General features: G+C 69.1%; 54 protein-coding genes (2 of these 54 only partly in view). 35 read left to right on the top strand and 19 right to left on the bottom strand.

Annotation, left to right across the window (positions count from 1 at the left end; genetic code table 11):
* The 7 genes from GGR04_RS14130 to GGR04_RS14100 all read left to right on the top strand — a co-directional run.
* On the top strand, positions 1-654 hold the 3' portion of the coding sequence (locus tag GGR04_RS14130) for a chromosome partitioning protein ParA (RefSeq protein WP_183200563.1). Its footprint begins 48 nt before the window's first position; only the last 654 of its 702 coding nucleotides appear in the window; its start codon lies beyond the left edge, outside the window; its stop codon occupies positions 652-654.
* 105 nt (positions 655-759) lie between these two features.
* Positions 760-1311 (top strand): RecX family transcriptional regulator, encoded by a 552-nt coding sequence (locus GGR04_RS14125; protein ID WP_183200562.1) that lies wholly within the window; start codon positions 760-762, stop codon positions 1309-1311.
* A gap of 125 nt (positions 1312-1436) precedes the next feature.
* Positions 1437-2000: a type 1 glutamine amidotransferase domain-containing protein gene (locus GGR04_RS14120; RefSeq protein WP_183200561.1), complete on the top strand. Its 564-nt coding sequence runs from the start codon at positions 1437-1439 to the stop codon at positions 1998-2000.
* Positions 2001-2153: 153 nt separating this feature from the next.
* Positions 2154-2378 (top strand): aa3-type cytochrome c oxidase subunit IV, encoded by a 225-nt coding sequence (locus GGR04_RS14115; protein WP_183200560.1) that lies wholly within the window; start codon positions 2154-2156, stop codon positions 2376-2378.
* Between the two features lie 92 nt (positions 2379-2470).
* Positions 2471-3718 (top strand): Re/Si-specific NAD(P)(+) transhydrogenase subunit alpha, encoded by a 1248-nt coding sequence (locus GGR04_RS14110; protein WP_183200559.1) that lies wholly within the window; start codon positions 2471-2473, stop codon positions 3716-3718.
* Positions 3719-3721: 3 nt separating this feature from the next.
* Positions 3722-4138: an NAD(P) transhydrogenase subunit alpha part 2 gene (locus tag GGR04_RS14105; protein ID WP_183200558.1), complete on the top strand. Its 417-nt coding sequence runs from the start codon at positions 3722-3724 to the stop codon at positions 4136-4138.
* A gap of 4 nt (positions 4139-4142) precedes the next feature.
* Positions 4143-5543: an NAD(P)(+) transhydrogenase (Re/Si-specific) subunit beta gene (locus GGR04_RS14100; protein ID WP_183200557.1), complete on the top strand. Its 1401-nt coding sequence runs from the start codon at positions 4143-4145 to the stop codon at positions 5541-5543.
* Between the two features lie 76 nt (positions 5544-5619).
* On the opposite strand, the gene GGR04_RS14095 is transcribed toward GGR04_RS14100, so the two are convergent.
* The 4 genes from GGR04_RS14095 to GGR04_RS14080 form a co-directional block, all read right to left on the bottom strand.
* Positions 5620-6120, bottom strand: a complete 501-nt coding sequence (locus GGR04_RS14095) for a DUF992 domain-containing protein (RefSeq protein ID WP_183200556.1) — start codon at positions 6118-6120, stop codon at positions 5620-5622.
* 135 nt (positions 6121-6255) lie between these two features.
* On the bottom strand, positions 6256-7050 hold the full coding sequence (locus GGR04_RS14090; protein WP_183200555.1) for a tetratricopeptide repeat protein: 795 nt from the start codon (positions 7048-7050) through the stop codon (positions 6256-6258).
* A 342-nt stretch (positions 7051-7392) separates the two neighbouring features.
* Complete coding sequence (gene rpsU, locus GGR04_RS14085; protein ID WP_312857460.1) at positions 7393-7692, bottom strand: 30S ribosomal protein S21; 300 nt, start codon at positions 7690-7692, stop codon at positions 7393-7395.
* Positions 7693-7705: 13 nt separating this feature from the next.
* Complete coding sequence (locus tag GGR04_RS14080; protein WP_183200553.1) at positions 7706-9760, bottom strand: FUSC family protein; 2055 nt, start codon at positions 9758-9760, stop codon at positions 7706-7708.
* A gap of 280 nt (positions 9761-10040) precedes the next feature.
* Here GGR04_RS14080 and GGR04_RS14075 point away from each other — a divergent pair, with 280 nt between their 5' ends.
* From GGR04_RS14075 to GGR04_RS14065, 3 genes are all read left to right on the top strand, one after another.
* Complete coding sequence (locus tag GGR04_RS14075; RefSeq protein WP_183200552.1) at positions 10041-10958, top strand: hypothetical protein; 918 nt, start codon at positions 10041-10043, stop codon at positions 10956-10958.
* Positions 10959-11854: 896 nt separating this feature from the next.
* Complete coding sequence (locus GGR04_RS14070) at positions 11855-12769, top strand: class I fructose-bisphosphate aldolase (protein WP_183200551.1); 915 nt, start codon at positions 11855-11857, stop codon at positions 12767-12769.
* A 930-nt stretch (positions 12770-13699) separates the two neighbouring features.
* Positions 13700-14488, top strand: coding sequence for an outer membrane protein (locus tag GGR04_RS14065; protein WP_183200550.1), 789 nt, complete (start codon positions 13700-13702; stop codon positions 14486-14488).
* Positions 14489-14701: 213 nt separating this feature from the next.
* Here GGR04_RS14065 and GGR04_RS14060 read toward each other — a convergent pair whose 3' ends face one another.
* Both GGR04_RS14060 and GGR04_RS14055 read right to left on the bottom strand, forming a co-directional pair.
* Positions 14702-15658 (bottom strand): carbohydrate kinase family protein, encoded by a 957-nt coding sequence (locus tag GGR04_RS14060; protein ID WP_183200549.1) that lies wholly within the window; start codon positions 15656-15658, stop codon positions 14702-14704.
* Positions 15659-15757: 99 nt separating this feature from the next.
* Entirely contained in the window at positions 15758-16504 is a 747-nt protein-coding gene (locus tag GGR04_RS14055; RefSeq protein WP_183200548.1) for a DUF3750 domain-containing protein, read from the bottom strand.
* Positions 16505-16591: 87 nt separating this feature from the next.
* Here GGR04_RS14055 and GGR04_RS14050 point away from each other — a divergent pair, with 87 nt between their 5' ends.
* Positions 16592-17602: an asparaginase gene (locus GGR04_RS14050; RefSeq protein WP_183200547.1), complete on the top strand. Its 1011-nt coding sequence runs from the start codon at positions 16592-16594 to the stop codon at positions 17600-17602.
* 192 nt (positions 17603-17794) lie between these two features.
* Positions 17795-18919, top strand: coding sequence for a helix-turn-helix transcriptional regulator (locus GGR04_RS14045; RefSeq protein ID WP_183200546.1), 1125 nt, complete (start codon positions 17795-17797; stop codon positions 18917-18919).
* A gap of 49 nt (positions 18920-18968) precedes the next feature.
* On the opposite strand, the gene GGR04_RS14040 is transcribed toward GGR04_RS14045, so the two are convergent.
* From GGR04_RS14040 to GGR04_RS14030, 3 genes are all read right to left on the bottom strand, one after another.
* Positions 18969-19760 carry an NYN domain-containing protein gene (locus GGR04_RS14040; RefSeq protein WP_183200643.1) on the bottom strand — a complete coding sequence of 264 codons (792 nt, stop codon included), beginning with the start codon at positions 19758-19760 and terminating at the stop codon, positions 18969-18971.
* Between the two features lie 557 nt (positions 19761-20317).
* Positions 20318-21394 (bottom strand): magnesium transporter CorA family protein, encoded by a 1077-nt coding sequence (locus GGR04_RS14035; protein WP_183200545.1) that lies wholly within the window; start codon positions 21392-21394, stop codon positions 20318-20320.
* 214 nt (positions 21395-21608) lie between these two features.
* Positions 21609-21962 (bottom strand): DUF2267 domain-containing protein, encoded by a 354-nt coding sequence (locus tag GGR04_RS14030; RefSeq protein ID WP_183200544.1) that lies wholly within the window; start codon positions 21960-21962, stop codon positions 21609-21611.
* A 185-nt stretch (positions 21963-22147) separates the two neighbouring features.
* Between GGR04_RS14030 and GGR04_RS14025 the strand changes: the two genes are divergently transcribed.
* Together GGR04_RS14025 and GGR04_RS14020 are read left to right on the top strand one after the other, a co-directional pair.
* On the top strand, positions 22148-23779 hold the full coding sequence (locus GGR04_RS14025; protein WP_183200543.1) for a helicase HerA-like domain-containing protein: 1632 nt from the start codon (positions 22148-22150) through the stop codon (positions 23777-23779).
* Positions 23780-23851: 72 nt separating this feature from the next.
* Positions 23852-24079: a TM2 domain-containing protein gene (locus tag GGR04_RS14020; protein ID WP_183200542.1), complete on the top strand. Its 228-nt coding sequence runs from the start codon at positions 23852-23854 to the stop codon at positions 24077-24079.
* A 13-nt stretch (positions 24080-24092) separates the two neighbouring features.
* Here GGR04_RS14020 and GGR04_RS14015 read toward each other — a convergent pair whose 3' ends face one another.
* Entirely contained in the window at positions 24093-25655 is a 1563-nt protein-coding gene (locus tag GGR04_RS14015; RefSeq protein WP_183200541.1) for an FAD-dependent oxidoreductase, read from the bottom strand.
* Between the two features lie 156 nt (positions 25656-25811).
* Complete coding sequence (locus GGR04_RS14010) at positions 25812-26513, bottom strand: L,D-transpeptidase (protein ID WP_376769861.1); 702 nt, start codon at positions 26511-26513, stop codon at positions 25812-25814.
* A gap of 309 nt (positions 26514-26822) precedes the next feature.
* Here GGR04_RS14010 and GGR04_RS14005 point away from each other — a divergent pair, with 309 nt between their 5' ends.
* The 4 genes from GGR04_RS14005 to GGR04_RS13990 all read left to right on the top strand — a co-directional run bounded on the left by GGR04_RS14005 (position 26823) and on the right by GGR04_RS13990 (position 30013).
* On the top strand, positions 26823-27725 hold the full coding sequence (locus GGR04_RS14005) for a branched-chain amino acid aminotransferase (RefSeq protein ID WP_183200539.1): 903 nt from the start codon (positions 26823-26825) through the stop codon (positions 27723-27725).
* Between the two features lie 95 nt (positions 27726-27820).
* On the top strand, positions 27821-28423 hold the full coding sequence (locus tag GGR04_RS14000; RefSeq protein WP_183200538.1) for a superoxide dismutase: 603 nt from the start codon (positions 27821-27823) through the stop codon (positions 28421-28423).
* Positions 28424-28592: 169 nt separating this feature from the next.
* A complete protein-coding gene (locus tag GGR04_RS13995; protein WP_183200537.1) occupies positions 28593-29048 on the top strand; it encodes a c-type cytochrome in 456 nt (151 codons plus the stop codon).
* A gap of 20 nt (positions 29049-29068) precedes the next feature.
* Entirely contained in the window at positions 29069-30013 is a 945-nt protein-coding gene (locus GGR04_RS13990) for a cytochrome c (RefSeq protein WP_183200536.1), read from the top strand.
* A 116-nt stretch (positions 30014-30129) separates the two neighbouring features.
* On the opposite strand, the gene GGR04_RS13985 is transcribed toward GGR04_RS13990, so the two are convergent.
* Entirely contained in the window at positions 30130-32244 is a 2115-nt protein-coding gene (locus GGR04_RS13985) for a S9 family peptidase (protein ID WP_183200535.1), read from the bottom strand.
* Between the two features lie 314 nt (positions 32245-32558).
* Here GGR04_RS13985 and GGR04_RS13980 point away from each other — a divergent pair, with 314 nt between their 5' ends.
* Genes GGR04_RS13980 through GGR04_RS13940 form a run of 9 tightly spaced genes read left to right on the top strand, consistent with a single transcriptional unit; the run spans position 32559 to position 39924 of the window.
* Positions 32559-34931 carry a putative monovalent cation/H+ antiporter subunit A gene (locus tag GGR04_RS13980; RefSeq protein ID WP_183200534.1) on the top strand — a complete coding sequence of 791 codons (2373 nt, stop codon included), beginning with the start codon at positions 32559-32561 and terminating at the stop codon, positions 34929-34931.
* Positions 34928-35347: an MnhB domain-containing protein gene (locus GGR04_RS13975; RefSeq protein ID WP_183200533.1), complete on the top strand. Its 420-nt coding sequence runs from the start codon at positions 34928-34930 to the stop codon at positions 35345-35347. The genes GGR04_RS13980 and GGR04_RS13975 overlap by 4 nt, the downstream gene beginning before the upstream one ends.
* A 13-nt stretch (positions 35348-35360) precedes the next feature.
* Positions 35361-35738 (top strand): Na+/H+ antiporter subunit C, encoded by a 378-nt coding sequence (locus GGR04_RS13970; RefSeq protein WP_183200532.1) that lies wholly within the window; start codon positions 35361-35363, stop codon positions 35736-35738.
* Between the two features lie 10 nt (positions 35739-35748).
* On the top strand, positions 35749-37440 hold the full coding sequence (locus tag GGR04_RS13965; protein ID WP_183200531.1) for a monovalent cation/H+ antiporter subunit D: 1692 nt from the start codon (positions 35749-35751) through the stop codon (positions 37438-37440).
* On the top strand, positions 37437-37910 hold the full coding sequence (locus GGR04_RS13960; protein WP_183200530.1) for a Na+/H+ antiporter subunit E: 474 nt from the start codon (positions 37437-37439) through the stop codon (positions 37908-37910). Before GGR04_RS13965 ends, GGR04_RS13960 begins: the two co-directional genes overlap by 4 nt.
* Positions 37907-38272 carry a cation:proton antiporter gene (locus GGR04_RS13955; RefSeq protein WP_183200528.1) on the top strand — a complete coding sequence of 122 codons (366 nt, stop codon included), beginning with the start codon at positions 37907-37909 and terminating at the stop codon, positions 38270-38272. The genes GGR04_RS13960 and GGR04_RS13955 overlap by 4 nt, the downstream gene beginning before the upstream one ends.
* Positions 38269-38655, top strand: coding sequence for a monovalent cation/H(+) antiporter subunit G (gene mnhG, locus GGR04_RS13950; protein WP_183200526.1), 387 nt, complete (start codon positions 38269-38271; stop codon positions 38653-38655). The genes GGR04_RS13955 and mnhG overlap by 4 nt, the downstream gene beginning before the upstream one ends.
* 49 nt (positions 38656-38704) lie before the next feature.
* Complete coding sequence (locus GGR04_RS13945; RefSeq protein WP_183200524.1) at positions 38705-39088, top strand: DUF423 domain-containing protein; 384 nt, start codon at positions 38705-38707, stop codon at positions 39086-39088.
* Between the two features lie 53 nt (positions 39089-39141).
* Positions 39142-39924 (top strand): SDR family NAD(P)-dependent oxidoreductase, encoded by a 783-nt coding sequence (locus GGR04_RS13940; RefSeq protein ID WP_183200522.1) that lies wholly within the window; start codon positions 39142-39144, stop codon positions 39922-39924.
* A gap of 100 nt (positions 39925-40024) precedes the next feature.
* Here GGR04_RS13940 and GGR04_RS13935 read toward each other — a convergent pair whose 3' ends face one another.
* Both GGR04_RS13935 and mprF read right to left on the bottom strand, forming a co-directional pair.
* Complete coding sequence (locus tag GGR04_RS13935) at positions 40025-41440, bottom strand: virulence factor family protein (RefSeq protein ID WP_246393159.1); 1416 nt, start codon at positions 41438-41440, stop codon at positions 40025-40027.
* A complete protein-coding gene (gene mprF, locus GGR04_RS13930; RefSeq protein ID WP_183200521.1) occupies positions 41437-44025 on the bottom strand; it encodes a bifunctional lysylphosphatidylglycerol flippase/synthetase MprF in 2589 nt (862 codons plus the stop codon). Before mprF ends, GGR04_RS13935 begins: the two co-directional genes overlap by 4 nt.
* Before the next feature lie 279 nt (positions 44026-44304).
* Between mprF and GGR04_RS13925 the strand changes: the two genes are divergently transcribed.
* The 3 genes from GGR04_RS13925 (at position 44305) to GGR04_RS13915 (ending at position 47173) form a co-directional block, all read left to right on the top strand.
* Positions 44305-45978 (top strand): methyl-accepting chemotaxis protein, encoded by a 1674-nt coding sequence (locus GGR04_RS13925; protein ID WP_246393158.1) that lies wholly within the window; start codon positions 44305-44307, stop codon positions 45976-45978.
* 112 nt (positions 45979-46090) lie between these two features.
* A complete protein-coding gene (locus tag GGR04_RS13920; RefSeq protein ID WP_183200519.1) occupies positions 46091-46252 on the top strand; it encodes a hypothetical protein in 162 nt (53 codons plus the stop codon).
* A 93-nt stretch (positions 46253-46345) separates the two neighbouring features.
* The gene (locus tag GGR04_RS13915; RefSeq protein ID WP_246393157.1) at positions 46346-47173 is read left to right on the top strand and encodes a TrmH family RNA methyltransferase; all 828 of its coding nucleotides are present in this window, start codon (positions 46346-46348) and stop codon (positions 47171-47173) included.
* Here GGR04_RS13915 and GGR04_RS13910 read toward each other — a convergent pair.
* Both GGR04_RS13910 and GGR04_RS13905 read right to left on the bottom strand, forming a co-directional pair.
* Positions 47109-48263, bottom strand: coding sequence for a hypothetical protein (locus tag GGR04_RS13910; protein WP_183200517.1), 1155 nt, complete (start codon positions 48261-48263; stop codon positions 47109-47111). The genes GGR04_RS13915 and GGR04_RS13910 overlap by 65 nt on opposite strands.
* A 167-nt stretch (positions 48264-48430) precedes the next feature.
* Positions 48431-49021 carry a DUF1134 domain-containing protein gene (locus GGR04_RS13905; RefSeq protein ID WP_183200516.1) on the bottom strand — a complete coding sequence of 197 codons (591 nt, stop codon included), beginning with the start codon at positions 49019-49021 and terminating at the stop codon, positions 48431-48433.
* Between the two features lie 289 nt (positions 49022-49310).
* Here GGR04_RS13905 and chpT point away from each other — a divergent pair, with 289 nt between their 5' ends.
* Both chpT and GGR04_RS13895 read left to right on the top strand, forming a co-directional pair.
* The gene (gene chpT / locus GGR04_RS13900) at positions 49311-49946 is read left to right on the top strand and encodes a histidine phosphotransferase ChpT (RefSeq protein ID WP_183200514.1); all 636 of its coding nucleotides are present in this window, start codon (positions 49311-49313) and stop codon (positions 49944-49946) included.
* 112 nt (positions 49947-50058) lie between these two features.
* Entirely contained in the window at positions 50059-50457 is a 399-nt protein-coding gene (locus tag GGR04_RS13895; RefSeq protein WP_183200512.1) for a PleD family two-component system response regulator, read from the top strand.
* A gap of 117 nt (positions 50458-50574) precedes the next feature.
* Here GGR04_RS13895 and ctrA read toward each other — a convergent pair whose 3' ends face one another.
* Positions 50575-51270 carry a response regulator transcription factor CtrA gene (gene ctrA / locus GGR04_RS13890; protein WP_062207990.1) on the bottom strand — a complete coding sequence of 232 codons (696 nt, stop codon included), beginning with the start codon at positions 51268-51270 and terminating at the stop codon, positions 50575-50577.
* A gap of 376 nt (positions 51271-51646) precedes the next feature.
* Between ctrA and GGR04_RS13885 the strand changes: the two genes are divergently transcribed.
* Positions 51647-52006, top strand: coding sequence for a flagellar FliJ family protein (locus GGR04_RS13885; protein WP_183200511.1), 360 nt, complete (start codon positions 51647-51649; stop codon positions 52004-52006).
* A gap of 267 nt (positions 52007-52273) precedes the next feature.
* Here the strand turns inward: GGR04_RS13885 and sciP are convergent, their stop codons facing one another.
* Positions 52274-52564 (bottom strand): CtrA inhibitor SciP, encoded by a 291-nt coding sequence (gene sciP, locus GGR04_RS13880; protein ID WP_183200509.1) that lies wholly within the window; start codon positions 52562-52564, stop codon positions 52274-52276.
* A 260-nt stretch (positions 52565-52824) separates the two neighbouring features.
* Between sciP and mnmA the strand changes: the two genes are divergently transcribed.
* Positions 52825-54021 (top strand): tRNA 2-thiouridine(34) synthase MnmA, encoded by a 1197-nt coding sequence (mnmA, locus tag GGR04_RS13875; RefSeq protein ID WP_183200507.1) that lies wholly within the window; start codon positions 52825-52827, stop codon positions 54019-54021.
* Positions 54022-54045: 24 nt separating this feature from the next.
* Here the strand turns inward: mnmA and GGR04_RS13870 are convergent, their stop codons facing one another.
* Positions 54046-54999, bottom strand: coding sequence for a Gfo/Idh/MocA family protein (locus GGR04_RS13870; protein ID WP_183200506.1), 954 nt, complete (start codon positions 54997-54999; stop codon positions 54046-54048).
* A gap of 229 nt (positions 55000-55228) precedes the next feature.
* On the opposite strand from GGR04_RS13870, the gene GGR04_RS13865 reads away from it, so the two are divergent.
* Positions 55229-55534, top strand: the 5' portion of a protein-coding gene (locus tag GGR04_RS13865) for a zinc-dependent alcohol dehydrogenase (RefSeq protein WP_183200505.1). Its footprint extends 873 nt past the window's final position; 306 of the gene's 1179 nt are visible here — the first part of the coding sequence; the start codon lies at positions 55229-55231; its stop codon lies off the right edge, out of view.

Genomic DNA, 55534 nt, shown 5'->3' with positions numbered 1-55534 from the left:
ACGCTGGCGCTGACGCTGGCCGGTGTCGCCGCCGCGGCCGACATTCCCGTGGTGCTCATCGACGGCGCGCGCGACAAGGATCTCGTGGAGTGGGCGGCGCGGCCCGGCCGCCCGGCCGGCATTGCCGTCGAGATCGCCGACGACGAGATGACGCTGGAGCGTCTGGTGCGGGCGGCGCGCCGTCGTGGCGAACTGGCGGTGATCGACGCGGGCGACCATGCCGAACTCATCCGCGCCGGCGCCCGTCTTGCCGATCGTGCGCTCATCCCCGTCCGCTTCTCGCCGCTCTCGGCCTATGCCGCGCTCGCCACCGACCGGCTGCTGCGGGCCGAAGCGGGCCGCGGCCGGCGCGACCGCGACTGGGCCTTCGCGGCCTCGGCGGTCACCACCATTCCCAGCCGCATCGCGCGCTCGATCGAGGGGATGATCGAGCAGTCGCCGACGCCGCGCCTCCAGACCGGCCTCGTGCTGCGCGCGGCCTACGAGGCGCCGTTCCTGCATGGCGGCACGCTGTTCAACCTCGCGGACGATCTCGTGCCCGGCATCGACCGCGCCCGTGTCGAAGCGGCGACGCTGGCCTACGAGATCGGCATTCTCGGCCATGCGCCGGCCGAGGAGCGGGCTGACGACCGCGCCTACGCCCGCGCGGCCTGATCGGTTCGACCGTCGTTCCAGACCGCCGGCCCGTCGCGATCGCGGCGCGCCGGCGTGTCCGTTGCGCTTGGCCGCGCGCTGGTCCCGGCCTATAGGCTCGGGCTCATGAGCGAGCCGAAACCCAAGCCCCCCCGCAAGCCGCCGCGCCCCGTCTCGCGCGAGTGGATGTTCCGGGCGGCCGCCCACTACCTCGAACGCTACGCCTCGACGCAGGCCCATCTCGGCCGGGTGTTGGAGCGCAAGGTGATGCGGCGCTGCCGCGAGCGCGGCGAGGACCCCGCCGAGCACGCCGATCTCGTGGCCGAGACGGTGGCCAAGTTCGTGGAGCTCAAGCTCATCGACGATCGCCAGTTCGCGGAAGGCCGTCTCGCCACCTTGCGCCGGCGCGGCGCCTCGAAGCGCCAGACCGCGATGAAGCTCACGGAGAAGGGCGTCGACCGCGAGACGGTGGCCGCTGTGATGGAGGCCGACGAGACCGACGAGGCCGCCGCCGCGCGGGCGCTCGCCAAGCGTCGGCGGCTCGGGCCGCATCGCCTGCGCGAGCGCACCGAGCGCCGCGACCGCGACGTCGCCGCCCTGATGCGCGCCGGCTTCTCCTTCCGTGATTCCGCGGCCGCGATCGACGGCGACGGGAGCGACGAACCCTCCGACGCTTGACCTTCACGTCTGGAACCGCTGCCGCGCTGCGGGATTATCGACGGGAACACCCCAACGAGCGAGGAAATGCGGCGCGCGAGCGACGTTCGCGGATCCGTCTCCTTCGCTTCGCATCGGAGAGACCCATGCCCAGCATTCGCCAAGCCAAGATCGCCATCCTCGCCACCGACGGCTACGAGCAGCTCGAACTCACCGTGCCGCTTGCCAAGCTGAAGGAGGCCGGCGCCACCGTCCATGTCGTCTCGCTCGAGACGGGCGAGATCAAGGGATGGGACAAGGACCATTGGGGCGACAGCGTTCCCGTCGACAAGACGCTCGCGGAGGTGACCGTCGCCGACTACGACGCGCTCGTGCTGCCGGGCGGCCAGATCAACCCCGACAAGCTCCGCGCCGAGGAGACGGCCGTGTCGTTCGTGCGCGACTTCTACAATTCCAAGAAGACGCTCGCCGCCATCTGCCACGCGCCCTGGCTGCTGATCGAGGCCGGCGTCATCCGGGATCGCGACGTCACCTCGTTCAAGTCGATCAAGACCGACGTCGTGAATGCCGGCGGCCGCTGGCACGACGAGGAGGTGGTGACCGACCAGGCGCTGATCACCTCGCGCAACCCGGACGACCTGCCGGCCTTCGTCGCCAAGATCATCGAGGAGGTCGAGGAAGGCCGCCACGAGAAGCGCCAGGCGGCCTGATCATCCTCGAAAACGAACGAGAGGTGGGGCATCGCAGGGTGCCCCACCTTTTTTCATGTCGGCGACAAGGACCTGCGCGCGACGCGGCGATTGCTTGCCGGGGGGGCGATCGGCTATCAGCGTGGGCAAAGCTTTTGGCAGGGGATGAACGACATGGCCGAGGATCTGGGTTTCGATCGCGACGCGCGTGGCACGATGGACTATGCCGAGCACAACCGGACCTATGCCGGCTTTCTCGGGCTGGTGAAATACGGCTCGATCGGCGTCGTGGCGATCCTGCTCGGCATGCTGGTGGGGCTGATCGTCGGCGGCGGCGTCATCATGAGCCTGCTGACCGTGATCGTGTTCGCCGCGCTCGCGGTGGTCTTCCTGAAATGACCGGCCGTCCTGCCGCCCCGGGAGAGGGCGGCGCGGACGCTTGAACGAACGGCCGGGGGCGTTCTCCCCGGAAAACCGGGAGGAGACGGGTCATGAAGATCTTCGTGCCGAAAGAGCGCGACGCCGGCGAGACGCGTGTCGCCGCCTCGCCCGACAGCGTGAAGAAGCTGGCGGGGCTCGGTGCGCGCGTCGTGGTGGAACGCGGTGCCGGCGACGCGTCGCGCATTCCAGACGCCGCCTTCGAGGCCGCCGGCGCCGCGATCGGCTCGGGCGAGGACGCCGGCGACGCCGACGTGATCCTCAAGGTCCGCCGCCCGCTCGCCGAGGAGTTCGCGCAGTACCGGCGCGGCGCCGTGGTGATCGCCATCATGGACCCGTACGGCCAGGACGAGGCGCTGCGGGGGATGGCGGAGGCCGGGATCACCGCCTTCGCGATGGAGCTGATGCCGCGCATCACTCGCGCGCAGACCATGGACGTCCTGTCCTCGCAGGCCAATCTCGCCGGCTATCAGGCGGTGATCGATGCCGCCGCGCTCTACGACCGCGCCTTTCCGATGATGATGACCGCCGCCGGCACCGTGCCGGCCGCCCGCGTCTTCGTGATGGGCGCCGGCGTCGCGGGGCTGCAGGCGATCGCTACCGCGCGCCGCCTCGGCGCGGTGGTGACCGCCACCGACGTGCGCCCCGCCGCCAAGGAGCAGGTGGAATCGCTCGGCGCCAAGTTCGTGGCGGTGGAGGACGAGGAGTTCAAGGCCGCCGAGACCGCCGCCGGCTACGCCAAGCCGATGTCGGCGGCCTATCAGGCGAAGCAGGCCGAACTCACCGCCGCCCACATCGCCAAGCAGGACATCGTCATCACCACCGCGCTCATTCCCGGCCGCCCGGCGCCGCGCCTCGTCTCGCGGGCCGCGGTGGAGGCGATGAAGCCGGGCTCGGTGCTCGTCGACCTCGCGGTGGAGCGCGGCGGCAACGTCGAGGGCGCGGTGCCCGGCGAGATCGCGGAGATCGGCGGCGCCCGGGTGGTCGGCCATCTCAACGTGCCCGGCCGCATCGCCGCCACCGCCTCGCTTCTCTACGCCCGCAACCTCGCGGCCTTCGTCGAGACGATGATCGACAAGGAGACGAAGGCGCTGCGCGTCGATCTCTCCGAGGAACTTCAGAAGGCGACCGCGCTGACCCATGACGGGCGCGTGGTGCATCCCGCCTTCGCGGCCGTCGCCGAGCCGACGGTCACTCCGGAACTCGATCGCCCCGCGCCCATCTCGCTGGCCGAGGACGCCGACGCCGCGAGCGCGGTGGAGGCGGGCAGCGACCATTCTGCATCCGAGGGGAGGGCTTAAGCGATGGCCGACGACGTTCTGACCTTCACACGGCAGGTTCTCGACAATGCCGAGGCGGCGGTGCGCGCCGCGCGCATGGGCGTCGACCAGATGGCGGCCCATCCGGCCGTCGCGGTGGCGGGCGAGCACGCGGGAACCGACCCGTTCGTCTTCCACCTCGCGATCTTCGTGCTGGCGATCTTCGTCGGCTACTACGTGGTTTGGTCGGTGACGCCTGCGCTGCACACGCCGCTGATGGCGGTGACCAACGCCATCTCCTCGGTGATCATCGTCGGCGCGCTCCTGGCGGTGGGCCTCGCGGCCTCGGGCGCGGCGACCTTCTTCGGCTTCGTCGGGCTAGTGCTCGCCTCCGTCAACATCGTCGGCGGCTTCCTCGTCACCCAGCGCATGCTCGCCATGTACAAGAAGAAGGATCGCTGACGCCATGTCCGTCGAATTCGCGTCCTTCCTCTATCTCGTCTCCGGCGTGCTGTTCATCCTGGCGCTGCGCGGCCTCTCCCACCCGACCAGCAGCCGGCAGGGCAACATCTTCGGCATGGCGGGCATGGGCCTCGCGGTGCTCACCACGCTGCTGCTTGCCGGCCCCTCGCTCGGCGGGCTGGCGCTCATCGTCCTCGGCATCGCCCTCGGCGGCGGCGCGGGCGCGGTGATCGCGCGGCGCATCCCGATGACGGCGATGCCGCAACTCGTGGCCGCCTTCCACTCGCTCGTCGGCCTCGCCGCCGTCATGGTGGCGGCCGCCGCGCTCTACGCGCCGGAATCGATCGGTATCGGCGTGGTCGGCGCCATCCACGCCCAGGCCCTCGTCGAGATGTCGATCGGCGTCGCGATCGGCGCGATCACCTTCACGGGTTCGATTGTTGCCTTCCTCAAGCTCGACGGTCGCATGAGCGGCAAGCCGATCCTCCTGCCCTCGCGACACCTCGTCAACGTCGCGCTGGCCGTGCTGCTTGTGGCGCTGGTGATCGCCTTCGCGGCGACGCAGAGCCACGCCCTGTTCTGGCTGGTGGTGCTGGTGTCGCTGGCGCTCGGCGTGCTGCTGATCGTGCCGATTGGGGGCGCCGACATGCCGGTGGTCGTGTCGATGCTCAACTCCTATTCGGGTTGGGCGGCGGCGGGCATCGGCTTCACGCTGCAGAATCTCGCGCTGATCATCACCGGCGCGCTCGTCGGCTCGTCCGGCGCGATCCTCTCCTACATCATGTGCAAGGGCATGAACCGCTCGTTCGTCTCCGTCATCCTCGGCGGCTTCGGCGGCGATACGGCCGGCCCGGCCGGTGCCGATCTCGGCGACCGCACGGTGAAGCAGGGCTCGGCCGAGGACGCCGCCTACCTGATGAAGAACGCCGGCCGCGTCATCATCGTGCCCGGCTACGGCATGGCGGTGGCGCAGGCCCAGCACGCGCTGCGCGAGATGGCGGACACGCTGAAGCGCGAGGGCGTCGAGGTGAAATACGCCATCCATCCCGTCGCCGGCCGCATGCCCGGCCACATGAACGTGCTGCTCGCCGAGGCGAACGTCCCCTATGACGAGGTGTTCGAGCTCGAGGACATCAATTCCGAGTTCGCCCAGACCGACGTCGCCTTCGTGATCGGCGCCAACGACGTGACGAACCCGTCGGCGCGCGGCGACAAGACCTCGCCGATCTACGGCATGCCGATCCTCAACGTCGATCAGGCGCAGACCTGCCTCTTCATCAAGCGCTCGCTCGGCTCGGGCTATGCCGGCATCGACAACAGCCTGTTCTACAAGGACAACACGATGATGCTGTTCGCCGACGCCAAGAAGATGGTCGAGGACATCGTGAAGGCTCTGGCCCACTGAGGGAGCCGACCGTTCGGCACGAAAAAGGCCCGCGATCGATCGCGGGCCTTTTTCTTGAGATCCGGAAAGACCGGTCTTACGGCTTGTAGACGACCGGCGTGGCGTCCGCATCCTGCAGGGTCAAACGGGCGACGCCGACGGTGGCGTTGACGCCTTCCTGAATCTGGACGCTGGTGGGCTGCAGCGTGAAGCCGCGATCGGGGCCGCCGATCAGCGACTTGGCGCCGACACCGACCGCGAAGGACGCGTCGATGCTGGTGCCGTAATAGGTGCCGGCGAGCGAAGCCGGCTCGCCCGCCTCGAAGCTTGCGGCAAGCACCGACCACGTCATCAGCGTGCGGCCGGTGATGCCGAGGTCGACGCCGTAGGTGTCGAGCGTGCCGACATAGGTCTCGGTGCCGTGGAACTTGCCGAAGGGAATGTAGCGGCAAAGCACGGTCTCGCTCGACGAGACGATCTGGTTGATCGTGCCCTGGCTCTTGCAGGAGAGCGTGCCGACCTTGGCGCCGGCGAAGGCGGGAAGGGGCACGGCGGCCGTGGCGAGGGCGACGGCGGCGGCTGCGAACAAAGTCTTCATGACGGCTACTCGATTCCGATAGGTGAACTGCCGCGTTAACCTTTCGAAATCGGAATCGGTTTCATCGCGCCGCAGCACGGCGTGATCACGAAGGGTGACAGGATGTGAACGGCCGACGCGATCGGCCGGCCGAGATCAGCTGCCCGCCGAGCCGCGCGTGCGCGAGACGCCGTCCTTGGCCGGCTGGTAGTTCGGGTCGAGCTGCGCGGCATGGGCGAAGGAGCGGTAGGCCTTGGTCTTGTCGCCGCGCGCTTCGAGGACGATGCCTTGGTTGGCCCAGAACTCGGCCCGCTTGCCGTCGAGCTGGATCGCCCGGTTGATGTCGTCGGAGGCGTCCTCGACATTGTTCAGCGCCAGATACGACACGGCGCGGCCGGAATAGGGCTCGGGGGCGTTGGCATCCATCGAGATCGCAGTCGAGAAGTCCTCGATCGCCTGCCGGTGCTGGCCGTCGAGCTGATAGAGCAGGCCGCGATTGTGGTAGGCGCGCGGATCGGTCGTGTTGAGGTCGATCGCCCGCTGGAAGTCGGACAGCGCCTCGCGGTTGCGACTGGCGATGCGATAGATGTTGCCGCGTCCGATATAGGCGGAATCGTAGTTCGCGTTGATCTTCAGGGCCGAATTGTAGTCGGCCACCGCTTCCGGGTTGCGGTTGAGCTGGCGCAGCACGAGCGCCCGGTTGGCGTAGGCCTGGTAGAAGTTCGGGTCGAGCTGGATCGCCGTCGTAAAATCGTCGATCGCGCGCTGGTTCTCGCCGGAGCGCCCGTAGGCGATGCCGCGCACGTTGTAGGCTTCCGGATTGCGCGGATTGGCGGTCACGGCCTCGGTGAGCGAGGAGAGGTTCTGCGCCGACCCTTGCGCCTGGTCGAGGCTGATCGACTGCAGCGTCGGCCCGCTCTGACAGCCGGCGAGCAGCAGCACGGCGGCCATCGTCCATCCGGCGCGCAGGCGCAGGCAAGCGGTCCCGGCAGGGCGCGGGGTCGTCGGTCGGACCGGAGAGAGGACAGTCACGCGGGCTTCCTTACATGGAATGGATCGGCAAGCTTGTGACGATAGACGCCATAAGGAGGCCGAACGATGGAGTTTGGCTGACCGGCCTTGCGCGAAACGCAACGAAAGCTCATCCGCTCCCCTATCCGGCCGAATAGCCGGACGACGTGGCGCGGATGCCACGAGGCTGCGATCCCGTCGCCTCGACGACAAAAGGCGGCGACGCCGAAGCGTGCCGCCTTTGCGAGAAAGCGCGGGATCGATCGGAGGTCGTCGATCGGCCTAGCGGGTCACCGCCGGCTTGGCGCGAGCGCCGGCCACCAGGCCTTCGCGCTGCGCCTGCTTGCGAGCCAGCTTGCGGGCGCGGCGCACGGCCTCGGCCTTTTCGCGCACGCGCTTCTCCGACGGCTTCTCGTAGAAGTTGCGCATCTTCATTTCGCGGAAGACGCCCTCGCGCTGCAGCTTCTTCTTGAGCGCACGAAGGGCTTGATCGACGTTGTTGTCGCGAACGAGTACCTGCACGAAGAGATCCGTTTCTCGATGGTCTGGGTTGGCCGGCGGACCCCGGATGCGTCCGACGATCCCGTGCGGGGCGTCACCCCGCAAATCTGGCGGGTTGCTTATCAGATGGGTCGGTCTTTGTCGAGAGAGCCGATTCTACGTTCGGTTTTGCCTCTTCGGCAGAGCCCGTGCGCGACCCCATCACTTGATTCAGGATGTGGCGGATCGCGTGGATGGCAATCGCCGCGTCGGGTTCGGCCGGGTCCGCGCGGGCGGATGCGGCGTCGGGCGGCACCAGCGACACCGTCTGCGCCTCGTGGAAGATGTCGCTTCGTCGGCGCCGCAGTTCGGCGATCTCGGCGCGGCAGGCATTGAGCGTCGCGTCCGTCTCGTCCTCGCTGCCGATGGGCATGACGCCCTCGGAGGCGCCCGCCAGCCGGTGCGCCCAGTAGGCCAGCACCGTGAAGCGCAGCTGCCCGCGGCGCACCATGCGCCGGCGCTCGCCGGCCAGCCAGCCGCTGTCGAGGGGGCGCAGGGCTGCGACGATTTCGGCGTGACGCCGGTCGAGCGCCTGCGTCACCGCCACGAGACGCCAGGCCGAGCCCTCGCCGCGCCGCCGGTCGGCGAAGGCGGCGAGCAGTCGGTCCAGCTCGGCCAGAAAGGCGTCCGCCGCCTTGCCGCTCGCCGCTTCCGTGCGTTGGGGAAACACGAAATAGGCGACGCCGACGCCCGCTGCGGCGCCGATCAGCGTTTCCTCCAGCCGCAGCACGAGAAGCCCCGGCGAGAAGCTGCCAAGCAGCCCGTAGAGCAGCGACAGGCCGAGGGTCATGAAGAAGGTGAGCGCACCATAGGAGAGTTGCAGCGTGTAGAAGGCGAGGAACACGAAGGCGGCGATGAACCCGAGCGACAGTGCGAACTGGCCGTGAACGAGCGTCGCCAGCCCGATGCCGACCACGATGCCGCCGGCCGTGCCAACGGCTCGCGCCACCCCGCGCAGCGCCGCGTCGCCGCGCGACTGCGTGTTGGTGAAGACGAGGAACGCCGTCAGCACCGCCCAGAACCAGCGCTGCTCGGAGACGAGGCTGCCGCCCACCATGGCGATGGCGCAGGCGAGCGTCACCTGCGCCGCCAAGCGGAAGGTCGGATCCTGCCAGACGGGCAGGGCAGCGCCGGCGGCGCCCGGCGGCGTGGCCGCGACGGCCCGGTCGAGGATCTCGTCGGTGAGGCCGGCCGCGGTCTGGCGCGCGGCGAGGCGCATGCGGGCGAGGCGGTCGAGGGCCGCCATCAGACGAGCGCTCGCCGCTTCGTCGCCGGGCGCGCCGCCAAGGCCTGCGGCAAGCGCCGTCTCGGCGGCGAGATGAAGATCGAAAAGCTCGATCGACAGTTGCGTCGCAGCGTCGGGCGGCGCCTGCGAACCGCCGGTCGGGGCGGGAAGTTGGCCTTCCGCGGTGATCAGCGCGTCCTTCACCCGCTGCTCGCCGGCGAGCGCCGCGTCGCGCAGATCACCCGTCCAGCCGGAGCGATGCGCCCGTCGTAGGATCGACACCACCGCCGCGATGCGTTGGTCCACCGCCTCGAGCGTGCGCCGGAGGTCGGCGGCCGGCCGGTCGGGAACCAGCCGATCGCGCACCACGTCGGCGATGAGGCCCGAGAGGGCGAGCGCGAAGGCGATCGCGCCGAGATCGGCCGGCGAAGGGCGAAAATAGGCGGCGATGAAGCAGGACATGAAGGAGAACATGCCCACCGCATTCCATCGCGCGCCCCAGCGCCGTGCGAAGACGGCGGCGAAGGCCACCCCGAGAAAGACGAGGTCGACCAGCACGACCTCGCTCGCGATCATGCTGACGACGGCCAGCATCGCGAAGCCCGCAAGGCCGCAGACGACCCGCGTCGCCAGCCGATGGCGATGGGTGGCGTCGCGGATCGCGACGGCACCTTGGATCGCCAGCGTCAGGGCCACGGCGTAGGCCGCCGGCGGTAGCGGCGCCAGCTGATGGGAGAGCGCCAGGGCCGCCGCGCAGAGAACCACCGTGAGCGTGACGCGGCTGGCGAGACGCAGCCGGATGAGCCCGGGATCGGCGGTGGCCAGCCGCGACGCAAGGCGCCAACGGCGATGGGCTTGTTTCTCCGGCAGCGGGGAATGCGGCATGCGAGATATCGACTCGATCGGATAGCGCGGAACCCCGCCAGGGATAGGCGGGGCCAGCCTTGCAGGGCAAGTCTCGCTCGGTCGCGCCGCGAGGTCTGGAAACAAACCACGGGAGGCGCGGCAATATCCGGACAAAGAATGGCGAGGAATGGGCGAAAAAATGGCAGCCTGCTCTGGATAAGTCTGCCGCGCGACCATTTAGAGCAATGGAGACCGGCGTTCGGATGGGCGCTCGGCAGACACGGCGCGATCCTCGATCGCCAAAGAGTTGGAGTATGTCATGGTGGATATCGTGGAACGCGGACCGGCGGTCGGCGGATCGGTTCGCAGGATCTCGTGGGGCGCCATCATCGCCGGCACGATCCTGACCCTCGTGGTGCAGATGATGCTGGCGCTGCTGGGTCTGGGCATCGGCCTGGCGACGATCGACACCACCGCGGCGGAGACGCCCTCGCTCGCCACCTTCTCGTCGGCCGGCGGCATCTGGACGGCGCTGACCGTGCTCATCGCGACCTTCGTCGGCGGCTATGCCGCGGCGCGCCTCGCCGGTAGCCTCGCTCGCCGCGACGCCGCGCTGCATGGCATCGTGACCTGGGCGACCTCGACGCTGATCGTCGTCTACCTGCTCACCAGCGGCGTTTCGGCAATCGTCACCGGCGCGTTCGGTGCGCTCGGCTCCACCGTCTCGACGCTCGGCTCGGCCGCGTCTTCGGTGGTGCAGGGCTCGCCCGCCGCGCTCAATGCCCTGCCGCCGCAGCTGCAGCAGCAGGCCCGCGCGCTTCTCGCCCGCGGCCAGAATCAGGCCCAGCAGGCGGCCGGCGAAGTCCAGCAGCAGGCCGAGCAGACGGCCAACACCGTCCAGCAGGCAGCCGGCACGCAGGATCTCGGCCAGGCGGTCTCCACCGTCTTCCAGGGTCTGAGCCAGGATGCGACGCCGGACCAGCGCCAGGCGGCCGTGCAGGTGATCTCGACCGAAGCTGGCATCAGCCAGCAGGAAGCCGAGCAGCGTCTGACGCAGTTCCAGGGCCAGTACGACCAGGCCGTGGCGCAGGCCAAGGAGACCGCGGCCCAGGCTGCCGCAACGGCCTCGACCACCGCTTTCGTCGCCTTCGTCGGCCTCTTCCTCGGCCTGATCGTCGGTGCCCTCGGCGGCATCGTCGGTAAGCCGGCGCGCGCGGTGGGCTACTACCGCGACTGAGCCGTTCGATCGGTGCGTTCGGAAGGAGGCGGGCGCCAAGCCCGCCTTTTTTCGTTCGCGGTTTTTGCTGGTGCGGGGTGCGGAACCGGTGACGTCTGGAGGCGCGCTCGGGCTCACGCTGCCTTTCGCCAGACCCCCAAGACGAACCCAGACATCCTCCGTGGCGATCGCAGCTGTCGGCTCTGGCTCAACCGTATGGGCTGGTCATGGCGACCAGAACGCCATTACGCTTCGCGCAAGGGGATCCGAGCGATGGACGCTACCAAGGGTGGCAGAAGCGCCCCGGTCGAGTGTTGGAGAGGCGGGCGAGCCGCCGGCGCGCAAAGCAGGCCTCGGCCGTTCTCGGCGCGCTATCAGACGGGCCGGCGGTTGATCAAATATACCCGAAGAAGTAGAGACTTCCCGCCAGGAGCGCCCCAACCGTTGCCGAAGTCGACCAGCACGACCATTGTGAGGCTGCGTGAGAGGCCGGCACAGCGGCACGAATGTCGTTCATGATAACGCTTCGTCGGCGGAGGTCCGGTCGAGCTTTGGCACGTCCCGGTTCGAGCCGGGCGGGTCGAGCGCGCCGCGCCGGGATCGACGGCATGGCGGCCCTCAAGTCGCCGACGGCGAAGCCGGCCGGGACGGCCTCGCCGAGATTGATGCCGAGACCTTCCGGAAAGCTCGACTGGCCGCGTTTTCCGCTCTGACGTTCGCTGATGGGCAGGCAATGCGCCGTGCGTCTTGGGGTTGCATGGGCGGGCGATCATCGACCTACGGCGCAAGTCCCTCGTTCTTCAAACGATTTTAATGTGAGGGCCGGTCCGCTCGGCCCTTTACGGGAAGGTGGCGGCTCCGCAGAAAGACACACCGACCCTTCCCGACGCGCCGCGGCGCCCTCATCGAGAGATCCCATGCTGAGAACAGACACCGTCCGTCAGATTCTGTCCTGGTACGAGGGCGAAACGCCGGGGCTGAAGTCCAACCTGTCGCGGCTTCTCATGCACGGGCGGCTGGCGGGCACCGGGCGGGTGGTGATCCTGCCGGTGGACCAGGGCTTCGAGCACGGGCCGGCCCGCTCCTTCGCGCCCAACCCCGCCGCCTACGATCCGCACTATCTCTACGAACTGGCGATCGAGTCCGGCGTTTCCGGCTACGCCGCGCCGCTCGGGCTTCTGGAGCAGGGCGCCGACACGTTCGCCGGCGAGGTGCCGCTGATCCTCAAGCTCAACAGCGGCAACTCGCTGGCCGAGGGCGCGGGCGACCAGGCGTTGACGGGCACGGTCGAGGACGCGCTGCGGCTCGGCTGCGTCGGCGTCGGCTTCACCATCTATCCCGGCTCCGACCACGCCTATGCGATGATGGAAGAGCTTCGCGAGATCACGCTCCAGGCCAAGTCGCGCGGGCTGATGACCGTGGTCTGGTCCTATCCGCGCGGCGGCAAGGTGTCGAAGGCCGGCGAGACCGGGCTCGACATCATCGCCTACGCCGCGCACATGGCGGCGCTGCTCGGCGCTACGATCATCAAGGTCAAGCTGCCGACCGACCATGTCGATCTGGCCGACGCGCGCGCCACCTACGAGAAGAACCCGATTCCGACCGCCACGGCCGCCGATCGCGTGCGCCACATCATGCAGGCGTCCTTCGCCGGCAAGCGCATCGTGGTGTTCTCCGGCGGCGCGGCGAAGAACACCGACGAACTGCTCGACGAGGTGCGGGGCATCCGCGACGGCGGCGGCAACGGCTCGATCATCGGACGCAACTCGTTCCAGCGTTCCAAGGCCGACGCGCTCAAGCTGCTGTCGGACGTGATGGATCTCTACGCCTGACACGCCTGCGGCGAGGCGGGGTACTCCCCGTCTCGCCCATCCGAACGCCGCCGCGAGGCGACGGCGCCGAGTCGCTCCTCGATGGATCTCCAGCGGCGCCTCGCGCCGCCGCGCCGTCTTCGATGGCACTCCCGTGAGGTCGGGGTATGCCGGTTTGCCACCGGCCGGCTCGGTGACACCCGGATGATCCCTTCGAGCCAAACTTCCACCCGACCGATGATCATCCCCTCGCGGCAAACCACCGCGGTGCAGGGCGCAGCCCATGCGCAAGCCTGTTCTTTGAAGGATAGGGAAGGGAGGAGAAACCGTAACCGAATGTCGGGAGGGATGGTTCGGCTCCTGCCGTCGAGTTTTCCGCAAGATCGGTTCGAGAGCAAGCGGGGTCCGTGCAGTTTCTGCGCGGCGGGCGCGAACGGGGTCTTGCCCCACAAGACGATCGCTCGGCCCGACTTCACCATCCTTCGGTCGTCATAGTTCATTAACCACATGATTATGTTGGCGAGTCGGTGTTTGCGTCGTCGCGGACCACAATTTTTGACTTTCGCCATCGCGATGCGTCAGCTGCGACGCGATTTCGTTTCAAGACCCGCGATCGAACGGCGGCATCAACTCTTGGACACGGTCGTCGAACTTCGTGATCTCGCGTCGGTTTCAGAACTTAGTGAAATATGTCAAAGGGTTGTCGATCCGACGTCTTCGAGCGTGCTTAAGTGACGTTTAACCTTGTCTGCTTATCAGTTGGGAGAACGCAGTGCCCGGCAGAACGGCTTGTTGCCCTCCTGCCACACCGCGGTCGGTATCGGGTCGAGCGCCATTGCTCTCACAGGGGGTCCGACCCTAAATCGCCCTAACCCCGGACGAACCGGGTCTTGCTTACGGGCTGACAAGTCCCGGTAGAACAACGTCGCATCTGCGACACTGGAGTACACCATGAAGCGTTTCGCCCTCCTCCTGGCTTCGGCCGCTTTCGTCACCCCCGCCTTCGCTGCCGACGTCGTCTATGAAGAGCCCGCTGCTCCCGTCGTCGCTCTGGCTCCCGCCTACTCCTGGACCGGCTTCTACATCGGTGGCCAGGCCGGCGTTGCGTTCAACAACGACGCAGGCGACGTGAACTACAACTCGAACACCGGTGCGTTCTCGACCACCGCGTTCTCGGGCGGTTCGGATAATTCCGACGACGCGGCCTTCATCGGCGGCGTGCACATCGGCTACGACTACCAGATCAACAACTTCCTGATCGGTGCCGTCGCCGACATCAACTACATCGACGCGTCGTCGACCTCGACCTTCTCGATCACCTCGGCTCCGGGCGTCGTCGACAACTTCGGCATCTCGTCGGACATCAACTTCGTCGGCACCGTTCGCGGCAAGCTCGGCGTCACCGCTGACCGCTTCGCCGTCTACGCGACGGGTGGTCTGGCGTACGCCGACACCGACACCGAGTACTTCGCGCCGGGCACCCTGCGCGCGACGAACGGCTTCGTGCCGACCGTCAACTCCGACTCGGACGACATCGGCTACGCCGTCGGCGCCGGCGTCGACTACCTCGTCACGCCGAACCTCTCGCTCGGCCTCGAGTACCTCTACACCGACCTCGGCGACAGCGACACGAAGATCACCTACACGAACGGCGTGACGCGCACCTCGTTCGACGCGTCGTCGAACGACAAGCTCGACTTCCACACGGTGTGGGCCAAGGCTTCGTTCCGCTTCAACTAAGAAGCGGTTCGATCCGGTCTCGATCGACCGGACGATGGAATGGAACCCGTCATGGCTTCGGCCGTGGCGGGTTCTTCTCGTTTCGGGGGAGTAGCCGGCGCCGCGCTGCCGGCGCGGCCGGGCCTGATGAGGGCCAAGCTTTCGAGCGATACGAAAAAGCCCGGCGAATCCCTCGCCGGGCTCAGCGCGTTCGAACGGTCGCGTCCGCCGCGATCAGCCGAGCGGCGGCAGTCCGAGATCGGCGCGCCGGGGAAGATCGGCGCCGCGCCGCGAGCAGGTGACGGCGGCGGCACGCACCGCGAAGCGCAGCAGCGTCTCGAGATCCGTCGCGGACAGGCCCGCCACCGCATCCGCCGACAGGCGGCTGGTCTCGGCGAGATGGGTGAGGATCGCCGCCTGGAACGTGTCGCCCGCGCCCACCGTGTCGGCCACGGCCACCGCGACGCCGGGAACGCGCACGCTCGCGCCGCCCCGCGTCATCGCCAGCGCGCCGTGCTCGCCGAGGGTGACGACGGCGAGCGACGCGCCGGCGCCGATCCAGTCGGCGCCCACCGTCTCCGGCGAGCGGCCGGGAAAGGCCTGCGCCAGATCCTCGTCGCTCGCCTTCACCATCGCGGCCAGCGGCACCGTCGCACCAATGCGCGAGCGCCAGATATCGAGATCGGGCTGCACGGAGGCGCGGATGTTGGGATCGTAGGACAGGAACCGGCGGCCGTGCTCCTGCGCGGCGAGACGCGCCAGCGCGCCGGCGGTCGGCTCGCAGATCGAGGAATAGGAGCCGGCGATGTGGATCGCCCGAAGCGCGGCCGGGAACTGCAGAGGGATTTCATTCGGCTCGATCGACCGGTCGGCGGTGCCCTCGATGTAGAAGTCGTAGCGCGGCGTGCCGGTCGGCGAGAGCGAGACGATGGCGAGCGTCGTGTGGCGCTCGCTGGCGATGAGCTGGCCGGTGTCGATGCCCTCGCGCTCCATGAAGGCCCGGATGCGCCGGCCGAAGAGGTCGTCCGACATCTTCGAGAAGAAGCCGGCGGGGTGCCCGAGGCGGGCGAGGCCGAGGGCGACGTTGAGCGCCGAGCCGCCGATGCGCCCGTTCAGGCCGATGGCCGCGGGATCGGCCTCCTCGCCGCCCGCGAAGAGATCGAAAAGGGCGTCGCCGCAGCTCAGGAACATCGAAGGGCCTCTCGGGATCCGGGATGCGGGGGCACTCGACGCCGCTCCGCCCTCGTCGGCTATCAAAAAACCGCGCGGGGGGGAATGGCGGCGGCGCGCTCAGTCGCGCAGCGAGACGCTTCCGAAGGCCGGGATCTTCAACGCCAGCCGGGCGGGATCGACCCCAGCGACGAGGCCGAGAAAATTGACCTCCAGGCCGCTGCGGAGGCCGAGGCGCAGGCCCGCGTAGCCGAACAGCGACAGGCTGAGCTCTCCGGCCTCGCGGTCGAGATCGACGAGGCGCCCGTCCACCGGAAAGTCGCGCCCGACGGCGGCGGGCGGCAGCACCGCGCCGAGCTGCGGCACGTGGCGCAGCACGTAGGCGACGAAGCTGTTGGAGTTGGGGCCGGGAAAGATCGTGTAGCCGCCGCGCGCGGCGAACGGATAGGCCGCGATCGCCGCGCGCACCGGGGCGATCGCGGCGGTGGCCTCCGCGCCATGGAGGGCCGCGACGAGCCGGGGCGGGTTGGAGTACCAGCGCGCGTCGGCGGGATAGCCGTTGCGCCGGATCGGCGAGCCCCAGCCCACCTTGTCGAAGCGCTCGTAGCTGGTCGAGCCGGCGGGCTTCAGCACGATCCAGGAATGCTCGGACAGCGCGCCCTTCAACCCGCCGGTGCGCGCGGCCAGCACGTAGACCGCAGCGTCCGGGTCGGCACCGGCGGCCGGCAGCAGCGCGGCCGACGACCAGTCGGCGTCGCGCCAGGATGCCGGATGCTCGCCGAGAAGGTAGAGAAGCGCCGCGAGCCCCGCCGGCAGGACGTAGACGAGGGCGACGAGTAGGAGCAGAACGCGCAGGAAGCGTCTCATCGGGTCCGGAGGGCAGGGGGTGAGGGTCGGCGCCGGCGGGCGCCGATCCCGTTCCGATGGGCGAGAAAGACGGGAGAATTGAGACCGATGACCCAAGATCTCGTGATCGAGGCGACGCGCGGCGGCGCGGTGGAAAGCCGGCACCGGGCGAGTCTGGCCGTCGTCGATGGCGAGGGCCGCGGCGTCCTGGTGCACGGCGACGTCGAGCGCCCTGTGTTTCCGCGCTCCGCCGTGAAGGTGTTCCAGGCGATCCCGCTCGTCGAGACCGGCGCCGCCGACCGGTTCGGCTTCGACGATCGCGCGCTGTCGTTCGCCTGCGCCTCGCATTCCGGCGAGCCCGGGCACGTGGCGCTCGCGGCCGATCTCCTGGCGCGCGCCGGGCTCGGCGAGGCCGATCTCGAATGCGGATGTCACTGGCCGTTCGATCAGGTGGTGGCGCTGGAGCTCGCCCGCACCGGCGGCGCCCCGAGCCAGCTCCACAACAACTGCTCGGGCAAGCATTCGGGCTTCCTCTGCACCGCCGTGCACCAGGGCGAGGCGACGGCGGGATACGTGCTGGCCGATCATCCCGTGCAGCGGCGCGGGCGCGACGTCATCGCCGAGCTGGCGCGAACCGCGGTCGGCGACGCCACGCCGGTCGGCGTCGACGGCTGTTCCATTCCGACCTATGCGGCGCCGCTGCAGGGGCTGGCGGGCGGCTTCGCCCGTCTCGTGTCGGGGCAGGGCATCGATGGCGGCCGCGCGCAAGCGGGGCGGCGCCTGATGGCGGCCTGCATGGCCGAGCCCTGGGCGATGGCAGGCACGCGGCGGGCCTGCGTCACGCTGATGGAGGCCGCGCCCGGCCGCGTCTTCGCCAAGACGGGCGCCGAGGGCGTCTTCTGCGGCGCGGTGCCCGAGCTCGGCCTCGGCTTCGCGTTGAAAATCGACGACGGCGCCACGCGCGCCGCCGAGGCGCTGGTGGCGGCGACTCTCGCGACGCTCTGGCGCAACGCGGACCCGGCTCTTGGCGAGCGCTACGAGATGCTGTCGCGGCCCACCTTTCGCAACTGGCAAGGCACCGAGACCGGTGGCATCGAGGTTCGCGGATTGGAGAGCTAGGAGCGAACGGACGGCCCGCGAGGGCAGGCGCAACACGTCGTCGTCGTCGTCCAGCATTGACCGTTTCGGTCGCGGGAGTTCGCGTGTGCCGTTCCCGTCGATCCCGGCGCAAAGCCCATGCCTCTTGCCTGCCGTGCGGGATCGCCGCATGCTGCCAGGCCCCTGAAACGGCGAAGGCCCGGGAGAACCTCGTTGCCGACGCACCGCCAGGACATGCTCATCCTCGACCTCGTCTACGAGACGATCGACCAGCCGGACCTCTGGTCGGACGTCGTCGCCCGGCTGGTGGAGCGGTTTCGGCTGGAGGCCGGCGGCTTCTGCACGCAGAACACGCACCAGACCGACGGGCGAATGGCGGATTCCGATCTGGCGGTGCTCGAAGGCTACGATCCCTTGATGGTGGACCGCTATTGGGAGCACTTCTACCGCCTGAACCCGTTCCTGCGCCCGGACGCATCCCTTCCGGTCGGGGCGGTGTTCACGGATGCGGTGAATCCGGACTGGCGCCGCGGCGAGTTCTACGAGGACTGGTGCCGGCCGCAGCGTTTCGACCATGCGGCCGCGCAGTTCCTGCAACGCGAGGAGAATGGCGCGACGAGCATCGCGGTGCTCTGGCGCTCCGCGCAGGCCGGCGCCTTCGTGCCCGACGAGACGGTGGCGCTCTCGGCCATCATGCATCATGCCAACCGGGCGTTGACGCTGCGCAGCCGCCTGCTGGAGTCGGAACTGCGCCTCGGTGCCCTCGACGGAACGGGCGACGCCCGCGGTGCCGGCTTCGTCTCGCTCGGCCGCGACGGGCGGGTGCGCGAGGCCGACGCCACCGCCCGGCGCCTTCTCGGCGGCACGCCCGACCCGTCGTTTCGAGCCGGTCGCCTGAGGCTCGCCATGCCGGCCGAGCAAATGCAGCTCGACGCGATGATCGCACAGGCCCTGGCGCAGCCGCTGCGGTCGGCCGGCGCGCCCGCGTCGCTCACGGTTTCGCGGGGCGGGGGCGGGCGCCCGCTGATCCTCACGCTCTTCACCACCCTGCCGGGCCGCCGGAGCTTCGCGGCCGATGGCGGCACCTGCGCCGTGCTGCGCGTCGAGGAGCAGGACGAGCCGGCGCCGGCCTTCGGCGAGCGGGTGCGCCGCCTCTTCGGGTTGACCCCGGCCGAGATGCGGCTGGCCGAAGCCCTTCAGACCGGCGGATCGCTGCGCGAGGTCGCCGACCAGCTCGGCATCGCCTACGAGACGGCGCGCTCGCAGCTGAAGATGGTCTTCCAGAAGACCGGCACGCGGCGGCAGAAGGATCTGGCGCTACGGCTTACGAGCCGGTAGAGCCGGCACCTTCGTTCTCCCCGCCGAGTCGGGTTCGCGCGGTTCTCGTTCAGCTCTGCTCGGCGCTGCCGCGCCGACGCGAACTCGCGCGGCGCGAGGCGGGCTTGGGCGCGGGGGCCTGCGCCGGCTCGCTCGCCTCGGCGGGTTTCAGCCGGATGCGGATCATGCCCGAGCCCGTCTTCTCGATGTCAAAGATGCCGACCGCGCGCACGAAGTCGCTCAGCTTCTTCTGGCCGTAGGTGCGGGGATCGAAGTCCGAGAAGCGGTTGAGAAGCTGCTTGCCGAAGGTGCCGAGCGGCACCCAGCCGTCCTCGGTCTCGATCTGGTCCATCACCTGCTGCAGCATCGGCACGGCGGCCACCGACTTGTCGGCGGCGGGCTTGCCGGCGGCAGCCGCGCCCGGAATGAGGTTCTCGGTGTAGATGAAGCGTCGGCAGGCCTGACGGAAGCTCTCGGGCGTCTTCTGCTCGCCGAAGCCGTAGACGTCGAGCCCGTTCTCGCGGATGCGCGCGGCCAGACGCGTGAAGTCGCTGTCGGAGGAGACGATGCAGAACCCGTCGAAGCGCCCCGAGTGCATGAGGTCCATCGCGTCGATGACGAGCGCGATGTCGGAGGCGTTCTTGCCGGTGACGTAGGCGAACTGCTGCTGCGGGATGATCGCGTGCTTGGACAGCACGTCGGCCCAGCCCTTCGAGCGGGTGGAGGAGAAGTCGCCGTAGATGCGGCGCACGCTCGCCTCGCCGATCGCCGCGATCTCCTGGAACAGGCCGTCGGCGATGCGGGCGGAGGCGTTGTCGGCGTCGATGAGGACGGCGAGGCGGGGGGATCGGGCGTCGCTCATGAAGGGCTCGTATCTGCGCTCATAGGAGGGGCGGGAGGCCGGCTCGGAGAAACGCGCGAGGCGGGGCAGGGTCTCGATCGAGGGCCGCGACGAGGCGACGGGTTCGTCCGCGGTTTCCGTGACGACGGGTCGGGGTTCCGCGACGCGCGGCGGAGCGGCCTGCACCGGGCGGGCCGTCGGCGCGGGAACCGCCGCTACGCGCTGCGCCTCGCGGCGGGGGGGCTTGGATGCGCTGTCGGCCGGCGCAGCGGTCGGGCTGGCCGCGGCTTGCGCTGGCTCGCTCGGACGGTCGGCCGGCGCAGCGGCCTTCGCGGCGGGGGCCGGGGTCGGCGCAGCGGTGGGGGCCGGAGCCGGCGAGGCCGCCGGCACCTTGGCCGCAGGCGAGGAGGCCGGAGCCCGCTCGGCCGGCGGCTTGCCGGACGCGGGCGCCGCCCTCGTGCGCGAGCGCGGCGCGCGGGCCGGCGTCTCGTGCGCGGGCGCCGGGGCGTCGGGCGCCGGGGCGTCCTCGGACGTGATCTTCAGGAAGGCGGGGGCTTCGCCATCGCCCCAGTTGCGGTTCACAGCCATTTCTTGTGCCGGAAGAAGAGGAGGGGAAGGAGCGCCGAGAGCACCATGACGCCGAGCGCCATGGGGTAGCCGAGGGGCCAGGTGAGTTCGGGCATGTGGGTGAAGTTCATTCCGTAGATGGAGGCGACCAGCGTCGGCGGCATGAAGCCGACGGCGGCGACCGAGAAGATCTTGATGATGGCGTTCTGCTCGATCGAGATCATGCCGACCGTGGTGTCGAGCAGGAAGGTCGTCTTGTTCGAGAGGAACGAGACGAAGTCGTTGAGCGAGGAGACGTCGCGGGCCATGGCCTTCACCCGAAGCTTCAGTTCCTTCTGCGGCTTGCGCCGGTCGAGCACGAACTGGAGATAGGGCAGCAGCCGGTCGAGGGTCGCCAGGCTCTCGCGCGTTCGCGAGGAGAGGTCGCCGGCGGCGCCGATGCGCTTGAGAAGTTGCTGGAAGTCGGCCGTCGGCGTCGGGGTCTTGTCGTCCGAGGAGCGGAAGATGTCGGTGCCGATCCGGTCGAGATCGGCGGCGATCGCCTCCAGCATGTCGGCGACGCGGTCGATGACCGTTTCCAGAAGGCCGATCATGATGGAATCGGCGCTCTGCGAGCCCCGCCGCGAGGGCTTGGGCGGCGCCGGCGGCGGTCCGTAGTGCAGCGGGCTCGGCAGGGCCTGCTTGCTGCGCGCGCCTTCGCCGTTACCGCTGCCGCTGCCGTCGCGGCAGAGCTTGGTCGAGAAGATGTGGAAGGATTTCGGGTCGGTGTAGCGCAGCGTGATCAGGCGGTTCTGCACCAGGATGAAGGTCACCGGGCCGAAATCGGGCCGCCCCTCGTCCAGTCCGTAGACGAGCGAGGCCGTCATGAAGTCGCCGCCGTCCTCCGAGTAGAGCCGACTGGAAACCTCGATCTCGCGCATTTCCTCGCGCGTCGGCACCTCGATGCCGCACAGGGTCTCGATCGCCATCTCCTCGTCGCGCGTGGGATTGCGCAGATCGAGCCACACGGCTTCCGGGGGGATCTCGTCCGCATGCACGCCGGGATGTCGGCGGACGTGCGAACCGAAGGCCGTGTAGGCGTCGATCATGAAGCGTCTTCCTCGGGCGGCGTCGGGGCCTCGGGCGCGAAGCGACGAACGGCACGCGACCCGCCAGGGGGGCGGTCACCGTTCGTCACGAGGCAGGGTGAAGCCCGCACGGGCTCGGAAAGCAAGCGCGATTTCGCAGCCGGTTGGCCGGCGGCGATGCAAGACGTGCGGTGCGCAGGAGCCGCAGGCGTTGGCGACCCCTGCGCGACCCGCGTCAAACGAACTGTGCGAGCGCGGGAACCGAGGAGATCGCCTGCTCGACGGTGTCTTCGCCGGCGGTGGACTTGGAATAGGCGATGAGCTCTTCGGCGACCTTGCGGATCTGGCCCATGTCGAGCCCGAGGCCCATGAGCTTGGCGCCGAGCGCCATCAGGCCGCCGCCGCCGAAGTCCACTTCGCCGATGCTGCCCAATGCTTCGGCCGTGCCGGGGGTCTCCGCGATCATCGTCTCGACGGCGGGGTCGGAGCTTTCTTCGCGCAGGAAGGCCAGGATATAGCCGACCGACTGCCGGGCGGTGTTCTCGTCGGTCCCGGTGGACGAGGCGATGCGGGTGAAGAGCTCGTTCATGATGTCAGCATTTTCCGAAAAGATGGGCTTCGATGCCGCCGACCATGGCAAGAGCGCCGCGCCGGTGCAATCGCCGGCGGGTGCGTTTTCCCGTCCGCCGAGGCGGTGTCGGCCCTGCGCCGGCCCTGCGACATGCGCTATATCGATGCGGAAGAGATCAACCGTCCGCCGGGGAAGACGCCGCCATGCTCGAACAGGGACAGATCTTCCTCGGCGCCGCCGCCTCTGCCGGGGAGGCTGCGAAGGGCGAATATCTCGATCTCGCCTTCGCCAACCGGCACGGGCTGGTGACGGGCGCCACCGGCACCGGCAAGACCGTGACGCTGCAAGTGCTGGCGGAGGGCTTCTCGGAGGCCGGCGTTCCCGTCTTCTGCGCCGACATCAAGGGCGATCTCTCGGGCATCGCGGTGCGCGGCGAGGCCAAGCCCTTCCTCGCGGAGCGCGCGGCGGCGGTCGGCCTCGAGCCCTACTACAACGACTTCTACCCGACCGTCTTCCTCGACCTCTTCGGCGAAGAGGGCCATCCCGTGCGCACCACCATCTCGGAGATGGGACCGCTGCTGCTGGCGCGCCTTCTCGATCTGACGGAAGCGCAGGAGGGCGTCCTCAACATCGCCTTCCGCATCGCCGACGAGGAGGGGCTCCTGCTCCTCGACCTCAAGGACCTGCAAGCGATCCTCGTCCACGTGCTCGACAACGCCGCGGAGATCTCGCGCCTCTACGGCAACGTCGCCAAGGCCTCGGTCGGCGCCATCCAGCGCCAGCTTCTCGTGCTGGAGGCGCAAGGGGCCGGGCATTTCTTCGGCGAGCCGGCGCTGGAGATCGCCGACATCATGCGGGTGGACCGCGAAGGGCGCGGTCTCGTCAGTGTGCTCGCGGCCGACAGGCTGATGCGCAGTCCCCGGCTCTACGCGACCTTCCTGCTCTGGCTGCTGTCCGAGCTCTTCGAGGAGTTGCCGGAGGTGGGCGATCTCGACAAGCCCCGGCTCGTCTTCGTGTTCGACGAGGCGCATCTCCTCTTCAACGACGCGCCGAAGGCGCTGGTCGATCGCGTCGAGCAGGTGGTGCGGCTCATCCGCTCGAAGGGCGTCGGCGTCTATTTCGTGACGCAGAACCCGCTCGACCTGCCGGAAAAGGTGCTGGCGCAGCTCGGCAACCGGATCCAGCACGCGTTGCGGGCCTATACGCCGCGCGAGCAGAAGGCGGTGCGCGTTGCCGCCGAGACCTTCCGCGCCAATCCCGCCTTCGACAGTGCCGAGGCGATCACGCAACTCGGCGTCGGCGAGGCGCTCGTCTCGGTGCTCGGCAAGGGTGGCGTACCGACGATGGTGGAGCGCACGCTGATCCGCCCGCCCGCCGCGCGCATCGGCCCGCTGACGCCCGCGGAGCGCGCCGAGGTGATGCGGGCGAGCCCGCTCGCGGGTAAGTACGACACGGCCGTCGATCGCGAATCGGCCTACGAGCTTCTGAACGGGCGCGCGGAGGCCGAGCTTGCCCGCGAGACGGCCGCCCGCGAGGCCGACGAGGCGCAGGCGGCGGCGCGCCGCTCCGAGGCGCAGCGCCGGGCGGACGCCGCTTCGGCCCGCCGCGAGCCCGGCCGGGCTGGCCCGTGGGGCGGCGTAAGCGAGCGGGAAACGGCTGATGACGGCGAGGCGCCGGCGCCGCGCCGGGTGCCCGAGCGCCGGCCTGCAGCGTCCGGCTACCAGCGCCAGACCGTCGCCGAGACCGTGATGAAGCAGGTCGGGCGCACCGTCGCCTCGACCGTCACCACCGCGATCGTTCGCGGCATCCTCGGCTCGTTCAAGCGGGGACGCTGAACGGCGCGGGCTCGCAGGGCCGGGGCGGCGATCCTATCTGAGGGGCAACGCAACTCCTGGGAAACGCCGCTCATGAAATCGGGCCTTGCCGCCTTCGTCCTCTGGCTCTGCTGCCTCATCGGCATCTGCGGCCTGCACCGCTTCTATCTCGGCCGGCCCTGGACGGGGCTGCTCTGGCTCTTCACCTTCGGGCTTCTCGGCATCGGCCAGCTCATCGATCTCTTCTGGCTGCCCTCGATGACGCGCCAGGAGAATCTCGAGCGCCGCCTCGATCGGGTGGAGGCGGCGCGGCTGCACTGATCCGGCGGGCGGCTCAGAGCAGCGCGGCGGGATCCCAGCCGGCGCTCGCGAGCGCATCGCGCGAGGGCGCGGGCTCGCTCAGCATGAGAGCATGCAGCGCCGGCGTCCGGTCGCCCTTGCCGAGGCCGAGCGCGGCGACGATGCGGCCGTCCTTGGCATAGAAGGCGGTGAAGGAATTGGCCGCGAGATCGCCCTCGACGTGAACCTCGTCGAAGCCGTCGGCATGCCCGAGATAGGCGAGGCGACCGTGCTGCGCCGTCCAGAAGAAGGGCACGCCGCGGAAGGGCTCGGCGCTGCCGAGCATGGCCTGTGCGCCATGGCGCCCTTGCTGCTCGGCGAGGCGCCAATGTTCGATGCGGACCCGCTCGCCGCGCCCGAAGAGCGGGAACTCGGCGATGTCGCCGCCGGCATGGAGGCCTTCCGCGACTCGCAGCGTCTCGTCGGCGACGACGCCCTTGGCCGCCCTCGGCACCTCGCCCAGCCAATCGACCCGCGGCGCGGCGCCGATCGCGGCGATCACGAGATCGGTCTCGACGCGCGTCCCGTCCTCCAGTCGCACGGCCACGACACGTCCGCCGTCGGCTTCGAGCGCGGCGGCTTTGGCGCCGGTTCGAACGTCGACGCCCTTGGCGCGGTGCGTCGCCAGAAGCTGCCCCGCCGCCGCCTCGCCGAACTGCCGAGCGAAGGGGAGGGGATCGCGGGAGAGGACGGTGACCTGCTTGCCCTGTGCGACGAGGCTCGCTGCCGCCTCCATGCCGATGAAGCCGGAGCCGATCACCGCCACGTGGGTCGCCTCGGGGAGCGCGGCCTTCAGGCGGCTCGCGTCTGCGTGGTCGCGCAAGGACAGGACGTTCGGCAGATCGGCATTGTCGAGCCCCAGCGGCACGGCATCGCTGCCCGGCGCAGCGAAGCACTGGTCGTAGCGAAGCTCGCTGCCATCCGCGAAGTGCAGCCTGCGGGCGGCGGCGTCCAGGCGCTCGACCCGGCGCGTGTCGAGCTCGATGCCGAGCGCTTCCAGCCGCTCGCGCGGCAGCAGCGGCAGATCCTCGTCGCGCTTCTTGCCGGTGAGATAGGTCTTCGACAGGTCGGTGCGGTCGTAGGGCGGCTCGCCCTCGGGCGCGAAGAGGAGGATGCGGCCCGCGAAGCCGCCGCGCACCAGCTCTTCGGGGCAGGCGAGCCCCGCCGCACCGGCGCCGACGATGGCGAAGATCCGATCATCGCCGCGCTCGCGGATGGCCGGGTCGGGGTCCGGCCGATGCGCCTTCGCACCGTCGGCGAGTTCCACGAAGACCCGCCCGCCCTCGACGCTCGCCGCGAAGCGCGACAGGCAGCCCTTGCCCGGCGGCTGCAGATGCCCGCCGTCCTCAAGGTCGAAGATCGCGTGATGCCAGGGACAGATGACGCGGTTGCCGACGCGCTGGCCGTTCTTCAGCGGCGCGCCCTTGTGGGTGCAGGTTGCGCCCGTCGCCAGCACGCGGTCGCCGTCGCGTGCGAGCAGGATCTTGAGATCGCCGACCGCGACCTCCGTCAGGCCGTGAGGAGGCAGATCGTCGAAGGCATACACGTCGTGTTTCATGGGAGATCCCGGTTGGCCGCTTCGGGCCATCAACGGGGTCAGTTTGGAGCGGTTCCAGAGAGGGCGGTCGGTTCGCTGGCGTCAGGCCTCACAAGAAAAAGGCGGGAGCCCCAAGAGGTCCCGCCCATTCAGATTCTTGCGCTTGACCGCCGTGCGTTAGGCGACGCCGCCGCCCTGGCTGACGATGACCGTGGCGCCAGATTCGGCGCGATTGTAGAGGTCGATGATGTCGTGGTTCATGAAGCGCACGCAGCCCGACGAGACCGCCTTGCCGATCGTCCAGTATTCCGGCGTGCCGTGCAGGCGGTAGAGGGTGTCCTCGCCGTTCTGGAAGAGGTAGAGCGCGCGCGCGCCGAGCGGGTTCTTGAGGCCGGGGTCCATGCCGACGCCGCGCAGCGGCTCGAGCTCGGGCTGGCGGTCGATCATCTCGTTCGGCGGCGTCCAGCGCGGCCATTCGCGCTTGAACTGGACCCGCGCGCGACCATCCCAGGAGAAGCCGTCACGGCCGATGCCGACACCGTAGCGCATCGCCGTGCCGCCGGGCTCGATCAGGTAGGCGTAGCGCGTCGGCGTGTCGATGATGATCGTGCCCGGCGCTTCCGGCCCGACATAGCTCACCTGCCGGCGCAGGAACTGCGGCTGGACGCGGCGGAAGTCGATGCCGGGAATGAGGTAGCCGTTGTCCTCGATCGGACCGTAGGCGGCCGCGTATTCCGGGCCGATGCCGGGGGGTAGGGGCGTGCCGCCGCCGGCATAGGGCGTCAGCCCGCCGATGGCGGCACGAGGCCCGCTGGCGCAGCCCGCCAGGGTCGCGGCGGCGCCGAGGCCGAGGCCCATGAGAAGGGTCCGGCGGGTCAAGCCGCCGGTCGTCGAAAACTCTGTCATCATCCAGCCATGGACTGGGGCGTGGCGGCGCTTCCTTTATGAGTGGAAGTCGTTCCGCCGCGCCCGTGTAAGGGGTGTTCGCTCGACAATGCTCTGGAAGCCTTTCCGTTCCCTTTCCGGCGGGCACCCTTCGGTTGCATCGCGCATGGATCGAAGGGCGTCGCCGGGTCTTCGAACCGCGAAGCGAACGCGGATGTGACAGGCTGGCAGCGTCGTCCTATACCGCTTCGGCCCCCAGCCGCCGCGCCGCCGCGGCCGGCCGCCGAAAGGAGCTCCTCCGTCATGAGCACGCCGCTGTCTCGCACCTTCACCTTCGTCGACGGATCCTGGCTGGAGGGCAATCCGGCGCTCGTCGGCCCGCGCTCGCACGTCTTCTGGCTGGGGTCCTCGGTGTTCGACGGGGCGCGCTGGTTCGAAGGGCTGGCGCCCGACCTCGACCGCCATGCCGCCCGCGTCAACCGATCGGCGCTGGCGCTCGGCCTGAACCCGACCGTCTCGCCCGAGGAGATCGTCCGCCTGACGCACGAGGGCCTCGGGCGCTTCGACGGCGAGACGGCGGTCTACATCCGCCCGATGTACTGGGCCGAGGACGGCGGCTACATGGGCGTGCCCGCCGACCCCGAGACGACGCGCTTCTGCCTCTGCCTCTACGAATCGCCGATGATCGCCTCCGCCGGCTTCTCGCTGACGCTCTCGCCCTTCCGCCGGCCGACCCCGGAATCCATGCCGACGCTCGCCAAGGCCGGCTGCCTCTATCCCAACAACGCCCGCGCCATCCGCGAGGCGGTGTCGCGCGGCTTCGACAACGCGCTGGTGCGCGACGCCATCGGCAACGTGGCGGAGACCGGCACGTCCAACGTCTTCATCGCCAGGGACGGCGTGGCGACGACCCCGGTGCCGAACGGCTCCTTCCTCGACGGCATCACCCGCCAGCGGGTGATCGCGCTGCTGCGTGCCGACGGGATGGAGGTGGTGGAGCGCTCGCTGACCCCGGCCGACTTTGCGCAGGCCGACGAGATCTTCTCCACCGGCAACCATTCCAAGGTCGTGCCGGTCACGCGGTTCGAGGAGCGCGTGCTGCCGGTCGGCCCGGTGTGCGAGCGGGCGCGCGAACTCTACTGGCGCTTCGCCCGCGAGACCGGAAAAAGCGCGGCCCCTGCGGCTTTGACCGAGGTGCGCGGCTGACAAGCGCGAGAAACGGCCCTAGCTAAGGGCGCGGATTCATCAGCCCGGCCCCCGAGTCGCGGACCGGGACGGGCTGCAACAGGAAGGAGACCAGCATGGCCTTCACGCTCCCCGAGCTTCCCTACGCCTATGATGCACTTCAGCCCTTCATGTCGAAGGAGACGCTGGAATACCATCACGACAAGCACCACCAGGCCTATGTCGACATGGGTAACAAGCTCGCCACCGAGGCGGGCCTCGCCGACGCCTCGCTCGAAGACGTGGTGAAGCAGTCCTTCGGCAAGAACCAGCCGCTCTTCAACAATGCCGGCCAGCACTACAACCACATCCATTTCTGGAAGTGGATGAAGCCGAACGGCGGCGGCAAGTCGCTGCCGGGCAAGCTGCAGACCGCCTTCGACAGCGATCTCGGCGGCTACGACAAGTTCCGCACCGACTTCGTGGAAGCCGGAAAGGGCCAGTTCGGCTCGGGCTGGGCCTGGGTCGCGGTGAAGGACGGCAAGCTTCAGATCATGAAGACGCCGAACGGCGAGAACCCGCTCGTGCACGGTGCGACGCCGATCCTCGGCGTCGACGTGTGGGAGCATTCCTACTACATCGACTACCGCAACGCTCGGCCGAAGTATCTCGAGGCCTTCGTCGACAGCCTCGTGAACTGGGACTACGTGCTCGAGCGCTACGAGGCCGCCGGCGCCTGAGCCGCACCTCGTCTTCGGTTTCGTGCCGGCCCCGTCGCGTGTCTCGCGGCGGGGCCTTTTCGTGGCGGTTGCACTGCGGCGGCGATTGCCGATGGACAGCGTCGGCGGGCCGGATCAATCTGCGATCTGGAATCGTTCCATTCGGGAACGCACCCGGAGGACACAGCGCATGCGCCCGATCGCCCGAACCCTCGTCATCGCTCTCGCCCTGGCAGGGCCGCTCGCCGCCCTCGGTGTCGCCGCGGCCCAGAACCTCGATGTCATCGCCGAGCGCCAGGCCGTGATGAAGCAGAACGGCAGGAGCGCCAAGGCCGCCAACGCGCTGATCAAGGGCGAAACGCCCTACGATGCCGCGGCCGCGCTGCAGATCCTTCAGACGCTGAACGCCGACACGAAGAAATTCGTGACGCTCTTCCCGGAAGATTCCAAGACCGGCGGCAAGACCGAGGCCTCGCCGGCGATCTGGGAAAAGCCGGCCGAGTGGAAGGCCGCCAACGATAAGATGATTGCGGACACGCAGGCTGCCATCGACGCCAAGCCCGCCGACGTCGCCGCCTTCAAGGCAGCCTTCACCACGGTCGCCGCCAATTGCGGCGGTTGCCACAAGCAGTTCCGGGTGGATTGAGGGAACAGGCCGGAAGCGCCATGCCCGCCCGCCGCTTCGCCCTCTCCATCGCGCTCGCCGTGCTGGCCATGGGCGTCGGCGCCTATGCGCTGACGACGCCGCGCCAACTGGCAGCCAACGCCTTGGCGGCGGAGGGAAGCGGCGTCGCGGCGCGGGGCGAGGCGTTGTTCTGGGCCGGGGGATGCGCTTCCTGCCATGCGCGGGCCGGCGCGGAAGGGGAGGACCGGCTGAAACTCGGCGGCGGCGCGCCGCTCGTCACGAAGTTCGGCACCTTCCACGCGCCGAACATCTCGCCCGACCGCGAGCACGGTATCGGCGCCTGGACACTCGCCGACTTCGCCAACGCCCTGCAGCGCGGTGTCGCGCCGGACGGCTCGCATCTCTATCCCGCCTTCCCCTACACGTCCTACGCGCGCATGACGCCGGGCGACGTCGCCGACCTCCATGCCTATCTGGCGACGCTGCCGGCGGTGGCGGCGGATGCGCCCGCCAACGATCTGGCCTTTCCCTTCAACATTCGGCGCGGCCTCGGGCTCTGGCAACTCGCCTTCCTCGATCCAGACCCCGTCGTGGACCTGCCGGCTGACGCCTCCGCGCTGGTGCGCCGGGGGCAGTATCTCGTGGAAGGGCCGGGCCATTGCGGCGAATGCCACACGCCGCGCCGGCTCGGCGGCCTGGGCGGATTGAATCACGCGAACTGGCTCGGTGGCGGACCGGCGCCGGAGGGGCGCGGCCGCATTCCCAACATCACGCCGGGCGGTGCGATCGCCGACTGGTCGCAGGACGACATCGCCACCTATCTCGAAACCGGCTTCACGCCGGAGTTCGACAGCGTCGGCGGCTCGATGGTCGAGGTGCAGCAGAACATGGCGAAGCTGCCGGCCGAGGATCGGCAGGCGATCGCAGCCTATCTGAAGGCCGTGCCGGCGGTGGCGGATGCTGCGGAGGAGGGGGCGGCCAACTGAGCGTTGACGGGCACGCGCGGTCGTGCGTGGCCGCCGCCTCATCGCCCTGCCGGGCACGTCTCCCCGGATGGGGAGACGCTTCGCCGCCGTGATGCCGCCTCGGTCTCGGGCCGCCGTCAGGCCTTCGGCAGCGCCGTCAGGCCCATCAGCTTGAGGGCGAAGGCGTAGATCGTCGCCACCTCGTCGAGCCGCGCGAAGCGGCCGGAGGCGCCGCCGTGGCCGGCGCCCATGTTGGTGCGCAGGATCACCGGGTTGTCGTCGGTCTTCCTCTCGCGCAGACGCGCCACCCATTTCGCCGGCTCCCAATAGGTCACGCGCGGGTCGGTGAGCCCCGCGAGCGCTAGGATCGGCGGATAGGCCTGCGCGGTCACATTGTCGTAGGGGCTGTAGCTCGCGATCGTCGCATAGTCGGCGGCCGAGGCGATCGGGTTGCCCCATTCCGGCCATTCCGGCGGCGTCAGAGGCAGGGTGTCGTCGAGCATCGTGTTGACGACGTCCACGAAGGGCACGACGGCGATGATGCCGCCGAACTTCTCCGGCGCCATGTTGGCCACCGCGCCCATCAGCATGCCGCCGGCCGAGCCGCCCTGCGCGACGATGCGCGCGTGGCTGGTGAAGCCCTCCTTCACGAGATGGTCGGCGACGTCGATGAAGTCGGTGAACGTGTTGCGCTTGTGCTCGCGCCGGCCGGCCTCGTACCAGCGGAAGCCCTTGTCCTTGCCGCCGCGCACGTGGGCGATGGCCCAGACGAAGCCGCGATCCACCAGCGACAGGCAGTTGGTGTTGAACGAGGCGGGAATGGTGATGCCGTAGGAGCCGTAGCCGTAGAGCATGCAGGGCGCCGAGCCGTCGAGCGGCGTGTCGCGGCGGTAGACGAGCGACACGGGAATGGTCTCTCCGTCCGCGGCCGGGGCGAGGATGCGGCGGGTCACGTAGTCGGCGGGCTCGTGGCCGGAGGGCACCTCCTGCGTCTTCAGGAGCCGGCGCTCGCGGGTCTCGACGTCGTAGTCGTAGGTCTGGTTCGGCGTCGTCAGCGAGGAATAGGAGAAGCGGATCTCGTCGGTGTCGTATTCGTAGGTGCCGGAAAGGCCGAGCGAATAGGCCTCCTCGTCGAAGGCCACGACATGCTCGGCCCCGTCGGCGAGGCGCTTGACGACGATGCGCGGCAGCCCGTCCCGGCGCTCCAGCCAGACGAGATGCCGCTTGAGAACGAGATGCGAGAGAATCAGCCGACCGTCCTCGTGCGCCACGAGATCGACCCAATGGGCGCGGTCGGGCGAGACGGCGGGGGCGGAGACGATCTTGAAGTCGCGCGCGCCGTCGGCATTGGTGAGGATGAAGAGCGTGCCGTCGCCGCCGTCGACGTCGTATTCGACGCCGGTCTCGCGCGCCGCCACGAGGCGCGGCGCGGCGCTCGGATCGCCGGCCGGGATCAGCCAGGCCTCGGAGGTCTCGTGGTCGTGAATGTCCACCACCACGAAGTCGCCGGCCTGCGTGGTGCCGACGCCCATGAAGAAGCCGGTGTCGCCCTCCTCGTACACGAGGCGATCCGCGCCGGCGGCCCCGCCGAGCGCGTGGTAGAAGACTTCGCCGGGGCGATGGTTCTCGTCCAGCCGCGTGTAGAAGAAGCCGGTGGAGTTGGCGTCCCAGGCGAGGCCCCCGCTCGTGTCCTCGATGCGCTCGGCCCGGTCCTCGCCCGTGGCGAGATCGCGCAGCGTGATGGTGTAGAACTCCGAGCCCTTGTCGTCGTGCGACCATGCGAGCTTGGTGTGATCCGGCGAATGATCGACGCCGCCGAGCGAGAAATAGTCGATGCCATCGGCCTCCTTCTCGGCGTCGAGGATCACCTCCTCCGCGCCGCCATCTCGCGAGCGGCGCACGAAGCGTGGATACTCGGCGCCGTGCCGATAGGAGACGCCGTAGGCGAAGGGCCCGTCGGGCGCCGGCACGGAACTGTCGTCCTCCTTGATGCGCGCGCGCATCTCGGCGATGAGCGCCGTCTTCAGCGGGTCGAGCTCTCCGAGCACAGCCTCGGCATAGGCGTTCTCGGCGTCGAGATGGCTGCGGATCACCGGATCGAGCAGGGCGGTGTCCTTGAACATCGCCTGCCAGTTGCCGGCACGCAGCCAGCCGTATTCGTCGGTGCGCGAGATGCCGTGGCGCTCGTCGGAGACGGGGCGCATGAGCGCGCGGGGCGGCAGGGCGGCGAGGGGCTGGGGCGCGTCGGACATCGGATCTCGTTTCGGCAGGCGGGATGACAAGGCTCGGGGCGGACGTCTCGGAGCCGAGGTGGCCGCATGTCGCAGAGGGATGACGCCACTCGGCGCGAAAGTCGAGGGCGGGAGTAGGGCGCGTGCCGCGAAGGCGACCGCTGCCGTGCATCGCGCCGACGCAACGGCCGCTCTACGCGACGGCGAGCCAAAGGCCCTCGACGAGGCCGAAAAACCGGCCGCCAAACTTGAAAATCCATGCCGAGGCCATAGTCTAGGTGCAGATACGCAGGAAGGGCACGAAGGCCTTCGGTCAAGAGGAAACCCGAGGGCGAATGGACAGCCTGTCGAACGGACTTCTATTTTTGGCGCTCGCGCTTCCGTTCCTCGCGGCGGTGGTGTCGCCGACGGCGATCATCCTGTTCGGCCGGTTCGGCGCGCTGGTTCTAGCCTTGTTTCCCGCTTCCGCGCTCGCGATCTTGTTTCAGCAGAGCGCGCAGGTGCAGGCGCGACAGTCCATCCTGTTCGGCATCGACTGGATTCCCGCCTTCGGCGTCCGCCTCGGATTTCGGCTGGACGGGCTGAGCTTCGGGTTCGCCTTTCTGATCCTGGCGATCGGCCTTCTCGTCGTCGTCTATTCCATCGGTTACATGCCGAAAGGCTCGCGGCGCGGGCGGTTTCTGGCGTTCATCTTCCTGTTCATGGGATCGATGCTCGGCGTCGTCTTGTCGGACGACCTGATCACGCTCTTCATCTTCTGGGAGCTGACCTCGATCACCTCCTTCTTGCTCATCGGCTTCGACCACGAGCGTGAGGCGGCGCGGCGCGGCGCTATCCAGGCGCTGGTGGTGACAGGCGGCGGCGGGCTGGCGCTGCTGGCGGGGCTTCTCCTCATCCGCGAGGGCGTCGGCGTCACCTCGATGACGCAGCTGCTCGACTCGCCCGAGATCCTGCGATCCAGCGCGATCTACGCCCCCGCCCTGCTGCTCGTGCTCGCCGGCGCCTTCACCAAGTCGGCACAGATGCCGTTCCACGTCTGGCTGCCCAACGCGATGGAGGCGCCGACGCCCGTCTCGGCCTATCTTCACTCCGCCACGATGGTGAAGGCCGGCATCTACCTTCTCATGCGCATGTTCCCGGTGCTTGGCGGCACCGCCCTCTGGGAGACGATCCTGCCGCTTTTTGGGGGTGTCACGCTTCTCGTCGGGGCGTTCCTTGCCATCCGCCAGAGCGACATCAAGCTGATGCTCGCCTACACGACGATCGCCTCGCTCGGCCTTCTCGTGATGCTCATCGGCATCGGCACGGAGATCGCGATCGAGGCGGCCGTGCTCTATCTCTTCGCGCATTCGCTGGCCAAGGCCTGCCTCTTCATGGTGGCCGGCTCGATCGATCATGGCGCAGGCACGCGCGACATCCGCGCGCTCGGCGGCCTCTCTCGCAAGATGCCCGTCACCTTCGCGGCCGCCATTCTCGGGGCCGCGGCGATGGGCGGCCTGCCGCCGCTCTTCGGCTTCCTCGCCAAGGAAGAGGTCTATGCCGCCACCGCGACGGCGGACGTCACGGGCGTCCTCACAACGATCGCGGCGGTGGGCGGCAACGCACTGATGTTCGCGGTGGCGCTGATGGTGGCGTTGAAGCCCTTTCTCGGCCCATTGCCGACCGGCCTTCGCCGGGCGCACGAGACCAACTGGATGATCTGGATCGGGCCGCTGCTCCTCGGGGTCGTCGGCCTTCTCGCTGCGATCTTCTCACAGACGACGCACCAGTTCATCTCCAACCCGATGTCGCCGCCCGACCCCTCGGGCGCGCTCGCCGTCGACATCGCCCTCGGCTTCCATCTCGGCCCGGCGCTGATCCTGTCGCTCGTCACCGTGGCGCTCGGCGTCGGGCTCTATCTTCGCGCGGCCCGGATGCGGGCGGGCGTCGCCTCCGTGCTGGCCTCGATCGGCTGGGGGCCGGACAAGGGCTTCGACCAGGCGATGCGCACCCTCGTGACCTTCTCGTTCCACCTCACCAACCGGTTGCAGCCGGGCCGACTCGACGTCTACATGCGCGTCGTCTTCGGCACGATCGTCGCCACGCTCTGGATCACCATGGTCTGGACGGGCACGCTGCCGGCGATGCCCGCCTTTCCGCGGCTCTTCTTCTACGAATGGGCGGTGATCGGCATCGTGGTGCTCGGCGTGCTCATCGTGGTGCTGGCGTCGAGCCGCCTCACGGCGATCGTCTCGCTGGGCATTCAGGGTCTCGCCGTGGCGCTGCTCTTCATGCTGCTCGGCGCACCCGACCTGTCGTTCACGCAGTTCATGGTGGAGATCCTGTCGGTGGCGATCCTCGCCCTGGTGATGACGCGCCTTCGCCTGATGCCGGCCGACCGGCGCCCCTGGCGCAAGATCCTGCCGGAGGCCTTCCTGGCGGTGGCCGGCGGGGTCGGGTTCGCGCTGTTCCTGCTCGCCATCACGCAGCGCGCCTTCGACCCTTCGGTCTCGGATTTCTTCGCGCGCTATAGCTATACAATCGCCCATGGCCGCAACATCGTGAACGTCATCCTCGTCGACTTCCGCGGCGTCGATACGATGGGCGAGATCGCGGTGGTGCTGACCACGGCGGCCGCGATCCTGGCGCTGGTGCGCATTCGCGCCGCCAAGCCCGACGTACGCCATTCGCGCAAGCGCCGCCGCCGGTCCGGGGAGTTGCACCCGTGAGAACCCTCATCTTCCGCATCACCGCGCCCTATCTTACGGCGCTCATGCTGCTCTTCTCGTTCTTCGTGCTGCTGCGCGGGCACAACGAGCCGGGCGGCGGCTTCATCGGCGGGCTCATCGCCTCTTCGGCCATCGCCGTCTACGGCATGGCCTGCGGGGTGGAGGCGGTGCGCCGCTCGCTCCACTTCCACCCGATCGGCTTCGCCGCCTTCGGGCTGATCCTCGCCGTTCTGGCGGGTCTCATGCCGATCTTCTCGCAGGCCCAATTCATGACCGGGCTCTGGCTGTTCGTCGACATTGCCGGGGGCGAGCTGGCTCTGTCCACGACGCTGCTCTTCGACGTCGGCGTCTATCTCGTGATCGTCGGCGCGATCTCCGCCATCGCCCTGTCGCTCGAAGAGCGCTACTCCGGATGAGGCGAGCTGCCCGATGAACGTCGCCCTTTCGGTTCTGGTCGGGATCATGTTCTCGATCACGATCTACCTGCTTCTGTCGCGCTACATCATCCGCATGTTGCTCGGCGTGGTGCTGCTCGGCAATTCGGTGAACCTGTCGCTCTTCGTCGCCGGGCGCATCGGGCCGATCGCGCCGCCGCTCATTCCCGACGCCCTGTCGGTGCCCGCGCAGGACATCGCCAATCCCCTGCCGCAGGCGCTCATTCTCACCGCGATCGTGATCTCCTTCTCGTTCTTCGTCTTCCTGCTCGTGCTCACTTATCGCGCCTACCAGGACCTCGAGACCGACGACACCAACGAGATGCGCGTCGCCGAACCCGAGAACGAGGGGCTGCCGCCCCTCGGCTATTGAGGAGGCCGCGATGGACGACCAGACGCGGGCCCTCATCCAGGAGGCCATGGTCTTCGGGCGCTTCGAGGCCGAGCAGTATCTCCTGATCCTGCCGGTGGTGATCTGCTTCGTCTTCGGCGCGGCGCTCCTGATGATCCGCCGGCGCATGGACCTGCACCCGGTGGTGGCGACGGTCGGGCTGACGCTGCTGCTCGCCACCGACGTCGCGCTGCTCTGGCGCGTGATCGAGGAGGGCTCGGTGTCGATGGCGATGGGGGGCTGGCGCCCGCCCTTCGGCATCTCCTTCACCGCCGACCTCCTCTCGGCCCTGTTCCTGACCGTGGCCGGCTTCGCGGGGCTCGCCTGCGGCATCTATGCTGGCGCCTCGATCGACGAGGAGGGCCGCCGCTACGGCTTCTATCCCTTCCTCTTCATGGTGATGGGCGGCGTGTCCGGTGCCTTCCTCACCGGCGACATCTTCAATCTCTACGTCTGGTTCGAGGTGCTGCTCATCGGCTCTTTCGGGCTCCTGATCCTCGGCTCGGAGCGCGAGCAGCTCGACGGCGCCACGAAATACTGCTTCCTCAACCTCATCGGCGCGACGCTCTTCCTGCTGACCGTCGGCTATCTCTACGGCGTCTTCGGCACGCTCAACATGGCCGACATCGCGGTGAAGTCGGCGCAGCTCGAAGGCACCGGCGTCCTCCTCACCATCGCCTCGCTCTTCCTCGTCGCCTTCTCGATGAAGGCTGCGGCCTTTCCGCTGAATTTCTGGCTGCCGGCTTCCTACCACACACCCCGTTTCGTGGTGTCGGCACTTTTCGCGGGCCTCCTCACCAAGGTCGGCATCTACGCGCTGATCCGCGTCGTGCTCATGCTGTTTCCGCCCGAGCGGGGGGGGCTCGGATTCGTGATCGCCTGGATGGCGGCGCTGACCATGCTGATCGGCGCGCTCGGCGCGCTGGCGCAGACAGACCTGCGGCGTCTCCTCAACTACGTCGTGATCACCGGCATCGGCACCATCCTCGCCGGGCTCGCCATTCCGCCGGTGCTGGAGAGCACGTCGAGCGCCATCACCACGGGCGCGGCGAGCGTCATCCGGGGCGTCGCGAACGGGCCCTATGCCGACGGCGTCTCGGCCGACGGGGCCCTCGCGACCGGCTTGTCCGGTGCGATCTTCTACGCGCTGCATTCGGTGGTGGTGATGACCGCGCTCTATCTGGCGGCCGGCGTCGCGGCCTTCCGCAACGGCTCCTCGTCGCTGCACGAGATGGGGGGGCTGTGGCGGCGTCATCCGCTGTTCTCGGCGATGATGCTCGTGCTGCTGCTCGCGGTATCGGGGCTGCCACCCTTCTCGGGCTTCTGGCCGAAGATGCTGCTGGTGCGCGCCTCGATCTCGGCGGGCCTGCCGTGGCTGGCGGTCTGCGTGCTGGTCTCCGGCTTCCTCCTGACCATCGCCTGCGTGCGCGTCTTCGCCTTCGCCTTCTGGCGGCCGGCGCCGGCCCAGGCCGAGGGCGGCGACGGGCACATGGGCTCGGACGACGCCTTCCGCGCGCCGCCGCCGGGCCGTCCGTTGGCGCTGGTGCCGCTCGTGGCGCTGTCGCTCTTCGTGGTGGCAGTCGGCATCTGGCCGGAGCCGCTGGCTGAACTGACCTTCGCCTCGGCACACCAGATCCTGAAGCCCGCCGCCTATCTCTCGTCCGTCATCGGGAGCGCGCCATGAACCCCTTCGTCGTCAACCTCCTGCTGGCCCTGGTCTGGCTGGTCGTCACCGGCGGCTTCAGCCTCGCCAACCTGATCTTCGGCTACATTCTCGGTGCCGCGACGCTCTTCCTCATCCGCGAGCAGATCGGCGCGCGTGGCTATTTTCGGCGCGGGCGCGAGGTCGTCGGGCTGATCGTCTTCCTGGTCTACGATCTCGCCGTCTCGGCCTGGCGGGTGGCGCGCGTCGTGCTCTCGCCGCGCCTCGACGTGAAGCCCGGCGTCTTCGTCTACAAGCACCGCGTCGAATCGGAGTTCGGCATCGCCCTTCTCTGCAATCTCGTCGGCCTGACGCCGGGAACGCTGATCTTCGACATCTCGTCCGACAACCGCACGCTCTTCGTCCATGCGCTCGACTGCTCCGATCCCGAAGCACGCCGGCGCGAGATCGCCGACGGGTTCGAGCGCCGGATCCTCGAGGTGTTCCGATGACCCTCCTGAAGTTTTCCGAACTCTTCCTCGACACTGCGCTCGATCTGGCGCTGGCGATCCTCTGCCTCGCCTTCTTGCTCACGGTGATCCGCATCTGGCGCGGACCGACGTTGCCCGACCGGGTGCTCGGCCTCGACGTCCTCACCTCCTCGGCGATCGGCTTCATCGCCGTGATCGGCATCGACACCGGCTTCACCCTCTATGTCGACGTCGCCATCGCGCTCGGGCTGGTCGGCTTCCTCGCGACCATCTCCTTCGCGCGCTTCATCCTGGCGCGCGGCGACACCGAGCGATCGCCCGTCTCGGTGACCGAGCCGGTGGCCGACGAGATCGTGCTCGGCGAACCGGAGACCCGCCCATGACCGGCATCGGCAACATTCTCGCCGGGATCTTCGTGGTGATGGGCGCGAGCTTCGCGCTAGTCGCGGCGATCGGCATCCTGCGGCTGCCCGACTTCTACACCCGCATGCACGCGGCCTCGAAGGCCGGCACGGTCGGCTCGGTGCTGGCGCTCGTGGCGCTCGCCATCGTCTCGGTGGAGACGGCCGAGGTCCTGCGCGCCATCGCCGCCATCGTGTTCTTCTTCCTCACCGCGCCGATCGCCGCCCATCTGCTCGGCAAGGCCGCCTATTCCGCAGGATACCGGATGTGGGACGGCTCGGTGCTGGACGAGATGGCCTGCCCGCCGAGCGAGAGCCGCGGCCCCGGCGACCGGCCGGCGGAAGACCAGCGGCCGATCCTGTGAGGGGAGCGCCGGTCGCACGAGCAGGTCTGATGACGGTCGGGTACGCCGCATGATGCGAACGAGCGTCTTCTCCCGTGTCGCGATCGCCTTCGCCGGACTCTTCGGCGCTCTGGGAACGGCCGGCGCGGCGCTCGCTGCGCATGGTGGCGGCGACCGGCAGATGCTGACGATCGCGGCCGCCATCGCCTTCGTGCACGCGCCGGCGCTGCTCGCCCTCGGGCTGGCCGCGCCCGGCCGGCTGCGCGCCGTCGCTCTGCCGGGCGCGGCCTGGATCGTCGGCGTGCTGCTCTTCTCCGGCGATCTCGGCTCGCGCGCCTTTCTCGACGGCCGCCTCTTCGTCAACGCCGCGCCCACCGGCGGCTCGATCCTCATTCTCGGCTGGGCGAGCCTCCTGGTTCTCGCGTTCCTGCCGACGCGCGATCCCGCGGCTTGACGCGGCAGGGGCGAACCGGTGCAACGACGGGACGAGAAGGGGAGGGGACGGCGATGACCGGTTTCGACAAGGCCTTGTTCGCAGGGCGAACGATCGTGGTGACGGGGGCCGGTCGCGGCATCGGCGCGGCGGTCGCGGCGGGCTTCCTCGCCTGTGGCGGGCGTGTCATCGCCCATGCCGGCCGCTCGCTGGAGCATGCCGAGACCGATCTTCTGGCACGCGTCGCCGGCACCGAGCGCGACCGGCTGACGCTTCTCACGGAGGATCTCGGCCGGCCCGGCGGCGGCGCGGCGCTGGCGGCGAAGGTGCTGGCCGAGACGGCGACCGTGGACGTCCTCGTCAACAACGCAGGCACGATGGGCGGGCGCATCCGGGCGGGCGAGGAGACGGCCGAGACCTACGACCACGTGCTCGATCTCAACATCCGGCAGGTGGTGGACCTCACCGGCCGGCTGCTGCCGGCGCTGCGTGCGGCGGAGGCGGCTGCGATCGTCAACACCGTGTCGATCTCGGCGCGCTCGGGCGGCAGCGCCGGCTCGGCACTCTATTCGGGCACCAAGGCCTTCGTCTCGGCCTGGACGAAGACGCTGGGCAAGGAGCTTGCGCCCGACGGCATCCGCGTCAACGCGGTTTCGCCCGGCACGATCATGACCGACTTCCACCGGCGCTATTCGTCGGAGGAGAAGCTGCGGGCCACCGCCGAATCCATCCCGCTGAAGCGGCTCGGCACCGCCGACGACTGCGCGCCGGCCTATCTCTTCCTCGCCGCGGACGCGTTGTCCGGCTACATGACGGGACAGGTCGTCGAGGTGAACGGCGGCCAACTCATGCCCTGAGGCGGCCTGCCTGGAACGAGATCGCCGTCGCCGGCCAATCTCACATTGCCGGACGCCAGCGGAGCGAAAAGCGGCATCGCCGCCCTCGCTTCCCGCATCGTCAGGGGTTGGACGTCGGTGCGACCGGCGCGGAGAGGGCCGCTGCCGGCCCGCCGCGGATCGCCGCCAGGATACGCTCTGCCATCGCGTCGTAATTGCCGTCGAAATGGTGGCCGCCCTCGATGCCCAGCTTGGTGACGGAGGCAAGCGCCGGGTCGAGGCAGGCGTTGTCCTCTTCGTCCTCGGTGCCGTAGACGCAGAGAACCTTGGGCGGCGGCATCGTCTGGATCGCCGGCACCACGGCATGGTCGCCGGTCGAGAGGCCGAGCCAGCCGCCCACCGAGATCTGGAAGCCGGTCTGCTGCGAGGGGGCGAGCAGGCCGATGAGCGAGATCTTGTCGGTCCAGGCCTGCGGCAGATGGCCGTAGGCGAAGGGCAGCGTGTCGGCGCCGAACGAGTAGCCGAGCAGCGCCACGGGCACGCCGGCCTTGGGGTTGGCGTCGCCGAGCATGGTGGCGATGTCGGCAGCCATCTCCTCCGGCGTCTTCTCCGACCAGAAGTAGCGCAGCGCATCGACCCCGATCACCTCCACGCCGTGGGCGGTCAGCCAGTCGCCGATCGTCTTGTCGAGATCGCGCCAGCCGCCGTCGCCCGACACGAAGATGGCGACCGCCACGGGGTCGCCCTTCGGCTTGCTGACGACGATGGGCAGGCCGTTCGAGTCGGCCGCGGCGATCGCCACGGCCGCCGCCACGGCGTCGTCCGCCGCGCTGTCGCCGTCGCGCTCGATCACCGTGCCGGCTTGAAAGGGTGCGGCGAGGGCGGTCGCCTTGTCCGTACCCTCCGCATCCACGAAGGTGAAGGGGTTGGGAATCGCAGCCGCCCGGTCGTAGGCGAAGGTGCCGCCGGCCGCCGGCGTCGCCTTCGCACCCTCGCAGACCGGGAGCCTGGAGCGCACCGAAGGGGTCGCGCGTAGGCCGACGCCGCCTGCCACCGTCGCGTCCGGCGCATCGGCGACGCTCGCATAGGCGAAGGTCGCGCCTGCACCGCGGCCCACCACCACCGGGTGGAAATAGGTGTCGAGCGCGAGGGTGCGCAGCGTTTCCTTGGCGATTCCCTCGATGTCGGAGCCGAGATACAAGCACTCGTCGCCGGGCTCCGCTCCGGCTTCGAGCTCGCTCCGCCACCGGTCGAGATCGACGGGCATCACGATGAGGCCGGCATCGACCAGGCGCGCCGCGAGGTCGCGGTCGGCATCATTGATGCCGCCGGTGTCGGAGACGAGGAAGACGAGGCCCGTCGGGTCGTCGTCGGGCACGAGGACGCCGATGCCGTGGAGGTTCTCGTAGGAGACGGTGGCGGCGGGAACGGCGGCCGCGGTCTGCGATCCCACGCGCGACATGACGAGCGATCCGGTAAGGAGGCCGGCGGCGACGATGGCGGTGAAACCGCCGAGAAGGGTCAGGCTGCGGTTCATGAATCCTGCTTCGGGCGGCCGGAGATGAGGGTGGTGACGTCGACGAGCACCTTGGCCGTGTCGAAGCCGCCGGGGCAGACGAGATAATGCGGCGTCCAGACCGGGCCGAACTTCTGCTTGAAGGCCTTCAGCCCGTCGAAGCGGTAAAACGAGCCGCCGCGCCGGTAGAGGAAGGAGCCGAAGCGGTTCCAGCGCGAGGCGCCGCGCCGGTCGACGAGGCCCGAGAGTGGCGCCGCGCCGAGATTGAACCAGCGATAGCCCTCGTCCTTGCCGTAGAGCAGGATGCGGGCGAAGAGCGCGTCCATGATGACCTTCGAGACGTCGGGCCGGAAGCGCATCAGGTCGATCGACAGCTCCTGCTTGTCGGCGCCGCGCCAGAGATTGGCGAAGGCGACGATGGCGCCGTCCTTCTTCATCACCGCCATGTCGAAATGCTGGAGATAGGCCGGGTCGAAATAGCCGAGCGAGAAGCCTTTTTCCGAACCCGACTTCATGTCGAGCCAGGCGTCGGAGACTCCCCGCAGCTCGTCCATCGCCGCCGCGACTTGGTCGCGCGAGAGGATGGAGAAGGCGAGGCCCTCGCGCTCGGCCCGCCGGGTGGCGGTGCGAAGGTCCTGCTTCTTGGCGCCCTCGATGGTGAAGGTCGTCAGATCGACGCGTGCCACCTCGCCGAGCTTCAGCGCCACGAGGCCCATGTCGAGGAAGAGCGGCAGGCTTTCGGGCATCACCTCGTAGAAAACCGGGCGCTCGGCCTGCCGGTCGGCGAGGTCGCGGAAGGCCCAGGCGAGCTCGGAGACGGTCTCGGGCGGGCCGATCGGCTCGCCGAGCGCGATGAGGCTGCCGCCCGAGCGGGCGTACATCACGAAGCCCTTGCCGTCGGGCGACAGCAGGAACTGCTTGTCGCCGAGCAGTGCCAGTGCCGCCACGGTGTTGGGCGAGGCCTCCACCAGCTCGGGGATGGCGTCGGGAATGCGCGCGTTCTTCTGGACGCGTTCGGTGCGCCGGTGGATCGCGACGTCGAGGCCCACCGCCGCGATCACGGCAAAGGCCACCACGCTGGCGCGCAGGAAGCGCGAGGCGTTGTCCTCCATCGCGAAGTTCCACCACATGTCGTTGGCGTATTCGACGTTGCGATAGGCGAAGAAGCCGAGCCAGACCGAGGCGACGACGGTGGCGACCACCGCCACGAGCCAGCTCCAGGTGACCGCGAAGGGGTTGATCGCCGAGCGGCGATAGAAGGCGTGGCGGAAGCCGAGGAGCAGCGAGGCCAGCACGAGAAGGATCACCGCCTCTTCCCAGTCGAGCCCCTTGGAGAGCGAGAACACCGCGCCGGCCACGAGCAACGCCAGCGACACGATCCAGGCCCGCCAGAGCCGCTTGGCCAGACCGCGCGCCACGATGAGCAGCGCCACGCCGATGAGGCTCGCCGCCATGTGCGACATCTCGATGAAGGGCAGCGGGAGCACGTCGTTCAAGGCGCCGAGCCGGTTTTCGACGCCGGGCGTCGCGCCCGAGAAGAGCAGCACCAGACCGCCGCCGAAGGCGAGCACCGCCACCGTCGGCGGCACCAGCGGCTCGAAGGCGCGCACGAACTCGAGTGCCGGGCCCTTCAGCTTCGAGCGCCGCCTGACGACCTCGACGACGAGGAGGCCGATCACCGTCACCACCAGCGGCAGCACGGTGTAGATCAGCCGGTAGAGGAGGAGCGCCGCCACCACGTCGGCGCGGTCCGACAGGCCGAGGCTGGCGATGATCGTCGCCTCGAAGGTCCCGAGCCCGCCCGGCGCGTTGGAGGCGACGCCGACGATCACGGCCACGGCGAAGACGAGCGTGAAGAGCGTGAACGAACCGACGCTGCCCTCGGGCATCAGCACGTAGAGCGTCGCGGCGGCGGCGCCGACGTCGGCGATGCCGGCGAAGATCTGGACGATGGCGCCCTTCTGCGTCGGTAGCGGCAGGGTGAAGCGGCCGAGACGCGCGGTCTTCTCGCTGCCCGAGAGCCAGACCACGAAGGCCCCGACCAGCGCGATGAGCACGACGCCGATCGCGACGTCGACCACCGGGTCGAGATCGCGCAGGATCGGAACCTCGCTGGGATCGAGCACCAGCGCCGTGCCGATCATGATGGCGAGGGCGAACCAGAGCGCGAACCAGGAGGTGCCGACGATGCGCCCGATATCGGCCAGCTCGATGCCGCCGGACTTGTAGACGTGGTAGCGCAGCGCGCCCCCCGTCAGCAGCGGGAAGCCCAGCGCGTTGGAGATCGCGTAGCCGGCGGCTCCGACGGTGGCCGCGACCGGACGCGAGACCCGGCCCGGCGCGATCGTCTCCACCGCCACGACGTCGTAGAGCGAGACGGCCGCGAAGCTGACCGCGGTGAACAGGACGGCGAGCGCCAGATCGAGCGGCGAGACGGCGGCGAGCGCGCCGTGCACGTCGGCGAGCGTCAGCGACGAGACCATGCTGCCGAGCGCGGCGAAGGCCGCGATCGTGATCGCCAGACCGACGGCGAGCGGCAGATAGCGACGCCAGGTGCGATGGCCCGCTGCGGCGGCAGGCTGGGCGGACGGGGTTTCAGCGCTCATGGGAATGACAGTTCCGATCGACCCGCAAGCCGGAGGGCTCGCGAGACGCGACTTAACCGAACTTCGCGACGGAACAAGCGCGCGGTCGCTCCTTGCGGAAATTTAAGTCGGCGGCCGGGTGAAGGGTTCGTCAACCATGACGTCGGTTTTGGCCCTCTGCCTGCAGGCACATTCCGGCATCGGCGATGGACGTAAGTACTCCTTATAGGGGTGCATGTTCGATGTCGGGCGATGTGGCGGAGGCGTTTCTTCCCTCACGACGGATTCGAGGACCCGACGATGATGCGATGGACGATTTCCCGCAAGCTCCTGCTTCTGTCCGCGATGGGGATTGCCTTGTTCGTGGCCTCCGTCGCGTTGCAGCTCTGGCAGCTCGAGACGCAGATGTGGAACGATCGGCGGGAGATGCTGAAGGGGCAGGTGGATTCCGCCGTCACATCGATCGCCGATCTCGACCGGCGCGCGACCGCAGGCGAACTCACGCTCGACGAGGCGCAGGCGCGAGCGCGCGCCGCCATTCGTCCGATGCGTTTCGGCAATGGCGACTACATCTTCGTCTACGATTCGAAGGGCATCCGCCAGATCTCCGCGAAGGCCGAGGAGGAGGGGACGAGCGCCTGGGACAGGACCGATCCGAACGGCGTGAAGCAGGTGCAGCAGATGATCGCCCGGGCCTTGGAGGGCGGCGGCTTCACGGATTACGCGACGAACCGGCTGAACAGCGACGCACCGGTGCCGAAAACGAGCTACTCCCGCCATTTCCAGAACTGGGACTGGGTCGTCGCCACGGGCACCTATGTCGATGACATCGACACCATCGTCCACCAGCGCATGTTCGAAAGCGCGAGTTGGGCCGGTGCGGCGGCTCTTCTCCTCGGCCTCGGTTCCTGGTGGATCGCTCGTGGAATCGTCGGTCCTCTGCGGCGCGCCGTGGCGATGGCGCAGGCCATCGGCCAGGGCGACCTGACCATCCGCGCCACGAAAGCGGGACGCGACGAGATCGGCGACCTGCAGCGGGCGATGACGGCGATGTCGCAGAACCTTGCCGAGATCGTCTCCGACGTTCGCGGATCGGCGCTTCAGGTGGCGTCCGGCTCCAGCCAGTCGGCGGCGACGGCCGACCAGCTCTCCTCCGGCTCGACCGAACAGGCCGCGGCCTCCGAGCAGGCCTCGGCGGCGGTGGAGGAGATGACGGCCAACGTGCGCGGGAATGCCGACAACGCCAGCCAGACCGAGAAGATCGCGAGCCAGGCGAGCCTCGCCGCCGAGCGTACGGGGGCGGCGGTGTCGGGCTCGGTCGAGGCGATGCGGGTGATCGCCGAGAAGATCCAGGTGGTGCAGGAGATCGCCCGGCAGACCGATCTTCTGGCGCTGAACGCCGCGATCGAGGCGGCGCGCGCCGGCCAGCACGGCAAGGGCTTCGCGGTGGTCGCTTCGGAGGTGCGCAAGCTCGCCGAGCGCAGCGCGGAGGCCGCCACCGAGATCGGCGCCCTGTCGGCGCAGACCCTGATCGCCTCGCGCGAGGCCGGCGACATGCTGGGCGCGCTCGTGCCCGACATCCGCCGCACGGCCGAACTGGTGTCCGAGATCTCGGCGGCCTGCCGCGAGCAGGCGGTGGGCATCGAGCAGATCAACCAGGCGATCGGCCAGCTCGACCAGGTGACGCAGTCCAACGCCGGCGCGGCCAACCAGATGTCGGCCACCGCCGAGCAGCTCTCGGCCGAGGCCGGACGACTGGCGGAGCGCTCGTCCTTCTTCCGCCTCGACGATTCGGCGCCCCTCGCCCCAGCGAAGGCAGCCGTGGCAGCGCCGGTCGCCGCTCTCGCTCGCATGCCGGCCCGTAGCCGTCCCGCATCGGCGCCGCGCCCGGCCGCGTCTCGCCCCGCCGCCCAGGACGACGGCGGCTTCGCGCTCGACCTCGGCAACACCGGATTCGAGCGCATGAGCGCCTGACCGCCGGTCGACGCTCATGGGCAGGGGCGAAAACCCGTCCTGCCCGTGGGTTCAGGGAACCTTACGCCGGTCTCGCGCGTCCTTCCGACATCCTAATTTTTCGGAAACTCCCATGCGCAGTCGAACCTCCGCCGCGGTCCGCGTCGTCCGCTACACGCTCCTCGGCCTCTGCCTCCTGTTTGCCGGGGGCATCGCCTTCCTCGCGATCAGCGACCACAGCCAGGTGGAGGCCGACCCGCTCTCCGACTATCGGGCGCGCGAGACCACCCGCTGAACCTCGCCGGGCGCGCTCGCCTCGCGAGGTGAAAGCGCCTAAGGGACGGCCGCGAACCGTCGATCCGGCTCGCTCCCATCCTTGGAGACGTCGTTGCGAGCGCCCATTCCCATCACCGACCCGTCGGATCCGCGCATCGACGCATACCGCGACGTGCGCGACCGCGACCTGACGGGTCGAGGCGGCTTCATGGCCGAGGGCGCGGTGGTGCTGGAGCAGCTTCTGGCATCCCGGCGCTATCGCCCGGTGTCTCTTCTCGTGCTGCCCGGTCGCTGGGCGGGCCTCTCGGCGCGGCTCGCCGCGTTGCCCGACGACGTGCCGGTGTTCACCGCCGAGCGCGCCGTGTTCGACGCGGTGTCGGGCTTTCCGATGAACCGCGGCATCCTCGCCCACGGCACGGAGCGCAGCGGTGGAGAGGACGTCGCCGAGCCGATGGAGGCGGTGCTCGCGTGGACAGTGCGCGAAGGCGGCACCGTCGTCGTCGCCTGCGGCCTCACCAACCATGACAATGTCGGAGGGCTGTTCCGCAACGCCGCCGCGTTCGGCGCGGGCGCCGTGCTGCTCGACGATCGCGCCTGCGATCCGCTCTACCGTAAGGCGATCCGCGTTTCCGTCGGCACGGTGCTGACGGTTCCCTTCGCGCGGGGCGGGGCTCCGTCGCAGATCCGCGCGCTCCTCACCGATGCCGGTTTCGAATGCCTAGCGCTGTCGCCGGGCGGCGAACTGCGGCTCGACGCGATACGCGAGCGCCGGCCTCGCGCCCTGTTTCTGGGAACGGAAGGGGAGGGGCTCGACGGACGCTTCCTCGCCGAGTGCCGGTCGCTGCGCATCGCGATGGCGCCGGGGCTGGACAGCCTCAACGTCGCGACTTCGGCCGCGATCGCCCTCCACCATTTCTTTTCGCTGTCGTCGCCGGATTGACCTCTGCCGCCAGGGAGCCGGCGCCGGCGCCTCGGGTCTCGTCGATGATCGGCACAGGCGAGCCCTCTCCCTCGGTCGCCATCAACTGGCGCACGCGCGCCGCCAGGGTCGAAGCCCCCCCGGCGGAGGCCGTCGTCGCCTCGTCCTCGGCCAGAAGCTGCGCCACCGGCGACTGGGGCCCTTGCGTCTGAACCTCCTTGTGGAGAATGCGAGCGGCGATGTCGGTGATCCGCTCGCGGATCTCGGCATTCTCCTCGCGCGTCGGCTCGCGCCGGGCGCCGGCTCGCGCGGCGATGGCGGCGCGCAGCCGGTTGCTGCCCGAAGGGCCGGCCTCACGGGTCTCTCGCTGGGAAAGGGCGGGAACCGGGACCGGGGCGGAGAGAGCGACCGACGATGGCGATGCGTCGCTGGCGTCGAGCGCCCGGCCCGAGGTCTCGCCGTCTGCCGTGGAGGCCGCGATCGCGGGGACGCCGATCGGAGCGGCGGAGGGCGTGGAGAGCGAAGGCGAGGGAGCGGGCTCCGGTGTCTTCGCCGCGCTCCGTTTCGCGTCGCTCAGATGCAGGATGCGGGTCTCGGCGGCGGCAAGCGCCGAGCGCTGCTCGTCGGCGACTTCGCGCAGCGCCTGAAATTCGGCGGCGAGGAGGTCGAGTTCGCGCGCGCGCACCTGCAACTTGTCGCGCAGTTCCTGGCGCGTCTCGTGCAGTTCGTCGCGCTCGCCCGCCAGAGCCGTCAGACGCTCTTCGAGATGGGCGATGGCCTGGTCGCGACGCGTCAGCTCGGCCTCGAGTTCGCTCTGGCGGGTGCGCAGGTCGCCGTTCTCGACGAGGACGCGCCCGGCTTCGGCGCGCTCGCGCACGCCGGTCTCGCGCGCCTCGGCGGCGCGGATCTCGGTGCGGCGCATCTCGAAGGCGGCCGTGGCGCGCACGGCGTCGATCTCGCCACGGATCTCCTTGACGCTCGCCGGGATCGTCGCGTCGAAGTCGCGGCGGGCGAGGCGCTGGGCCTTGCGCCAGAGCAGCGGCACGAGAAGCAGGGCGACGAGGCTCGCCACCAGGGCGCCGAGGGCGAAGACGAGCGCGGTCGCGACCATGGCTATCCCGGATGAGTTCGATCGGACGCGCGGCACGCCCGGCGGTGCGGAGGTGGCGGGACGCACGAGGCCGCAGCCCCGCGCGTCCCGCGCGCGACAAGCTTTAGATCAGCCGGCGTCGCGCTGCAAAGAGGCGTGCGGGTGGCGCGACATCGCGGCCGGCTCGATCAGAAGGGGTTCCAGGTGGCGCTGGGCGTCAGCTTGAGATAGCCGACATTGACGCCGAGGCGCGCGCCGAGGCCGGTCTTGATCGGCACGAGGGTGACCGCCTCGCGCTGGAGGAAGGTCATGCCGAGGCCCCCGACGAGATAGGCGCTGCCGGTGACCCCGACATAGCGCCCGTAGACGCCTTCCACCGAGGGCAGGTTGTAGACGAGCATCATGGTGCGCGCGCCGTCGCCGCCGGCGTCGAAGCCGACGGAGGGGCCCTGCCAGTAGATGCGGTGTTCGCCCGCGTTCTTGGTGAACAGCGTGCCCTCGCCGAAGCGCAGGCCGCCGATGAAGGCGCCCGAGCCCTCCTCGCCGAGAATGTAGCCGTTCGGCAAGCCTTTCTGCTGGAACGCCTTCTCGACGGCCGTGGCGAGCCCGCCCGCCGTCGCGCCGAAGAAGCGGTGCCCCTCGGTGACGATCTCGTCCATCGAATAGCCGTTGCTCTGCTCCTGCGCGGCGGCGGGGGCAGGGGCGAGTGCGACGAGCGCCGCGCTCGCCGCGAAGGCAGCGAGGGACAGGCGGCGGATCTGGCGGGCGATGCGAGACATCGATCGGCTCCTTCGGATGGCGCGAGACGCGGCCGCGACGCCGCGCGAGGGCGAACGCGGGCGGCATGCGGCGAGAGCGCACAGATTGCTCCCGTTAAGGTTGCCAGATCGCTAACGCGCGGCCGGGCGCGGCATCCTTTTTCGCGTGCGTGCGCGTGGCAACCGCGTCCCACCCGGCAGCCAATTGCGGCGGCGGGCGGACGCGCCTCTCGCGAAGCCGCGCCCGGCATGTTACCGCGCCAGTCGGATCGATCGAATTTTAACCGTCTCCTCACCACAGGGATCGCCGATGACCCACCTGCCCGACTTGTCCGCGCCGGATCTGGCGGCGCTCCTCGCCAGCCGTCTTTGCCACGACATCATCTCGCCGGTCGGGGCGGTGCAGGCAGGGCTCGAGCTTCTCGACGAGATGCCCAACGATCCCGAAGCGATGGCGCTGGTGCGCCGCTCCACGCAGAGCGCGGTGGCCAAGTTGCAGTTCGCGCGCGTCGCCTACGGCTCCTCCGGCTCCACTCTCGCCCAGATCGACATGGGCGACGCCAAGTCGGTGGCCGAGGGGCTGATGGCCTTCGAGAAGGCCGACCTCAACTGGTCGGGGCAGCGCGCCTACGTGCCCAAGAACATCGCCAAGCTCGTGCTCAACCTGGTGATGGTCGCCAATGCCTCCGTGCCGCGCGGGCGCGAGGTGGAGGTGCAGGTCGAGGCGCTGGAGCCCGCGGCCGAGATCACGATCACGGCCCGCGGCAAGCCGCTGCGCGTGCCCGCGCTGTTCCGGGCGCTGCTCGCCGGCGAACTCGGCGACCATCCGGTCGACGCGCATGGCATCCAGCAATATTACACGCTGCTTCTGGCGCGCGAATGCGGGCTCGGCGTCGCGCTCGACATCGCCGAGGAGACCGCGACCTTCACCGTGCGGCCGCTCTGAGAGGCCCGATCTTTCGCATTCGAGCCGTTCGGTTCAGGATTTCTTCGCCGTGCTCGGCAACGGCTCCGCAAAGGATCGCTGCTAGTCTCGCGGGGTGAACAGAAGCCCGCCGATGGCGCGAGCGGAGATGCTGCGGATGATGAAGTGCCTGGTGATCGACGAATCCAGCATCGTGGCGAAGGTCGCGACGCGGATCCTGGCGGGAATCGAGATCGAGACCAGCGGCGCGTTTTCCCTGGAGGAGGCGAGCGCGCAGCTGGGATCGGAGCCGCTGCCGGCGCTGGTGATCGTGTCGGCCTCGCTCGTCGGCATGCCCGTCGAAAAGGCGGTGAAGGCCCTGCGCGCGATGCCCGGCGGCGCGAAGGCTGCGATCCTCGTGTCGATCGTGGAGACCAATCTCGGCGTGATGACCCGCGCCAAGCGCGCCGGCTCCGACGGCTTCATCTTCCGCCCCTTCGACCGGGCTTCGCTGCTCGCCTGGATCGAGCCGTTCGTGAAGGTCGCGGCCTGAGAGGGGTTCAGCGTCGAGCGAAGGCCCGATCTCGCGTCCGCGGTCGATGCCGCCCGAACGCGACGAAGCCCGCGCCGATGACGACGCAGGCTTCGTGATGTCGCACGCGGTCGCCGATCAGGCGGCGCGGGTGTCGGCTTCGGGCTCGCGCAGCACGTAGCCGCGGCCCCAGACGGTCTCGATGTAGTTCTTGCCCTCGGTGGCGGTCGCGAGCTTCTTGCGCAGCTTGCAGATGAAGACGTCGATGATCTTCAGCTCGGGCTCGTCCATGCCGCCATAGAGGTGGTTGAGGAACATTTCCTTCGTCAGCGTCGTGCCCTTGCGCAGCGAGAGCAGTTCGAGCATGGCGTATTCCTTGCCCGTCAGGTGAACCCGCTGGCCGTTGACCTCGACGGTCTTGGCGTCGAGGTTCACCGTCAGGTCGCCGGTGTTGATCACCGACTGGGCATGGCCCTTGGAGCGACGCACGATGGCGTGGATCCGGGCGACGAGCTCGTCCTTGTGGAACGGCTTCGTCATGTAGTCGTCGGCACCGAACCCCAGACCGCGAACCTTGTCCTCGATGCCGGCCATGCCGGAGAGGATCAGGATCGGGGTCTTCACCTTCGACAGACGCAGCGTTCTGAGGACTTCGTATCCGGACATGTCCGGCAGGTTGAGGTCGAGCAGAATGATGTCGTAATCGTAGAGCTTGCCGAGGTCGACGCCTTCCTCACCCAGGTCGGTGGTGTAGACGTTGAAGCTTTCGGACTTCAGCATGAGTTCGATGCTCTGCGCGACGGCGCTGTCATCCTCGATCAAAAGAACGCGCATCACTTAATCCTCTGCATCCGCCCCGCCGTGAACAAAGTTCCGACCAGGTTGGAGTTCGTATTGGAGCTGACTTTGAGCTTGGCATTGAATGGTTAACAATGCCTTCAGGTCTGCCCGTCTCATCAACCTAATCTTTTCAGTCGTGGGTCGCAGATGGCGCGCCGACGCATCGCGATGTCGTCATCGCGGCAGAAAGAAGAGGTGTGCGGCGTTCTAATCAAGCAATTTACTCAGCCTTAAATCCTTACCGCCTATGATTAACGGTGCGCGTAAACAGGTGGTTAAGATCTAGCCGTCGAGGCTTGCCTGAAGCCGCAGATCGCGCCGCAGCACGGGGTTTCATGTGGAGAAACCCTAGGAACAGGAGAATGGCTCGATGGCGAAGCGTGACAACCTCATGCGCCTCACGCGTTTCAAGGTCGCCGAGAAGCGACGCCAGGTGGACCAGCTGCAGATGATGCTCGGCGAGTTCGAGCGCATGGCCGGCGAACTCGACGCCCAGATCGCCAACGAGGAGAAGAAGTCGGGCATCACCGACATCACGCATTTCGCCTATCCGACCTTCGCCAAGGCGGCCCGCACCCGGCGCGACAATCTGATGAACTCGGTCGGCGACCTGCGCATCCAGATGAACGCGGCGCGAATCGCGCTCGAGGAAGCCTCGGCCGAACACGCCAACGCCGAGAAGCTCGAGCAGCGCGACGCCGGCGAGGGACGACAGGTCGCGGTGGCCTGAGGCCGCGCCTCAGCCGTCAGCGATCCGCCCGTGCTCGTTGCGGGCCTCGAGGGTGGGCCTGATCCGATTTTGAGACGTCTTCGGCCCCATGCTCGCGCATGACGGGCCGTTTCGGCGTGGCGCGCCGCGACCAGCCGAGCGTTCGCCAGCTTCGCGAAAGGGGTGGGCTGCTAAGGCGAGGGCAGACCCGGATACACAAAAGACCGGCGGATACGAAAAAACCGGCACGAGGCCGGTTCTTCATCGTTTCTCCCGATATCGGCACCGTCAGTGCAGGTCGAACTTCTTGCGGTACTCCTGCAACTGCGTGGTCCGAAGACCCGCGAGCCCATGGCTGTCGATCGAGACCTGCCAGGACAGGAACTCCTCCACCGTCAGCGTATAGCGGGAGCAGGCCTCGTCGAGGCTGAGCAACCCGCCGCGCACGGCCGCCACCACCTCCGCCTTGCGGCGGATGACCCAACGCCTTGTGTTCGAGGGCGGCAGGTCGGCAATCGTCAGCGGGCTCCCATCGGGGCCGATGACGTATTTCACTCTCGGTCTAACCTGATCGGTCATTGAACTCTCTACAATTACGCAAAGACCTAATCGCCCCCGACCCTAGCCTTCCGCTTCTAAAAACTTCGCTAAGCCCCTTGAAGCAATTCGATAACAGCTTGAACGAATGGGCCTTGGCGAATGTCGTCGTACCGGCGAGCCGGGCGCGCGGAAGACGAGATCGGTAAAACCCGTGACTCTTCGTGCGGTTGGCACGATGGCACGTCGGGATTAAAAGAAAGCGCAATGCCGATCGCGATCGGCCCCCAGCGAGTTGCGCCATGCCCAACAGTCTCGATCTGCCGAAGGCCCCTGCCGACACGCGCGTCGTGGTCGCCATGTCCGGCGGCGTCGATTCCTCCGTCACCGCCGCTCTCCTCAAGGCCGAGGGGTACGACGTGGTGGGCATCACGCTGCAGCTCTACGACGGCGGCGCCACGCCGAAGCGCGCCGGCGCCTGCTGCGCGGGCCAGGACATCGCCGACGCGCGCCGCACCGCCGAGATCCTCGACATCCCGCATTACGTGCTCGACTACGAGCAGCGCTTCCGCGAATCGGTGATCGATCCGTTTGCGGCGAGCTATCTCGCGGGCGAGACGCCGATCCCCTGCGTCGCCTGCAATCAGACCGTGAAGTTCCGCGATCTTCTGGCCACGGCCCGCGATCTCGGCGCCGACGCGCTGGCCACCGGCCATTACATCGAATCGCGCGCCAACGGCACCGGTCGATCGCTCTACCGGCCGGCCGATCTGGACCGCGACCAGAGCTATTTTCTCTACGCCACGACGCAGGCGCAGATCGACTACCTACGTTTTCCGCTGGGCTGGCTGACCAAGCCCGAGACGCGCGCCATCGCCGAGCGCCACGGGCTCGGCGTCGCCTCCAAGCCCGACAGCCAGGACATCTGCTTCGTCGCCAAGGGGCGCTACAGCGACGTCATCGCCAAGCTTCGGCCCGATGCCGGCGCGCCCGGCGAGATCGTGCACGCCGACGGGCGCGTGCTCGGCCGGCACGAAGGCATCCTGCATTTCACGGTGGGCCAACGGCGCGGGCTTGGGCTCGCCTCGGGCGAGCCGCTCTACGTGCTGGCGATCGACGCGCGCGCCGCGCGCGTCACGGTCGGCCCGCGCGAGGCGCTGCGCACGCATCGTCTGGCGCTGCGCGAGATCAACTGGCTGGGCGAGGGGGCTGCCATCGAGGCGGCGCGGGCCGAGACGCCGCTCTTCGTCAAGATCCGCTCGACCCGCCCGCCGGCGCCCGCGCGCCTCGTGGCTTTGGGCGAAGAGATCCGCGTCGAGCTCGCGGCCGGCGAGGAGGGCGTCTCGCCGGGGCAGGCCTGCGTCTTCTATGCCGGCGAGGGCGCGGGCACGCAGGTGCTCGGCGGCGGCGTCATCGCCCGCACCGAAGCCGCCCGCACCGAAGTCGCGACCGGCGCTTTCTATGCCGAGACGAGGGCGGCGGCGACGCTCGTCGCCTGACGGACGGGCCTGTCGGCGGCCGCGTCAGTCGGCGCGGCGCGGCGAGGCGGCAGCGAGGATGCGCACGGTCTCCACCGCCTCCGCAGCGCCGGTGCGTGGGCTCTCGCGCGTCTCGATGCAGTGGAGGAAGTGGCGAAGCTCGCGGTCGAGCGGCAGGCCCGGCTCGGTCTCCAGATATTCGGGATCGGCGTGGCGGAAGGTAAAGCCGGCGTCCGCCCGGCGCACCTGATGGGCGTAGAGCGCGAGCTTGCGGCCCTCCGGCGCCAGATCGTCGAAGGTGATCATGCCCTCGGTGCCGACCACCGAGAAGCGCCGGTCGCGATAGGGCGAGATGCGCGAGACGTGGATCTCTGCCGTGACGCCGCCGGGAAAGGTCATGGCGATGTCGGCGGCGTCGGTCTCGTTGCTGAGCACCGTTCGCCGCAGCGTCTCGATGCGCTCGGGCGCCGCACCGGCTACGTGCAGCACGAGCGAGAGATCGTGCGGCGCGAGATCCCAGACGACGTCCATGCCGAGAAACCGCCCGAGCCCGAGCCGCGTCGAAGCGATGTGCCGCACCTCGCCGACCGCGCCTTCGCGAACTGCGGCGTCGAGCCGCTCGAACACGGGATGGAAGCGCAGGACATGCCCGACCATCAGCAGCCGGCCGTGCTCGGCGGCGGCGCGGGCGGTCTCTTCGGCATCGGCCGGGTCGAGGCCGATCGGCTTCTCGATCAGCACGTCCTTGCCGGCGGCGAAGGCGCGTCGCGCGGTGGGCCCGTGCAGGCGCGGCGGCATCGCCAGCACGAGGCCGTCGATCGCCCGGTCGGCGAGGACGTCGTCGAGCGCACGGGCCGGCACCGCGAAGCGCTCGGCCAGCGGCGCGGCGCGCGCGGGGTCGGCGTCGCAGATCGCCGCAAGGGCGCCGATCTCGCGGAGCGTGCGCACGTGGTTCTGGCCCCACTGGCCGCAGCCCACCACCGCCAGTCGCTTCGTCATGTTCTGCCTCGCCGCCTGCCTCGCCTCGACCGCTGCCTATCGTTGGCAAGACCTTGCCGCAAGCGGCAGGCGTGGACGAACGGCGAAGTCCGGTGGCCGCTCCGCTGCGGTTGCCGGGGCCTATCGACATGCAGCTAAAGACTTAACGAATTGCGATCCCGTCGTTTCCGCGCCGAGCCCGTTGTTCTTCCAACGGATCGCCCTCGTGAGGGCAAGAGGAGAGACGATCATGAAGGCACTGACCTGGCACGGCAAAGGCGACATCCGCTGCGACACGGTTCCCGATCCCAGGATCGAGGACGACCGCGACGTCATCATCAAGGTGACGGCCTGTGCGATCTGCGGCTCCGACCTGCATCTGATGGGCGGCTTCATGCCGACCATGGAGAAGTGCGACATTCTCGGCCACGAGACGATGGGCGAGGTGATGGAAGTCGGGCGCGCCGCGACGCGGCTGAAGGTCGGCGACCGGATCGTCGTGCCCTTCACCATGTCCTGCGGCGAATGCCGGCAGTGCAAGTGGGGCAATTGGAGC

Source organism: Aureimonas pseudogalii, from assembly GCF_014196835.1.
Classification (GTDB): domain Bacteria; phylum Pseudomonadota; class Alphaproteobacteria; order Rhizobiales; family Rhizobiaceae; genus Aureimonas; species Aureimonas pseudogalii.
Note: the sequence above shows the minus strand (reverse complement) of the source record. Positions and strands in the feature narration are given on the sequence as shown.

Excerpts from the sequence above, each read along its gene's own strand:
- chpT (WP_183200514.1), top strand. The coding sequence starts at position 49,311 with ATGACCCACCTGCCCGACTTGTCCGCGCCGGATCTGGCGGCGCTCCTC.
- mnhG (WP_183200526.1), top strand. The coding sequence starts at position 38,269 with ATGACCGGCATCGGCAACATTCTCGCCGGGATCTTCGTGGTGATGGGC.
- GGR04_RS13980 (WP_183200534.1), top strand. The coding sequence starts at position 32,559 with ATGGACAGCCTGTCGAACGGACTTCTATTTTTGGCGCTCGCGCTTCCG.
- GGR04_RS13960 (WP_183200530.1), top strand. The coding sequence starts at position 37,437 with ATGAACCCCTTCGTCGTCAACCTCCTGCTGGCCCTGGTCTGGCTGGTC.
- GGR04_RS14080 (WP_183200553.1), bottom strand. The coding sequence starts at position 9,760 with ATGCCGCATTCCCCGCTGCCGGAGAAACAAGCCCATCGCCGTTGGCGC.
- GGR04_RS13935 (WP_246393159.1), bottom strand. The coding sequence starts at position 41,440 with ATGAACCGCAGCCTGACCCTTCTCGGCGGTTTCACCGCCATCGTCGCC.
- GGR04_RS13910 (WP_183200517.1), bottom strand. The coding sequence starts at position 48,263 with ATGGTCGCGACCGCGCTCGTCTTCGCCCTCGGCGCCCTGGTGGCGAGC.
- GGR04_RS14110 (WP_183200559.1), top strand. The coding sequence starts at position 2,471 with ATGAAGATCTTCGTGCCGAAAGAGCGCGACGCCGGCGAGACGCGTGTC.
- GGR04_RS13885 (WP_183200511.1), top strand. The coding sequence starts at position 51,647 with ATGGCGAAGCGTGACAACCTCATGCGCCTCACGCGTTTCAAGGTCGCC.
- GGR04_RS13955 (WP_183200528.1), top strand. The coding sequence starts at position 37,907 with ATGACCCTCCTGAAGTTTTCCGAACTCTTCCTCGACACTGCGCTCGAT.
- GGR04_RS13970 (WP_183200532.1), top strand. The coding sequence starts at position 35,361 with ATGAACGTCGCCCTTTCGGTTCTGGTCGGGATCATGTTCTCGATCACG.
- GGR04_RS14015 (WP_183200541.1), bottom strand. The coding sequence starts at position 25,655 with ATGAAACACGACGTGTATGCCTTCGACGATCTGCCTCCTCACGGCCTG.
- GGR04_RS14000 (WP_183200538.1), top strand. The coding sequence starts at position 27,821 with ATGGCCTTCACGCTCCCCGAGCTTCCCTACGCCTATGATGCACTTCAG.
- GGR04_RS14040 (WP_183200643.1), bottom strand. The coding sequence starts at position 19,760 with ATGAGCGACGCCCGATCCCCCCGCCTCGCCGTCCTCATCGACGCCGAC.
- GGR04_RS14115 (WP_183200560.1), top strand. The coding sequence starts at position 2,154 with ATGGCCGAGGATCTGGGTTTCGATCGCGACGCGCGTGGCACGATGGAC.
- GGR04_RS13995 (WP_183200537.1), top strand. The coding sequence starts at position 28,593 with ATGCGCCCGATCGCCCGAACCCTCGTCATCGCTCTCGCCCTGGCAGGG.
- GGR04_RS14060 (WP_183200549.1), bottom strand. The coding sequence starts at position 15,658 with ATGTTCCTGAGCTGCGGCGACGCCCTTTTCGATCTCTTCGCGGGCGGC.
- GGR04_RS13870 (WP_183200506.1), bottom strand. The coding sequence starts at position 54,999 with ATGACGAAGCGACTGGCGGTGGTGGGCTGCGGCCAGTGGGGCCAGAAC.
- GGR04_RS13965 (WP_183200531.1), top strand. The coding sequence starts at position 35,749 with ATGGACGACCAGACGCGGGCCCTCATCCAGGAGGCCATGGTCTTCGGG.
- GGR04_RS14050 (WP_183200547.1), top strand. The coding sequence starts at position 16,592 with ATGACCCAAGATCTCGTGATCGAGGCGACGCGCGGCGGCGCGGTGGAA.
- GGR04_RS14030 (WP_183200544.1), bottom strand. The coding sequence starts at position 21,962 with ATGAACGAGCTCTTCACCCGCATCGCCTCGTCCACCGGGACCGACGAG.
- GGR04_RS13985 (WP_183200535.1), bottom strand. The coding sequence starts at position 32,244 with ATGTCCGACGCGCCCCAGCCCCTCGCCGCCCTGCCGCCCCGCGCGCTC.
- GGR04_RS14075 (WP_183200552.1), top strand. The coding sequence starts at position 10,041 with ATGGTGGATATCGTGGAACGCGGACCGGCGGTCGGCGGATCGGTTCGC.
- GGR04_RS14025 (WP_183200543.1), top strand. The coding sequence starts at position 22,148 with ATGCTCGAACAGGGACAGATCTTCCTCGGCGCCGCCGCCTCTGCCGGG.
- GGR04_RS13925 (WP_246393158.1), top strand. The coding sequence starts at position 44,305 with ATGATGCGATGGACGATTTCCCGCAAGCTCCTGCTTCTGTCCGCGATG.
- GGR04_RS14070 (WP_183200551.1), top strand. The coding sequence starts at position 11,855 with ATGCTGAGAACAGACACCGTCCGTCAGATTCTGTCCTGGTACGAGGGC.
- GGR04_RS13905 (WP_183200516.1), bottom strand. The coding sequence starts at position 49,021 with ATGTCTCGCATCGCCCGCCAGATCCGCCGCCTGTCCCTCGCTGCCTTC.
- GGR04_RS13940 (WP_183200522.1), top strand. The coding sequence starts at position 39,142 with ATGACCGGTTTCGACAAGGCCTTGTTCGCAGGGCGAACGATCGTGGTG.
- GGR04_RS13945 (WP_183200524.1), top strand. The coding sequence starts at position 38,705 with ATGATGCGAACGAGCGTCTTCTCCCGTGTCGCGATCGCCTTCGCCGGA.
- GGR04_RS14065 (WP_183200550.1), top strand. The coding sequence starts at position 13,700 with ATGAAGCGTTTCGCCCTCCTCCTGGCTTCGGCCGCTTTCGTCACCCCC.
- mprF (WP_183200521.1), bottom strand. The coding sequence starts at position 44,025 with ATGAGCGCTGAAACCCCGTCCGCCCAGCCTGCCGCCGCAGCGGGCCAT.
- GGR04_RS13920 (WP_183200519.1), top strand. The coding sequence starts at position 46,091 with ATGCGCAGTCGAACCTCCGCCGCGGTCCGCGTCGTCCGCTACACGCTC.
- GGR04_RS14005 (WP_183200539.1), top strand. The coding sequence starts at position 26,823 with ATGAGCACGCCGCTGTCTCGCACCTTCACCTTCGTCGACGGATCCTGG.
- GGR04_RS14095 (WP_183200556.1), bottom strand. The coding sequence starts at position 6,120 with ATGAAGACTTTGTTCGCAGCCGCCGCCGTCGCCCTCGCCACGGCCGCC.
- GGR04_RS14035 (WP_183200545.1), bottom strand. The coding sequence starts at position 21,394 with ATGATCGACGCCTACACGGCCTTCGGTTCGCACGTCCGCCGACATCCC.
- GGR04_RS14090 (WP_183200555.1), bottom strand. The coding sequence starts at position 7,050 with ATGGCCGCCGTGCTGCTGCTCGCCGGCTGTCAGAGCGGGCCGACGCTG.
- GGR04_RS14055 (WP_183200548.1), bottom strand. The coding sequence starts at position 16,504 with ATGAGACGCTTCCTGCGCGTTCTGCTCCTACTCGTCGCCCTCGTCTAC.
- GGR04_RS14100 (WP_183200557.1), top strand. The coding sequence starts at position 4,143 with ATGTCCGTCGAATTCGCGTCCTTCCTCTATCTCGTCTCCGGCGTGCTG.
- mnmA (WP_183200507.1), top strand. The coding sequence starts at position 52,825 with ATGCCCAACAGTCTCGATCTGCCGAAGGCCCCTGCCGACACGCGCGTC.
- GGR04_RS14105 (WP_183200558.1), top strand. The coding sequence starts at position 3,722 with ATGGCCGACGACGTTCTGACCTTCACACGGCAGGTTCTCGACAATGCC.
- GGR04_RS14020 (WP_183200542.1), top strand. The coding sequence starts at position 23,852 with ATGAAATCGGGCCTTGCCGCCTTCGTCCTCTGGCTCTGCTGCCTCATC.
- GGR04_RS14120 (WP_183200561.1), top strand. The coding sequence starts at position 1,437 with ATGCCCAGCATTCGCCAAGCCAAGATCGCCATCCTCGCCACCGACGGC.
- ctrA (WP_062207990.1), bottom strand. The coding sequence starts at position 51,270 with ATGCGCGTTCTTTTGATCGAGGATGACAGCGCCGTCGCGCAGAGCATC.
- GGR04_RS14125 (WP_183200562.1), top strand. The coding sequence starts at position 760 with ATGAGCGAGCCGAAACCCAAGCCCCCCCGCAAGCCGCCGCGCCCCGTC.
- sciP (WP_183200509.1), bottom strand. The coding sequence starts at position 52,564 with ATGACCGATCAGGTTAGACCGAGAGTGAAATACGTCATCGGCCCCGAT.
- GGR04_RS13895 (WP_183200512.1), top strand. The coding sequence starts at position 50,059 with ATGGCGCGAGCGGAGATGCTGCGGATGATGAAGTGCCTGGTGATCGAC.
- GGR04_RS13990 (WP_183200536.1), top strand. The coding sequence starts at position 29,069 with ATGCCCGCCCGCCGCTTCGCCCTCTCCATCGCGCTCGCCGTGCTGGCC.